This window comes from Lentzea alba, assembly GCF_047445655.1.
Classification (GTDB): domain Bacteria; phylum Actinomycetota; class Actinomycetes; order Mycobacteriales; family Pseudonocardiaceae; genus Lentzea; species Lentzea alba_A.
This window is the reverse complement of record NZ_JAJAEG010000023.1, coordinates 112625-169583: the sequence shown is the minus strand read 5'-3', so window position 1 is coordinate 169583 and position 56959 is coordinate 112625. Positions and strand designations below refer to the sequence as shown.

The 56959-nt window shown below is 68.1% G+C and carries 56 protein-coding genes and 1 tRNA gene (2 of these 57 cut by a window edge); 35 read left to right on the top strand and 22 right to left on the bottom strand.

All coding sequences use genetic code 11. From position 1 onward, the window contains the following. Nucleotides 1-1253, bottom strand: partial view of a DivIVA domain-containing protein gene (locus LFM09_RS33640; protein WP_414100610.1) — the 5' portion only. Its footprint begins 37 nt before the window's first position; only the first 1253 of its 1290 coding nucleotides appear in the window; the start codon lies at nt 1251-1253; its stop codon lies off the left edge, out of view. A gap of 100 nt (nt 1254-1353) precedes the next feature. Between LFM09_RS33640 and LFM09_RS33635 the strand changes: the two genes are divergently transcribed. Continuing rightward, complete coding sequence (locus LFM09_RS33635; RefSeq protein WP_414100609.1) at nt 1354-2967, top strand: fatty acyl-AMP ligase; 1614 nt, start codon at nt 1354-1356, stop codon at nt 2965-2967. Here LFM09_RS33635 and LFM09_RS33630 read toward each other — a convergent pair. The 9 genes from LFM09_RS33630 to LFM09_RS33590 form a co-directional block, all read right to left on the bottom strand. Further along, nucleotides 2964-3272, bottom strand: a complete 309-nt coding sequence (locus LFM09_RS33630) for a hypothetical protein (RefSeq protein WP_414100608.1) — start codon at nt 3270-3272, stop codon at nt 2964-2966. The genes LFM09_RS33635 and LFM09_RS33630 overlap by 4 nt on opposite strands. A 35-nt stretch (nt 3273-3307) precedes the next feature. Next, nucleotides 3308-3871: an aminoacyl-tRNA hydrolase gene (gene pth, locus LFM09_RS33625; protein WP_414100607.1), complete on the bottom strand. Its 564-nt coding sequence runs from the start codon at nt 3869-3871 to the stop codon at nt 3308-3310. Beyond that, on the bottom strand, nt 3861-4367 hold the full coding sequence (locus tag LFM09_RS33620; protein ID WP_414100606.1) for a DivIVA domain-containing protein: 507 nt from the start codon (nt 4365-4367) through the stop codon (nt 3861-3863). Before LFM09_RS33620 ends, pth begins: the two co-directional genes overlap by 11 nt. A gap of 62 nt (nt 4368-4429) precedes the next feature. Beyond that, nucleotides 4430-5032, bottom strand: a complete 603-nt coding sequence (locus LFM09_RS33615) for a 50S ribosomal protein L25/general stress protein Ctc (RefSeq protein ID WP_414100605.1) — start codon at nt 5030-5032, stop codon at nt 4430-4432. Nucleotides 5033-5518: 486 nt separating this feature from the next. Then, complete coding sequence (locus LFM09_RS33610) at nt 5519-6490, bottom strand: ribose-phosphate diphosphokinase (RefSeq protein ID WP_414100624.1); 972 nt, start codon at nt 6488-6490, stop codon at nt 5519-5521. 14 nt (nt 6491-6504) lie between these two features. Beyond that, nucleotides 6505-7971, bottom strand: coding sequence for a bifunctional UDP-N-acetylglucosamine diphosphorylase/glucosamine-1-phosphate N-acetyltransferase GlmU (gene glmU / locus LFM09_RS33605; RefSeq protein WP_414100604.1), 1467 nt, complete (start codon nt 7969-7971; stop codon nt 6505-6507). Between the two features lie 47 nt (nt 7972-8018). Continuing rightward, entirely contained in the window at nt 8019-9698 is a 1680-nt protein-coding gene (locus LFM09_RS33600) for a GGDEF domain-containing protein (protein ID WP_414100603.1), read from the bottom strand. Nucleotides 9699-9730: 32 nt separating this feature from the next. Next, nucleotides 9731-9801 (bottom strand) — tRNA-Gln (locus LFM09_RS33595). 88 nt (nt 9802-9889) lie between these two features. Then, nucleotides 9890-11029 carry an alpha/beta hydrolase family protein gene (locus LFM09_RS33590; protein ID WP_414100602.1) on the bottom strand — a complete coding sequence of 380 codons (1140 nt, stop codon included), beginning with the start codon at nt 11027-11029 and terminating at the stop codon, nt 9890-9892. Nucleotides 11030-11201: 172 nt separating this feature from the next. On the opposite strand from LFM09_RS33590, the gene LFM09_RS33585 reads away from it, so the two are divergent. Genes LFM09_RS33585 through LFM09_RS33570 form a run of 4 tightly spaced genes read left to right on the top strand, consistent with a single transcriptional unit; the run spans nt 11202 to nt 13653 of the window. After that, nucleotides 11202-12143, top strand: a complete 942-nt coding sequence (locus LFM09_RS33585) for an acyl-CoA desaturase (RefSeq protein WP_414100601.1) — start codon at nt 11202-11204, stop codon at nt 12141-12143. A 34-nt stretch (nt 12144-12177) separates the two neighbouring features. Beyond that, a complete protein-coding gene (locus LFM09_RS33580; protein ID WP_414100623.1) occupies nt 12178-12777 on the top strand; it encodes a TetR family transcriptional regulator in 600 nt (199 codons plus the stop codon). 43 nt (nt 12778-12820) lie between these two features. After that, nucleotides 12821-13228 (top strand): SRPBCC family protein, encoded by a 408-nt coding sequence (locus tag LFM09_RS33575; protein WP_414100600.1) that lies wholly within the window; start codon nt 12821-12823, stop codon nt 13226-13228. Continuing rightward, nucleotides 13225-13653 carry a MarR family winged helix-turn-helix transcriptional regulator gene (locus LFM09_RS33570; RefSeq protein ID WP_414100599.1) on the top strand — a complete coding sequence of 143 codons (429 nt, stop codon included), beginning with the start codon at nt 13225-13227 and terminating at the stop codon, nt 13651-13653. Before LFM09_RS33575 ends, LFM09_RS33570 begins: the two co-directional genes overlap by 4 nt. Here the strand turns inward: LFM09_RS33570 and LFM09_RS33565 are convergent. Further along, nucleotides 13637-14746, bottom strand: a complete 1110-nt coding sequence (locus tag LFM09_RS33565; RefSeq protein WP_414100598.1) for a PQQ-dependent sugar dehydrogenase — start codon at nt 14744-14746, stop codon at nt 13637-13639. The two genes, LFM09_RS33570 and LFM09_RS33565, sit on opposite strands and share 17 nt — an antisense overlap. 7 nt (nt 14747-14753) lie before the next feature. Beyond that, on the bottom strand, nt 14754-15281 hold the full coding sequence (locus LFM09_RS33560) for a DUF4291 domain-containing protein (RefSeq protein WP_414100597.1): 528 nt from the start codon (nt 15279-15281) through the stop codon (nt 14754-14756). 89 nt (nt 15282-15370) lie between these two features. On the opposite strand from LFM09_RS33560, the gene LFM09_RS33555 reads away from it, so the two are divergent. The 5 genes from LFM09_RS33555 to LFM09_RS33535 all read left to right on the top strand — a co-directional run bounded on the left by LFM09_RS33555 (nt 15371) and on the right by LFM09_RS33535 (nt 24853). Further along, nucleotides 15371-16123: a maleylpyruvate isomerase family mycothiol-dependent enzyme gene (locus LFM09_RS33555; protein WP_414100596.1), complete on the top strand. Its 753-nt coding sequence runs from the start codon at nt 15371-15373 to the stop codon at nt 16121-16123. A gap of 102 nt (nt 16124-16225) precedes the next feature. Further along, a complete protein-coding gene (gene mfd, locus LFM09_RS33550) occupies nt 16226-19780 on the top strand; it encodes a transcription-repair coupling factor (RefSeq protein WP_414100595.1) in 3555 nt (1184 codons plus the stop codon). 14 nt (nt 19781-19794) lie between these two features. Continuing rightward, nucleotides 19795-20736, top strand: coding sequence for a hypothetical protein (locus tag LFM09_RS33545; RefSeq protein WP_414100594.1), 942 nt, complete (start codon nt 19795-19797; stop codon nt 20734-20736). After that, nucleotides 20733-21653: a MazG family protein gene (locus LFM09_RS33540; protein WP_414100593.1), complete on the top strand. Its 921-nt coding sequence runs from the start codon at nt 20733-20735 to the stop codon at nt 21651-21653. The genes LFM09_RS33545 and LFM09_RS33540 overlap by 4 nt, the downstream gene beginning before the upstream one ends. Nucleotides 21654-21682: 29 nt before the next feature. Further along, nucleotides 21683-24853: a S41 family peptidase gene (locus LFM09_RS33535; RefSeq protein ID WP_414100592.1), complete on the top strand. Its 3171-nt coding sequence runs from the start codon at nt 21683-21685 to the stop codon at nt 24851-24853. A 1566-nt stretch (nt 24854-26419) separates the two neighbouring features. Here the strand turns inward: LFM09_RS33535 and LFM09_RS33530 are convergent. Next, nucleotides 26420-27232, bottom strand: coding sequence for a lytic murein transglycosylase (locus tag LFM09_RS33530; RefSeq protein WP_414100591.1), 813 nt, complete (start codon nt 27230-27232; stop codon nt 26420-26422). 325 nt (nt 27233-27557) lie between these two features. Between LFM09_RS33530 and LFM09_RS33525 the strand changes: the two genes are divergently transcribed. Beyond that, on the top strand, nt 27558-27692 hold the full coding sequence (locus LFM09_RS33525) for a hypothetical protein (RefSeq protein WP_414100590.1): 135 nt from the start codon (nt 27558-27560) through the stop codon (nt 27690-27692). Here LFM09_RS33525 and LFM09_RS33520 read toward each other — a convergent pair. From LFM09_RS33520 to LFM09_RS33500, 5 genes are all read right to left on the bottom strand, one after another. After that, on the bottom strand, nt 27689-28909 hold the full coding sequence (locus tag LFM09_RS33520; protein WP_414100589.1) for a hypothetical protein: 1221 nt from the start codon (nt 28907-28909) through the stop codon (nt 27689-27691). The genes LFM09_RS33525 and LFM09_RS33520 overlap by 4 nt on opposite strands. Nucleotides 28910-28976: 67 nt before the next feature. Then, nucleotides 28977-30188 (bottom strand): hypothetical protein, encoded by a 1212-nt coding sequence (locus LFM09_RS33515; protein WP_414100588.1) that lies wholly within the window; start codon nt 30186-30188, stop codon nt 28977-28979. A gap of 210 nt (nt 30189-30398) precedes the next feature. Beyond that, nucleotides 30399-30773, bottom strand: a complete 375-nt coding sequence (locus LFM09_RS33510) for a tetratricopeptide repeat protein (RefSeq protein ID WP_414100587.1) — start codon at nt 30771-30773, stop codon at nt 30399-30401. 10 nt (nt 30774-30783) lie between these two features. Then, nucleotides 30784-31677 (bottom strand): DMT family transporter, encoded by an 894-nt coding sequence (locus LFM09_RS33505; protein WP_414100586.1) that lies wholly within the window; start codon nt 31675-31677, stop codon nt 30784-30786. Between the two features lie 29 nt (nt 31678-31706). Then, nucleotides 31707-32843, bottom strand: a complete 1137-nt coding sequence (locus LFM09_RS33500; RefSeq protein WP_414100585.1) for a MalY/PatB family protein — start codon at nt 32841-32843, stop codon at nt 31707-31709. 50 nt (nt 32844-32893) lie between these two features. On the opposite strand from LFM09_RS33500, the gene LFM09_RS33495 reads away from it, so the two are divergent. Genes LFM09_RS33495 through LFM09_RS33485 form a run of 3 tightly spaced genes read left to right on the top strand, consistent with a single transcriptional unit; the run spans nt 32894 to nt 35715 of the window. Further along, nucleotides 32894-33343, top strand: coding sequence for an Lrp/AsnC family transcriptional regulator (locus tag LFM09_RS33495; protein WP_414100584.1), 450 nt, complete (start codon nt 32894-32896; stop codon nt 33341-33343). Between the two features lie 42 nt (nt 33344-33385). Continuing rightward, nucleotides 33386-34924, top strand: a complete 1539-nt coding sequence (locus LFM09_RS33490) for a BTAD domain-containing putative transcriptional regulator (RefSeq protein WP_414100583.1) — start codon at nt 33386-33388, stop codon at nt 34922-34924. 50 nt (nt 34925-34974) lie between these two features. Then, nucleotides 34975-35715 carry an SDR family NAD(P)-dependent oxidoreductase gene (locus LFM09_RS33485; RefSeq protein ID WP_414100582.1) on the top strand — a complete coding sequence of 247 codons (741 nt, stop codon included), beginning with the start codon at nt 34975-34977 and terminating at the stop codon, nt 35713-35715. Here LFM09_RS33485 and LFM09_RS33480 read toward each other — a convergent pair. Beyond that, nucleotides 35700-36401, bottom strand: a complete 702-nt coding sequence (locus LFM09_RS33480; protein WP_414100581.1) for an alpha/beta fold hydrolase — start codon at nt 36399-36401, stop codon at nt 35700-35702. The two genes, LFM09_RS33485 and LFM09_RS33480, sit on opposite strands and share 16 nt — an antisense overlap. A gap of 16 nt (nt 36402-36417) precedes the next feature. Between LFM09_RS33480 and LFM09_RS33475 the strand changes: the two genes are divergently transcribed. The 15 genes from LFM09_RS33475 to LFM09_RS33405 all read left to right on the top strand — a co-directional run bounded on the left by LFM09_RS33475 (nt 36418) and on the right by LFM09_RS33405 (nt 50548). Continuing rightward, entirely contained in the window at nt 36418-37641 is a 1224-nt protein-coding gene (locus tag LFM09_RS33475) for a cytochrome P450 (RefSeq protein WP_414100580.1), read from the top strand. 41 nt (nt 37642-37682) lie between these two features. After that, nucleotides 37683-38969, top strand: coding sequence for a phosphopyruvate hydratase (gene eno, locus LFM09_RS33470; RefSeq protein ID WP_112270630.1), 1287 nt, complete (start codon nt 37683-37685; stop codon nt 38967-38969). Between the two features lie 11 nt (nt 38970-38980). Then, nucleotides 38981-39478, top strand: a complete 498-nt coding sequence (locus LFM09_RS33465) for an FtsB family cell division protein (protein ID WP_414100579.1) — start codon at nt 38981-38983, stop codon at nt 39476-39478. Then, entirely contained in the window at nt 39454-39957 is a 504-nt protein-coding gene (locus LFM09_RS33460; RefSeq protein ID WP_414100578.1) for a DUF501 domain-containing protein, read from the top strand. The genes LFM09_RS33465 and LFM09_RS33460 overlap by 25 nt, the downstream gene beginning before the upstream one ends. A 151-nt stretch (nt 39958-40108) precedes the next feature. Next, nucleotides 40109-41404, top strand: coding sequence for a lytic transglycosylase domain-containing protein (locus LFM09_RS33455; protein ID WP_414100622.1), 1296 nt, complete (start codon nt 40109-40111; stop codon nt 41402-41404). Between the two features lie 287 nt (nt 41405-41691). After that, nucleotides 41692-42234: a GNAT family N-acetyltransferase gene (locus LFM09_RS33450; RefSeq protein ID WP_414100577.1), complete on the top strand. Its 543-nt coding sequence runs from the start codon at nt 41692-41694 to the stop codon at nt 42232-42234. Beyond that, nucleotides 42221-42727 (top strand): GNAT family N-acetyltransferase, encoded by a 507-nt coding sequence (locus tag LFM09_RS33445; protein WP_414100576.1) that lies wholly within the window; start codon nt 42221-42223, stop codon nt 42725-42727. Before LFM09_RS33450 ends, LFM09_RS33445 begins: the two co-directional genes overlap by 14 nt. Nucleotides 42728-42735: 8 nt before the next feature. Continuing rightward, nucleotides 42736-43677 carry an exopolyphosphatase gene (locus tag LFM09_RS33440; RefSeq protein ID WP_414100575.1) on the top strand — a complete coding sequence of 314 codons (942 nt, stop codon included), beginning with the start codon at nt 42736-42738 and terminating at the stop codon, nt 43675-43677. A 177-nt stretch (nt 43678-43854) separates the two neighbouring features. Then, nucleotides 43855-45480: a peptide ABC transporter substrate-binding protein gene (locus LFM09_RS33435; protein ID WP_414100574.1), complete on the top strand. Its 1626-nt coding sequence runs from the start codon at nt 43855-43857 to the stop codon at nt 45478-45480. A gap of 131 nt (nt 45481-45611) precedes the next feature. Further along, nucleotides 45612-46541 (top strand): ABC transporter permease, encoded by a 930-nt coding sequence (locus LFM09_RS33430; RefSeq protein ID WP_414100573.1) that lies wholly within the window; start codon nt 45612-45614, stop codon nt 46539-46541. Further along, nucleotides 46534-47508, top strand: coding sequence for an ABC transporter permease (locus LFM09_RS33425; RefSeq protein WP_414100572.1), 975 nt, complete (start codon nt 46534-46536; stop codon nt 47506-47508). Before LFM09_RS33430 ends, LFM09_RS33425 begins: the two co-directional genes overlap by 8 nt. A gap of 9 nt (nt 47509-47517) precedes the next feature. Continuing rightward, nucleotides 47518-48504 carry an ABC transporter ATP-binding protein gene (locus tag LFM09_RS33420; protein WP_414100571.1) on the top strand — a complete coding sequence of 329 codons (987 nt, stop codon included), beginning with the start codon at nt 47518-47520 and terminating at the stop codon, nt 48502-48504. Then, nucleotides 48497-49492 (top strand): ABC transporter ATP-binding protein, encoded by a 996-nt coding sequence (locus tag LFM09_RS33415; protein WP_414100570.1) that lies wholly within the window; start codon nt 48497-48499, stop codon nt 49490-49492. The genes LFM09_RS33420 and LFM09_RS33415 overlap by 8 nt, the downstream gene beginning before the upstream one ends. Nucleotides 49493-49583: 91 nt before the next feature. Further along, nucleotides 49584-49796 carry a hypothetical protein gene (locus tag LFM09_RS33410; protein WP_414100569.1) on the top strand — a complete coding sequence of 71 codons (213 nt, stop codon included), beginning with the start codon at nt 49584-49586 and terminating at the stop codon, nt 49794-49796. Between the two features lie 5 nt (nt 49797-49801). Continuing rightward, the gene (locus LFM09_RS33405) at nt 49802-50548 is read left to right on the top strand and encodes a DUF6338 family protein (RefSeq protein WP_414100568.1); all 747 of its coding nucleotides are present in this window, start codon (nt 49802-49804) and stop codon (nt 50546-50548) included. Here the strand turns inward: LFM09_RS33405 and LFM09_RS33400 are convergent. Both LFM09_RS33400 and LFM09_RS33395 read right to left on the bottom strand, forming a co-directional pair. Continuing rightward, on the bottom strand, nt 50526-50954 hold the full coding sequence (locus LFM09_RS33400) for a GNAT family N-acetyltransferase (protein WP_414100567.1): 429 nt from the start codon (nt 50952-50954) through the stop codon (nt 50526-50528). The two genes, LFM09_RS33405 and LFM09_RS33400, sit on opposite strands and share 23 nt — an antisense overlap. Further along, nucleotides 50951-52408, bottom strand: a complete 1458-nt coding sequence (locus LFM09_RS33395; protein WP_414100566.1) for a S10 family peptidase — start codon at nt 52406-52408, stop codon at nt 50951-50953. The genes LFM09_RS33400 and LFM09_RS33395 overlap by 4 nt, the downstream gene beginning before the upstream one ends. Before the next feature lie 30 nt (nt 52409-52438). Here LFM09_RS33395 and LFM09_RS33390 point away from each other — a divergent pair, with 30 nt between their 5' ends. Both LFM09_RS33390 and LFM09_RS33385 read left to right on the top strand, forming a co-directional pair. Beyond that, nucleotides 52439-53056 (top strand): uracil-DNA glycosylase, encoded by a 618-nt coding sequence (locus LFM09_RS33390; RefSeq protein ID WP_414100621.1) that lies wholly within the window; start codon nt 52439-52441, stop codon nt 53054-53056. Nucleotides 53057-53079: 23 nt separating this feature from the next. Then, the gene (locus tag LFM09_RS33385) at nt 53080-53484 is read left to right on the top strand and encodes a hypothetical protein (RefSeq protein ID WP_414100565.1); all 405 of its coding nucleotides are present in this window, start codon (nt 53080-53082) and stop codon (nt 53482-53484) included. Nucleotides 53485-53507: 23 nt separating this feature from the next. Here the strand turns inward: LFM09_RS33385 and LFM09_RS33380 are convergent, their stop codons facing one another. Further along, nucleotides 53508-53939 (bottom strand): hypothetical protein, encoded by a 432-nt coding sequence (locus LFM09_RS33380; RefSeq protein ID WP_414100564.1) that lies wholly within the window; start codon nt 53937-53939, stop codon nt 53508-53510. Between the two features lie 40 nt (nt 53940-53979). Here LFM09_RS33380 and LFM09_RS33375 point away from each other — a divergent pair, with 40 nt between their 5' ends. The 4 genes in view from LFM09_RS33375 to LFM09_RS33360 are tightly spaced (each overlapping or abutting the next) and all read left to right on the top strand, a layout consistent with a single transcriptional unit that may run on beyond the window. Beyond that, nucleotides 53980-54594: a DUF4129 domain-containing protein gene (locus LFM09_RS33375; RefSeq protein WP_414100563.1), complete on the top strand. Its 615-nt coding sequence runs from the start codon at nt 53980-53982 to the stop codon at nt 54592-54594. Continuing rightward, on the top strand, nt 54591-54941 hold the full coding sequence (locus tag LFM09_RS33370) for a hypothetical protein (RefSeq protein ID WP_414100562.1): 351 nt from the start codon (nt 54591-54593) through the stop codon (nt 54939-54941). The genes LFM09_RS33375 and LFM09_RS33370 overlap by 4 nt, the downstream gene beginning before the upstream one ends. After that, nucleotides 54938-55894, top strand: coding sequence for an AAA family ATPase (locus tag LFM09_RS33365; protein WP_414100561.1), 957 nt, complete (start codon nt 54938-54940; stop codon nt 55892-55894). The genes LFM09_RS33370 and LFM09_RS33365 overlap by 4 nt, the downstream gene beginning before the upstream one ends. Then, a protein-coding gene (locus tag LFM09_RS33360; RefSeq protein WP_414100560.1) for a DUF58 domain-containing protein crosses the window boundary here: on the top strand, nt 55891-56959 show its 5' portion. 161 nt of this gene lie beyond the right edge of the window; only the first 1069 of its 1230 coding nucleotides appear in the window; it begins with the start codon at nt 55891-55893; its stop codon lies beyond the right edge, outside the window. Before LFM09_RS33365 ends, LFM09_RS33360 begins: the two co-directional genes overlap by 4 nt.

Below are 56959 nucleotides of genomic sequence, written 5' to 3'. Positions count from 1 at the left end.
GGCAGCAGTTCGTCGATGAACGACGTGTCGTAGCCCTGCCCGGACAGCAGTGAGTAGCTGAAGCGCGCCTTCAGCACCTCTTCCGAGGTCGCGCCGAGCATGCCGTCGAGCGCGACGCCGATCTCCTCCAGCATCCGGTCGACCTGGGCGGTGCGGTAGCCGCGCTGGCCGGCCGCCGCCTGGGGGATTCGCAGCTGGCGCAGGTCCTTCCACGACCTGACCTGCGGCATGCTGCGCAACGGTCCGGAGAGCTGCTGCTCGACCCGGCTCAGGAACGCGTCCACCTCGGTCTCGTCGTAGCCGCGCCGGCCGATCAGCGGGCGGGAGAACCGGACGTCGCGGATGTCCTTGGAGGTCAGGTTGTCCTGGCCGCGCAGCGTCGCCTCGATCCGGTCGAGGTAGGCGTCCACCTGGGACTCCTGGTAGCCGCGGCGGCCGCGGGGCGGGCGGTGGAACGCGACGTTGCGGATGTCCGCGGCGGTGAGCTTCGGAGCGTCGACGGCCTTGGGCGTCGCGGGCTTCTGCACCGGCGGCTGCTGCTGAGGGCGTGGCGGCGGTTGTGGACGGCGCTGCTGGGGTCGTTGCTGCTGCTGCGGCAGCTGCGTCGTCGGCGGGGTCTTCACCGGAGGCGGTGCCGTTTCGAACATGAGCACGACGAGGTCGAGGAACGTGTCGACGTCCTCCTCGTCGTAACCGAACGTGCCGGGCGCCGTCTCACCGAACACGGCGTCCTGAACCTGTTGCGCCGTCAGGTTGTCCTGGCCGCGCAGGGTGGCCTCGATGCGGTCGAGGAAAGCGTCGATCTGGCCTTCGTGGTACCCGCGGGTGCCCGGTCTGGGCTTGTGGAAGCGCACCGCGGCAACGTCGTCCGGGGACAGTCGCACCGCGGGTCTGAGCGCCTGCGACGTGGCGTGCGCACCCTGAGCGGGCGCCGCGGCCTGCTGCCGTTGCGGAGTGGACCTCAGCGTGTCCGCCACGAGCTCCATGAACACGTTGACCTCGTTCACGTCGTAGCCCGGATCACGGGTCGCCGTGCTGAACTTGATGTTGAGCACGTCCTCCCGCGTGAGGATGTCTTTGCTGCGCATGGTGTCCTCGACCCGGTCGAGAAATGCGTCCACCTCAGCCGCGTCATACCCGCGCGCGCCCTTGGGGGGACGGTGGAACGCGACCAGGGCCACGTCCTGCGCGGAGAGCAGAGGTGCCGGATGCGCGGGTAGACGATGCTGCGCTCCGGGGCCGCCCCGATCCACCAATGACCTCCTCCTGCGTACCTGTACTGGGGAGTATCGCGTTTCGCGTGGCATAACGTTTCGCCCTGATGGACCAAACGGCGCCACTACGATCGCGAACATGAGTCAGTTCGTGGATGTGATGCTGGCGACGGCCAAGAGCGGCCAGGACAGGGGCATGACGACGGGTGAACCCGCCGCGCCTGTCCGCCGGACCTGGGCTGAGGTGCACGAACGCGCCCGGCGGATGGCCGGTGCGCTCGATGTGGCGCCGGGCACCGCGATCGCCGTGCTCGCCGCCGAACCAGCCGTGATCGCCCCAGCCGTGCAGGCCGCATGGCTGTGTGGTGGCAGCGTCACGATGTTGCATCAACCCACACCACGCACCGACCTGGCCGAGTGGGCCGAGGACACGCTGCGGGTGCTCGCCATGATCGACTCGCGCCTGGTCCTGCTCGGCAGCCCTTTCGACGCCTTGGCCTCTGTGCTGGACCAGCACGGAATCCCTTATCGCAAGCTGTCCGAGCTCGACGGAGAGCCGATCGCTGCTCCTGTTCCCACTCCCGAGGATGCCACGGCACTGCTGCAGTTGACGAGTGGGTCCACCGCGGATCCCAAAGCCGTGCGCATCACACACCGCAACCTGATGTCCAACGCCCGCGGAATGGAGATCGCGGCCGCGCTGGATCCTGCCTCTGACGTCATGGTTTCGTGGCTGCCGCTGTTCCACGACATGGGGATGGTGGGGTTCCTCACCGTGCCGATGCTGTTCGGGCTGGAATTGGTGAAGGTCACTCCTGTCGACTTCCTGTCGCGGCCTACGTTGTGGGCCGACCTGATCACCCGGTATCGCGGGACGATCACCGCCGCGCCCAACTTCGCTTACGCGATCGTGGCGCGTCGATTGGCTTCTTCGTCTGATTCGTTCGACTTGTCTTCGATGCGGCTGGCTTTGAACGGGGCCGAGCCGATCGACCCCGCTGCTGTTCAGGCTTTCGTCGACGCGGGGGCGCGGTTCGGGCTTCGTCCGGAGTCGATCCTGGCCGCCTACGGGATGGCCGAGACCACTCTGGGTGTCGCTTTTGCGCCGCTGTTCACCGGGTTGTCGGTGGACGTGGTGGATGCGGACGCCGTCGAGGCGGACAAGAAGGCCGTGCCCGCTTCGGACGGGCGTGGATTCCCGTTGCTCGGTCCGCCGCTGCCTGGCTTGGAACTCAGGGTCGTGGACGACTCGGGCAAGATCCTGGGCGTTCGTGACGTTGGTGAGCTTCAGATCCGCGGCGAGGCCGTGACACCGGGCTATCTGACCGTGAACGGGCCGCTGGCGACCCAGGACGCCGAGGGGTGGTTGTCCACCGGAGACATCGGGTACATCGTGGAGGACGGCCAGGTGGTCGTCTGCGGGCGGCGCAAGGACGTCATCATCATGGGCGGCCGGAACATCTATCCGACCGATGTGGAGCGTGCCGCCTGCTCGGTGGACGGTGTGCGGGCAGGCAACGCGGTGGCCGTCCGGTTGGACGCGGGGACTCAGCGGGAGCGGTTCGCCGTGGTGCTGGAGTCGAAGCTGGCCGGGGACGCCGAGGCGGAGAAGTCACTGGTCAAGGAAGTGACCGCGCGGGTGATGGACGCGGTCGGGTTGCGGCCGTTCGCTGTGGTGGTGCAGCCGCCGGGGACGTTGCCGAAGACGCCTTCCGGCAAGCTTCGGCGGTCCGCGGCAGCTGCGTTGGTCTAGTAGAGGTCGTCGAGTTCTTGGAGTCGCCTGCGCAGCTCCCTCGCGCTCTTGCGGGGGAGTGCGTGGGCGACGAACTCGAGCAGCTGGCGAGATTCGGCTGGGCTGACATCGCACGAGCAGGAGTACGGGGGATGGTCGTCCAGCCATAGCCGGCGAGCTGGAGAGTCCGCGTACCTGAGCCAGGCTTCGAGGGCGCGCTCGACGTCGCCCGGCCAGAGGTAGTTGCGGGTGCGTTCGAGGCGGTCCAGGTCGGCGCGAAACCGGCTGGAGAGCCCGCGCAGCACGTCCGGGCGCTTACGCGGCATGGCCCTTTCGGTTGGTCACGCCACGATCCTACGGCTCAGTGGAAGGCGTTTTGGGCGGCTTCCAGGCCCTTGGTGACCAGCGCCTCGGTCGCGTCCGCTGCCCGGTCGATCTCCAGCGCGAGCTGCTTGCGCTCCACAGTGGAGAAGTCCTTCAGCACGTAGTCGGCGGGGTCCTGGCGGCCGGACGGGCGGTCGACGCCGAAGCGGACGCGGTGGTAGTCCTTGGTACCCAAGGACTTCGTGATGGAGCGGAGTCCGTTGTGGCCGTTGTCGCCGCCGCCGAGCTTCATGCGGATGGCGGCGAACGGGAGGTCCAGCTCGTCGTGGATCACGACGATCAGGCTGGGCTTGAAGAACTTCGCTGCGCTGGAGACCGGGCCGCCGGAGAGGTTCATGAAGCTGCGCGGCTTCGCGAGGACCACTCGGTGGCCGGAGAGGCGTCCCTCGACGATCTCGGCGCCGGACTTGTGGGCCTTGAACTTGCCGCCTACGCGGGCGGCCAGTTCGTCGAGGACCAGGAAGCCGATGTTGTGGCGGTTGCCTTCATACTTCGGGCCCGGGTTGCCCAGGCCGACAATGAGGGCGAGGTCATCGTCCACGGAACCGCAACTCCTGCTCGAGGTCGTCCAGCAACGCGTCCACGGCCTGCACCTGGTAGCCCTTGCCCAGCAGGCCGGACGTGGTGCTGAACCGGGTGTTGCGGACCTCGGTGGAGGTCATGGCACCCCGGCCGTCCAGGTTGGCCGCGGCGCGGGCGATGAACGCGTCTACTTCGGCGCGATCGTAGCCGGTGCCGGTCTTCGGCAGCTTGCGCGCGTGCAGGTCGTCACCGGTCTCCAGGCCAGTGGGCGGCACGATGCCGTTGCGGACCTGGAACTCCAGCAGGTGCAGGACGCCGTCGACGCTCAGCGGGTCGTAGCCGTTGGGCACGGTGGCGAACCTGACGGTGCGCACGTGGTTCGGGTCGAGGCGGATCCGGCCTGCCAACGCGTCGGCGATGATCAGCAGGAACTCGTTCACCTGGTCCGGGTCGTAGCCCTGCCGCTTGCGGCGGAAGGTCTTGGCCCGGATCTCGGTCGGCCTCAGGTACTGCAACGGCGCGCCTCCCCCCTCGTGAGGGGGTGGCGCGCCGTTTGTCCGGCCCGACGTGATGGGGCTCAGCTTTCCTCGGTCGCCTCGGCGGCCGGAGCAGCCTCTTCGCCCTCGAGCTGCGCCGCGGACGGCGCCTCGTTGACGGCGACGACGAGCGCGTCAGCGTCACCGGCGAGCGTGGCGCCCTCCGGGAGGTTCAGGTCGCTGACGTGGATCTGGGTGCCGGCGGCCACGCCCGCGATCGAGAGCTCGATCTGCTCGGGGATGTTCAGCGCGTCGGCCTCGATGGTGATGGTGGTGAGGTCCTGCGTGACCAGCGTGCCGGAGACGGGCTCGCCGGAGATGACCAGCGGCACCTCGACGGTGACCTTCTCGCCGCGCTGGACGATCAGCAGGTCGACGTGCTCGATGTAGTTCTTGATGGGGTGCGTGGTGACGGTCTTGGTCAGAGCCAGCTCATTCGCGCCGTCGAGGGCGAGGGTGAGGACTGCGTTCTGACCGTGCTCACGGACGACACGGGCGAACTCGAGCGCCGGCAGGGCCAGGTGCTTCGGGTCGGAACCGTGGCCGTAGAGCACCGCGGGGATCTTGCCGGCGCGACGGGTACGGCGGGCGGCGCCCTTGCCGAATTCGGTGCGCTGCTCAGCGGCGAGACGGACCTCGGACACGGTGGGGTACTCCTTACAAGTCTGGCCTTGTACGTCGGGGCGGTGCACAAGTCTTCAGGCGTTGGGTCCAGCTACGGGGTGGTGGCCAGCGGCGGCGAGCAACACGCGGAACAGGAGTCAACACGCGCGGCATCAAGCCACCGCGTCGATCACGCCGAGCCGATGAAGGCTCGCCCTCGCCGAGGCAACCCGACCAGTGTAGGTGAGGGGGTGTTGTGGGTGCTAATCGGGGGTGGGCAACCACGGGATCGCGTCAGGTCCGGGGGTTTGGGGTTCGCGCGGGTTGCGCAGGTCGTCCCCCGGTTGCGTCGGCGGGCGCCGGTTGTGAGTCCGTTGGTGGTCCGGTTGCGTGCGGGTGGTCGCTCTGCGGGACGCGGCCGGGCGGGATGGGTCACGACTCGTGACGGGACCACCCACCCGGCCCGTGAGGAAAAGACGGCTCGGTTTCGCCTTCGCGTTGCCGAGCCGTCCTTGTCAGGCGTTTTGTCAGGCGTTGCCGTCGAACAGTGAGGTGACTGAGCCGTCCTCGAACACTTCCTGGATCACGCGGGCCAGGAGAGGCGCGATGGACAGGACGGTCATGTTCGGGAAGCGCTTCTCCGCCGGGATCGGCAGAGTGTCGGTGAACACGACCTCGCGGGCGCCGGAGTCCTGCAGGCGCTGGGTGGCCGGGCCGGAGAGAATGCCGTGCGTGGCTGCGATGACCACGTCGGCGGCGCCCTCGTTCAGGAGTTGCTTCACGGCGCCGGCGATCGTGCCGCCGGTGTCGACCATGTCGTCGATCACGATGCAGAGGCGGCCCTCTACCTTGCCGACTACGCGGTTCGAGACGACCTCGTTGGGGCGGAGCGGGTCGCGGGTCTTGTGGATGAACGCGATCGGCGCGCCGCCGAGGGTGTCGGCCCACTTCTCGGCCAGCTTGGTGCGGCCCGAGTCGGGGGAGACGACGGTGATGTCGTGGCCCGCGTACTTGCCGCGGATGTGGTCGGCCAGGAGGGGCATTGCCCACAGGTGGTCGACTGGGCCGTCGAAGAAGCCCTGGATCTGGGCCGTGTGCAGGTCGACGGAGACGAGGCGGTCGGCGCCGGCCGTCTTGAACAGGTCGGCTACCAGGCGGGCGGAGATGGGCTCGCGGCCGCGGTGCTTCTTGTCCTGGCGGCTGTAGGGGTAGAACGGCATGATCACGGTGATGCGCTTGGCCGAGGCGCGCTTCAGGGCGTCGACCATGATCAGCTGTTCCATCAGCCACTGGTTGATGGGGCTGGTGTGGGACTGGATGACGAAGGCGTCGCAGCCGCGTACGGACTCTTCGAAGCGGACGAAGATCTCGCCGTTCGCGAAGTCGTAGGCCTGCTGCGGGGTCACCGTGACGTTGAGGTGCTTTGCGACCTCTTCCGTCAGTTCGGGGTAGGCGCGTCCGCCGAAGAGCATCAGGTTCTTCTTCGGCGTGCCGGGCATCTGCGGGTTCACGGTCAGCCCTCCTCTGTCTTCTCGTCATTCTGGCTAGCGAGGGCGGCTGCCGCTGCCTGAGCCGCGGCCGTTCCTTCACGTCGGCTGATGACCCAGCCTTCGAGGTTGCGCTGAGGGCCACCGGACACGGCGAGCGCGCCTGGTGGGACGTTGCGGCGCAGGACTGTGCCCGCGCCGGTGTAGGCGCCGTCGCCCACGGTCACCGGTGCTACGAACATGTTGTCCGAGCCGGTGCGGCAGTGGGATCCGACGATCGTGCGGTGCTTGTTCACCCCGTCGTAGTTGACGGTCACCGATGCTGCGCCGATGTTGCTGTGATCGCCGATCGTGGCGTCGCCGATGTACGAGAGGTGGGGGACCTTCGAGCCCTCGCCGATCGTCGAGTTCTTGGTCTCGACGAAGGTGCCGATCTTGCCCTTCACGCCCAGGGACGTGCCGGGGCGGAGGTAGGCGAACGGGCCGACGGAGGCGTTGTCGCCGATCACCGAGTCGCTGCCGTGGGTGCGGACGACGGACGCCTTGGAGCCGACCTTCACGCCGGAGAGCGTCGTGTCCGGGCCGACCAGGGCGCCTGCGCCCACGACGGTGCCGGCGCGCAGCTGCACGTTCGGCTCGATCAGGGCGTCCTGGCCGATCTGCACGTCCGCGTCGATCCACACCGAGGCGGGGTCGACGACCGTGACGCCGGAGCGCATGTGGCCCTCGACGATGCGGCGGTTCATCTCGGCACCGACTGCGGCCAGCTGCACGCGGTCGTTGATGCCCTCGACCAGCCACGGGTCGGATGCGATCAGCGCGCCCACGCGGCGGCCGTCGCCGCGGGCGATGCCCAGGACGTCGGTCAGGTAGAGCTCGCCCTGCGCGTTGTCGGTGGACAGGCGCGAGAGGCCGTCGCGCAGCACCGCGGCGTCGAACGCGTAGACACCGGAGTTGATCTCGGTGATCAGCTGCTCGGTCTCGGAGGCGTCCTTCTGCTCGACGATCCGCAGCACGGAGCCGTCGGAGTCGCGCGCGATGCGGCCGTAGCCGGTGGGGTTCTCCACCACGGCCGTCAGCACGGTGACCGCGTTGCCCGCCGAAGCGTGCTCGGCGAGAAGCGCGGAGAAGGTCTGGGTGTCGAGCAGCGGCACGTCGCCGTAGCTCACGATCACGGTGCCGGCCAGGTCGTGCGGCAGCTCGGCCAGGCCGCACGAGACTGCGTGCCCGGTGCCCTTCTGCTCCGCCTGCACCGCGATGGCGACCTTGCGGCCGAGCGTCTCGGCCAAACCTTCGAGATGCTCGGTGACGGCTTCGCGGCCGTGGCCGACGACAACGGCCAGGTGGTCGGGATCTGTGCCCGCCGCCGCACGCACCGCGTGTTCGACGAGTGAACGTCCGGCGATCCGGTGCAGCACCTTCGGCGTGGACGACCGCATGCGGGTGCCTTCCCCGGCGGCGAGCACGACCGTGCTGACAGGGCCCTCGAGCATCAATGCTCTCCCTAACAGGCTGGGTGGTTCGAAGTCCGCGGACCAGCCTAAGCCTCCGCGGACGGCTCCCCCGCCACGGCCGCGACCTGGCAGCCGCCCTGACGCTTCGCCACGTACATCGCCGAGTCGGCCCGGGACAGGGCCTGGTTCGCTGATTCACGGGGGCGAAGTGAGATGACGCCGACCGACAAGGTGACCCCGCGCGAGAGGTCGATTGGCAAGCCTGCCACGGCATCCACGGCCCGGCCGAGGGCTGCTTCAGCTGCGTGAAGGGGGGCTCCCGGCAGCAGCACCACGAACTCGTCGCCGCCGTAGCGGGCCACCATGTCGTCGCCCCGGAGGGCCTGCCGGAGTGTGCTGGCAATCACCCGAAGAACATCATCACCCTCGGCATGTGAATGCCGGTCGTTCACGCCCTTGAACCCGTCGAGGTCGACCAGTGCGATCGAGAACGGGTCGACCTGACCGGCGATGAGCTCGCTCATCTTGTCGTCGAGCGCGCGGCGGTTCGGCAGCCCGGTCAACGGGTCCTGCAACGCCTGCTGCGCGATCGCACCGTGCGCGCGCGTCAGCCGTTCGTGTTCGCGACGCGTCGTCAACGTGGCCACGCGGGACTCGCGCATCTGCCACAGCTCGGCTTCCAGCGCCGCGTTGTAGGCCTCCAGCGCGGACATCGTGTGCGGGCCGCAGAGATGCGCGTACTCGCGTTCCAGCGACAGCAGCAGCGACGGTTCCGACGTGTCGTGCTCCATCTGCGTGCGGGTGTCGCCGATGACCTTCAGCGCGTCGTCCAGCCTGCCGGCCTCGACCAGGCACCTGGCCAGCGCGATCGCGACGATGATCAGTTCCCGCGCGTACATCGACAGGCCGCGCAACGACCACAGCCGGTCGAGGTGGCTCTCGCTCGGGTGCGACAGCGCGTGGGCGGCACCGAGGATCGGCACCTGGTCGGCGGCGTCGAGGTCGCGGCGTCCGGGGTGCAGCGACTGCCGGAACGGCACCTCGGCGGCTTCGGCGAGCCCGGACGCGACGCTGAACTGCTCGTGCGCGGCGTCGTGCAGGTTCACCCGTTCGAGGCGCAGGCCCCACCCGATCCGCAGCCGGGCGCGGTTCACCAGGTGCACGTAGATCTGGTGCGGCTGGCCGCTCTCGCGCAACGCGTTGTTCGCGCCCGCCAGCACGTCGTCCGCCATCTCGTAGACGCCGAGCTGGGTGAGCACGAGCGCGATGTCCTGCAGCGTCGTGGCGAGCAGCTGGTCCCAGATCCGCTTGTCGAACACCGGGTCGGTCTCGGGTTCCTCGTCGAGCATCATCGCCAGCGCGGAGGCGATCTCGGTCAGCGCCTTGTCCTCGGCGTTGCCCAGCAGGAACCGGCGGCCGCGCAACGCCCGCGCGTCGGCCTCCAGCACGATCAGGCCGTGGCGGCGGCAGTGCGCGAGCATCTCGTCGAGCTGCGGGTCGGACATGTCGACGAGCCCCGGGGTCACCAACCGGACCACGGCGGCGGCTCTGAGCAGCTGCGCGACGATGCGGGGCTCACCGCGACCCTGCGCCTCGGCGAGGATGCGGTCGATCTCGGAGGCCGCGTCGAGCTGTGCGGCGAGGTGGCTGCTCTGGGCCACGGCGACAAGTTCGCTCGCGCGGCCCACCAGCCACGCGTCGGACATCTCGTGGTGGCGGTGGCCCACGTTGCCCTGCTCGTCGACCGTTTCCTCGGGCAGCTTCACACCTCCCAAAGACCACACGTTCGTGCGCCCTGCTCCGCCACCAGGATTCGAACCTGGACCATCGGAACCAAAATCCGAGGTGCTGCCTTTACACCATGGCGGAACGGACGCGCGCGAGCGCGTCCTGCGCACATGTTGTCACGAGACGTCCTCCTGTTGTCCAACCACCACTCATCCGGCTCAGTTCAAGATCACGGCTTCGCGCCGATTGACCTGGTCAGGAAGTCGCCGAGCGCGTCCCGGTACGTGTCGGTCGCCACATTCCATCCCGAAGTGTGGTCGGCGCCGGGGATCTCCACGTACTGCAGCGGCCACCCCAGACCGGCCGCCGCGGTCGCGAGATCACGCGACGACTGGGTGGGCACCGTGCCGTCCGCGGAGCCGTGGAAGAGCAGCGTCGGCGGCTTCAACGCGGGCGGTCTGCGCACCAGGTCGAACCGGTCGAAGTCGATGCCGGCGCGCCAGCCGGACACCAGCTCGGCGACCGGGGTGAGCCACGTCGGCACGCCGCGGTTCTCCGCCTGCAGGTTCAGCGTCTGCGTCCAGTTCGTGACGGGGGAGTCGAGCACGACGCCGGTGACCGCGGCGGCGACGCTGGAGCGGGCCAGCGTCTGGCCGACGATCGCGCCGCCCATCGACCAGCCGTAGAGCACGACCTTCTGCGCGCCCTGGGACTGCGCGTACTTGATCGCGGCCTCGACGTCGCGCCACTCGGTGTCGCCCAGGTGGTACAGGCCGTCGGGGGACGCGGGCGCACCGACGTCGTTGCGGTAGGTGATCAGCAGAACGGGCAACCCCGCGCCGTGCAGCTGTGGAACCACGCGGAGGGCTTCTTCACGCGACGCGCCCCGCCCGTGCACGGTGATGACCCACGTGTCGTTCTGCGCGGCCGGCACGAACCACGCGGGCATCTCGCCGAGCTCCGACGGCACCCTGACCTCGCTGTAGACCAGTCCCAGCGTCGTCTTCGGGTTGCCCTCGTACACGTCGGTCTCGATGCGGACCTTGGTGCCCTCCGGCGGTGCGTTGCCCTCCAGCAACGGCCGTTCGACGCGGCCGTCCTTGTTCGCGGCGATGTCGCCGACCTTCGCGGTGCCGCCGGGCCAGACGATGCCGAACGTGCCGCGTTGCAGGGTGAGCTTGGATTCGGCGAGCACGACGTTCTTGTCGTCCACGCCGAGCGCGGTCTCCGGGTAGCGCTGCGGCACTTCCTCGGGTTCGAGCAGCTCGCCGCTGTAGTACCAGCCGACACCGCCCAGAGCGACCGTGACCAGCACGAGCAGGGCGAGCAGCGAGGTCGCGGTGATCCGGATGATCTTGCGTCTGGCCATCTTTTGATGATGCCGCCTGAACGTCTCGATTCCGCGCGACACAGCGTGACGAACCTGAGAACTGGCCGTGAGTTTCCACGCGAGGTCTGGCGAAGCAGGTTGGCCTAACTTACGCTTCCGTAAGTTACGGTTCCGTAGGTATGTCACCCCCCGAAACCTCAGAGGTATCCGTATGACCACGACGATGGACCCGTCTACCGACCAGGGACCCAAGCCGTTGTTCGACGGACGACGCAGCCACGCCGAACAGCTCGGCGTGTACGTGTTCGTCATCGTTCCGTTCATCGCGTTGCTGGCCGCTGTGCCCTTCGCCTGGGGCTGGGGCCTCGGCTGGGTCGACGTGGCGCTCTTCGTCGCCTTCTACTACCTCGCCGGCCTCGGCGTGACGATCGGTTACCACCGGTACTTCACGCACGGCTCGTTCAAGGCCAACCGCGCGCTGAAGATCGGTCTCGCGATCGCGGGCTCGATGGCGTTGCAGGGCCCGGTCATCGACTGGGTCGCCGACCACCGCCGCCACCACGCGTTCTCGGACCGCGAAGGCGACCCGCACTCGCCGTGGCTGTTCGGCACCGGCCCGGCCGCGATCGCCAAGGGCTTCTGGCACTCCCACATGGGCTGGCTGTTCGACCGGGACAAGACCAACCACAAGCGCTTCGCCCCCGACCTGATGGCCGACAAGGACATCGTGTGGGTCGACAAGCTCTTCGTGCTGTGGACGACGATCTCGCTGGCCCTGCCCGGTGTCCTGGGCGGCCTGATCACGTGGTCCGTCTGGGGCGGCGTCACGGCGTTCTTCTGGGCCGGCCTCGTCCGCGTCGCGTTCCTGCACCACGTCACGTGGTCGGTCAACTCGATCTGCCACATGGTCGGCGACCGCCCGTTCGCGGCGCGCGACCGCTCCGCCAACGTCTGGGCGCTGGCGATCCTGTCGTTCGGCGAGTCGTGGCACAACCTGCACCACGCCGACCCGACCTCCGCGCGCCACGGCGTGAAGCGCGGTCAGATCGACACCTCGGCCCGCCTGATCTGGATGTTCGAGAAGTTCGGCTGGGCCTGGAACGTGCGTTGGCCGAGCGAGCAGCGGTTGGCCAGGATCAGCGTGAAGAAGTGAGCACCGTAGGCTGCCTCGGGTGACCAGGGTCAGGATGACGGGCAAGGAACGCCGAGAGCAGCTCCTGGACGTCTCCCGCGCCCTGTTCGCCGAGAAGGGCTTCGAGGCCACCTCCATCGAGGAGATCGCGCACCGCGCCGGCGTCTCGAAGCCCGTTGTCTACGAACACTTCGGCGGCAAAGAAGGCATCTACGCCGTCGTGGTCGACCGCGAGATGCAGCGCCTGATGGACCACATCGTCGAGGCGCTCGACGACGGCGACCACCCGCGCGAGCTGCTCGAACGGGCCGCCTGCGCGCTGCTGGACTACATCGAGGGCTCGACGGACGGGTTCCGCATCCTGGTGCGGGACTCGCCCGTCGCCTCGTCTTCGGGGACGTTCTCGTCGCTGTTGAACGACATCGCCTCGCAGGTCGAGCACATCCTCGGCGTGCACTTCGCCAAGCAGGGGTACGACCGCAAGCTCGCCGCCCTGTACGCGCAGGCGCTGGTCGGGATGGTGGCCTTGACCGGGCAGTGGTGGCTCGAGGTGCGCAAGCCCAAGAAGGACGAGGTCGCCGCGCACCTGGTGAACCTGGCTTGGAACGGCCTCTCGGCGATGGAGCACAAGCCCAAGCTGCGCAGTCGTTCCTGAGCTGCCCGTTGTGCGATGGTAAGCGCGCATATAATATGCGCGCATGACAGATTTTCGGTACGAGCACAGCGTTGAAGGCACCGGGTCCGTGGAGGTGGTGTGGGAGCTGTGGAGTGATGTCTCGCGGTGGCCCGAGTGGGATCCGAGCCTGGAGTCGGTGACGTTCGCCGGTCCTTTTTCGGTGGGTTCTCGTGGCACGTTGGTGATCAAGGGGCAGGGGCCGATCTCCTTCGTGCTCACGGAGATCGAGGAGCGGACGAGCTTCGTCGACGAGACGTCCGTGCCGGGGGCGTTGATCCGCTTCGGGCACCTGGTCGAGGAGCTGCCGGAGGGACGGCTGCGGGTGTCCTACGACGTGGTGATCACCGGCCCGGCGGCGGAGGCTCTGGGACCGGTCGTCACGGCCGACCTGCCGCGGGCGTTGGAGCTGCTGGTGAAATTGGCGTCGTGACGCGCTTCTCCGGCCCTGACGACTCGCCGGGCTTCCTGTTGTGGCGGGTGACGCTCGCGTGGCAGCGCGCCATGCGTGCGGCGCTGGCCCCGCACGACCTGACGCACGTGCAGTTCGTGCTGCTCGCGTCGTTGTGGTGGCTGGAGGGGCACAGCGGCGCGCCGTCGCAGCAACGCCTGGCCGAACACGCCGGCACCGACCCGATGATGACCTCGCAGGTCCTGCGCAAGCTCGAGGACCGTGCGCTGATCTCACGCTCGGTGGACCCGTCGGACTCGCGGGCCCGGTTGCTTGCGTTGACTGCTTCCGGTCGGGCGCTGGTGGTCAAGGCCATGAAGGACGTCGAGGACGCTGACACCGCCTATTTCGAGGGGTTGGGCGACGAGCAGCAGGCGTTCGTCCGGGGCCTCACACGTCTCCTGTGAGCCTGAGCAGCTTGTCGTTGTTGCCGTTCGACGTCGTGAGGTAGAGCGACCCGTCCGGCGCGGTGCGGGCGGCCCTCAGCCGTCCGTACTTGTCGTTCAGCTCCTCGGGAATCGCGACGTTCTGCACCTTGCCCGCGCTGTCGAGCGTGAACAGCATCAGCTTCGAGCCCTTGAGCGCGGTGATCGCGAGCTTGCCGTTCCAGAACGCCGCCTGGCAGATCGCCTCGGTGGGCGACCCGGACGACCACACGGCTTCAACGGCATCCGGGAACCGCTGCAGGTCCGTCATCGGCACGTCCTCGTCGTACCCGCCCTGCGTGCCGCCCTTGGACGGGTCCCACCCGTAGTTGCCGCCCTTTTTCAGCAGGTTGACCTCGTCGTCGACGTCCGGCCCGTGCTCACTGGAGAACGCCTGGTCGGAGTCCGGCCGGAACACGACGCCCTGCACGTTGCGGTGGCCGTAGGTGAAGATCCTGCGCTCGTTGGCGTTGGTGGAGCCGGCGAACGGGTTGTCCTTCGCCCCTTCGCCGGTCTCGGGGTCGATCCGCAGCACCTTGCCGCCGAGGTTGGTGCGGTCCTGCGGGTTGCGGCCCTGCGCGATGTCACCCGTGGCGACGTACATCGTGCCGTCGGGCGCGAGGGTCGGGCGGCACCCGGAGTGCCGGCCGCTCGGGTTGGACGGCATGCCGGTCAGCAGGTCCTTCGTCTTCGTCGCCTTGGTGCCGTCGAGCCGGAACGTCACCAGCCGCACGTCCCTGGCCGTGTTGTAGCAGGCGGTGAAGCGCTGGCCGTCCGGGTGCACGACGAGGCCCATCAGGCCGCCTTCGCCGCGCACCTGCACGTCTTTGAGGTCGATGTCGACCGGGGTGACCTGGCCGTTCTTGACGAGCTTGATCCTGGCCGGGCGTTCGGTGACGAGCATGCCGCCGTCTTTGAGGAACCCGATGTCCCAGCCGTGTTCGAACCCCGCGGCGACCTCTTCGACCTTTAAGCCTTGAGGCGCCGGGGCTTTGGACGGCGCGTTGCCGCCTGGTTCCGGCGACGAACAGGCCGCGACGGTGAGCACCAACCCAGCTGCAACGAGTGCGCGCATGTCCTAACTATGCGTTTTGTGCCGTGGAGGTTCCGTAAGGCCGCTCAACGGGCAGCAACGCCCGTGCTCCGTCCAGGTCCCGCGCCCGCACCTTCTCGTGGATCTGCCTGGCCAGCGGCGTCACGTCGGTGATGCTGACGGTCCACTCGTTGACGTACCTGTCGACAGCCTCGCGGGTCAGTCCGATCTGGATGGACCGGTGCCGCAGCGGCTCGTGGTGCAGGCCGCGCTCGGGATCCCACTGCACGCGCACCGCGGGCTTGCCGGAGATGTTGCTCTCCAGGGCGTTCGCCACGGCCCAGTCGAACCCCTCACGGGTGATCCGCACGGCCAGCACGCGCTCCTGGCCTTCCTTCTGCGCGTATCCGCAGCGGTACATCATCCAGAGGAACGACGGCTTGATCCACGTCATCCGCTCCATCTTGAACGGGGGCACGAAGCGTTGGGCGGCCACCGCGGGGCCGGCGATCGACGGCGAATATGCCTGGTAAACCACAATGGACTGATCGTCGTAGTCAGCCCGGATCTCTCTCATTTCCACGCCACCAGAGTGACCTCTCGACATTCGCCAGTGCCACCGAAATTCGCTATGTGCCCAACGGTCCGGGGCGTTAGACACCCGGTGTGCACAACGCTCTGGGGTTCCCCGACCTGCTCCGGCTGATCGACGAACGATCGACCGCCTTCCGCGCCGCCATCGCCGCCGCGCCCAGCCTCGACGCACCGGTTCCGACCTGCCCCGGCTGGACGCTGCACGACCTGGCCCGGCACATCGGTGGGGGTCGCCGGGTTTGGGCCGCCACCGTCGCCGCAGGTCCCGCAACCGCCAAGGCCGTGGTGAAAGCGGAAGCACCGCAGGACCGCGAGGCCCTGCTGGCCTGGCTGGCCGACTCGACCCGGCAACTCCTGGACGCGCTGACCGAGGCAGGCCCGGACCGCGAGTGCTGGGTCGGCTGGACGGACTCGCAGTCACCGCGGACCACCGGTGCGGTGGCCCGGCACCAGGTCCAGGAGATCGCGGTGCACACCTACGACGCCCAGCTGGCGATCGGCGCCCCGCAACCGCTGCCGGAGGAGGTGGCGCTCGACGGCGTCGAGGAGTTCCTGCTCACCTGCAACGCGACGACGTCCCCTTGGCCGCACGAGCCCGCGGTCGTCGGGTATCACGCCGGGGGTGGCCGGTCGTGGCTGCTGTGGCTCTCCGCCGGAGGCGCGCGGGCCGAGCGGCTTTCCGGAATCCCCGAGGCCAGCGTCCTCGCGAGCGGTACGGCGAGCGACCTGGTCCTGACCTTCTACGGTCGCAACGATCTTGGTGCGCTGAGGGTCCTCGGCGACCGGCGCGTGCTCGAACGGCTCGTGGACTGGGTGCCCGAGTGAGCCACCCGATAAGGGTTCGCCACACGAGCTAAGGTGGGTGGTGAGACCCCTCGTCCCAGGCAGGGGTCTGTCTGGCGCCTCCCACTCGACGGGGTCTCTCACATGCCGCTGCACGGCCTGCTCGATGGTGTCCTGCCCGACAAAGCCCTCCGCACGTTGATCGACTCCGCCGGCGTCCCCGAGCTGGAGCTGGACGGTCCGCTGGCCGCCCGCCCGCTCGTCACCGCCGCCCTGTCCACCGTCAGGCCGGTGCTCGCCGTCACGGCCACCGGACGAGAAGCCGAAGAGCTGACCAACGTCCTCAAGGACCTGATCGGACAGGACAAGGTCGCGTTCTTCCCCAGCTGGGAGACGTTGCCGCACGAACGGCTGTCGCCTCGCGCGGACACCGTCGGCGCGCGACTTCAGGTCCTCCGCCGGCTGAAGCACCCCGAGGGCAACCCGATCCGGGTCCTGGTCACGACCGTCCGCAGCCTCATCCAGCCGATGGCGCCGGACCTGGGCGAGCTCACGCCCGTGCACCTCAAGGTGAACGAAGAGCAGGACTTCGCGCAGCTGATCATCAGGCTCGCCGAGAACGCCTACACCCGCGTCGACATGGTCGAGAAGCGCGGTGAGTACGCCACGCGCGGTGGCATTCTCGACATCTTCCCGCCGACCGCGGAGCACCCGTTCCGCGTCGAGTTCTGGGGCGACGAGGTCAGCGAGATCCGGCCGTTCTCGGTGCAGGACCAGCGGTCGCTGCCGGACGAGATCACCGAGTTCGTCGCGCCGCCGTGTCGTGAGCTGTTGCTGACGGACGACGTGCGGCACCGCGCGGCCGAGCTCGCGGAGGAGCACCAGTCGGACGCGCACCTCGTCGAGATGCTGGAGAAGATCTCCAACGGCATCGCGGTCGAGGGCATGGAGGCGCTGATCCCGGCGCTGTGTCCGGGCGAGCTCCAGCTGCTCACCGAAGTGGTCCCCGCACAAACGCACGTGCTGCTCAACGACCCGGAGAAGATCCGGGCCCGCGCCGCCGACCTGGTCCGGACCGGTCAGGAGTTCCTCGAAGCCTCCTGGATGGCCGCGGCAGCCGGTGGCAAGGCGCCGATCGACCTCGGGCGCAGCGCGTACCAGAGCATCAGCGAGATCGCCGACCACGCGAAGGCGAACGACCGTCCGTGGTGGACGCTCAGCCAGCTCACCTCCGACGCGTCGGACGTCGTGCACCTCGACGTCAAGCCGGTCGAGGCCTACCAGGGCGATGTCGAGCGCGCGTTCGCGGACCTCAAGGCGCACACCGCGACGGGTGGCGCGGCCGTGCTGGTCGTGCCTGGTGCCGGTACCGCGCAGCGCGCCGTCGAACGGCTCAAGGAAGCCGACGTCGCCGCGGTCTGCGTCGAATCCCTTGACGTGGCACCGAAATCGAGCACGGTCACGGTCGTGCGCGGTGCGCTCGAAGACGGGTTCGTGCTGCCGGACCTCGCGCTGGTGGTGCTCACCGAGACGGACCTGACCGGTGGTCGCGGCGGGACGTCCACAAAGGACATGCGCAAGATGCCGTCCAAGCGGCGCAACGCGGTCGACCCGCTCGCGCTCAAGGCCGGCGACTTCGTGGTGCACGAGCAGCACGGCATCGGCAAGTACGTGGAGATGGTCCAGCGCACGGTCGCCGGTGCCACCCGCGAGTACCTGGTGCTGGAGTACGCGAGCTCCAAGCGCGGCCAGCCCGGCGACCGGCTGTTCGTGCCGACCGACCAGCTCGACGAGGTCAGCAGGTACGTCGGTGGCGAGCTGCCGACGTTGAACAAGCTCGGCGGCAGCGACTGGAAGAACACGAAGTCCAAGGCGCGCAAGGCGGTCAAGCAGATCGCTGCCGAGCTGGTGCAGCTGTACGCGGCGCGACAAAGTGCACCGGGCCACGCGTTCGCCGCAGATACGCCGTGGCAGCGCGAACTGGAGGACGCGTTCGCGTTCACCGAGACGCAGGACCAGATGGCCGCGATCGACGAGGTCAAGGCCGACATGGAACGGTCGGTGCCGATGGACCGCGTGATCTGCGGTGACGTCGGCTACGGCAAGACGGAGATCGCGGTCCGCGCGGCGTTCAAGGCCGTGCAGGACGGCAAGCAGGTCGCGGTGCTGGTGCCGACGACGCTGCTGGCCCAGCAGCACCTGAACACGTTCTCCGAGCGCATGCGGCAGTTCCCGGTGAACGTCAAGGGACTCAGCCGGTTCACCGACCCCGCCGAGTCGGAGCAGGTGATCCACGGCCTCGCGGACGGCGAGGTCGACATCGTGATCGGCACGCACCGGCTGTTGCAGAAGACCGTGCGGTACAAGGACCTGGGCCTCGTGATCGTCGACGAGGAGCAGCGGTTCGGTGTGGAGCACAAGGAGCACATCAAGGCTCTCCGGACCCACGTCGACGTGCTGACGATGTCCGCGACGCCGATCCCGCGCACGCTGGAGATGTCGCTCGCCGGCATCCGCGAGATGTCGACGATCCTGACGCCGCCGGAGGAACGGCACCCGATCCTCACCTACGTCGGCGCGTACGACGACAAGCAGGTCGGTGCCGCGATCCGGCGTGAGCTGATGCGCGACGGCCAGGTGTTCTACGTGCACAACAGGGTCTCGACGATCGAGAAGGCCGCTAAGCGCATCCGCGAGCTGGTGCCGGAGGCCCGCGTGGTCACCGGGCACGGCCAGATGAACGAGGACAAGCTCGAACACCTCATCCAGGGCTTCTGGGAACGCGAGTACGACGTGCTCGTCTGCACCACGATCGTCGAGACCGGCCTGGACATCTCCAACGCCAACACGTTGATCGTCGAGCGCGGCGACCTGCTCGGCCTCGCCCAGCTGCACCAGCTGCGCGGCCGGGTCGGCCGTGGTCGCGAACGCGGTTACGCGTACTTCCTGTACCCGCAGGAGTCGCCGCTGACCGAGCACGCGCACGACCGGCTCGCCACGATCGCGCAGAACACCGAGCTGGGCGCGGGCATGGCGGTCGCGATGAAGGACCTGGAGATCCGCGGCGCCGGCAACATCCTGGGCGCCGAGCAGTCCGGTCACATCGCGGGCGTCGGCTTCGACCTGTACGTGCGGCTGGTCGGCGAGGCCGTCGAGGCGTTCCGCAAGCACGCGGGCGCCGACGGGGGCGAGATCGAGGAGGAGCTCGCCGAGGTCCGCGTGGACCTGCCGGTCGACGCGCACATCCCGCACGAGTACGTCCCGGGCGAGCGGCTCCGGCTGGAGGCCTACCGCAAGATCGCGGCCGCCTCGGACGAACCAGCGCTGCAGGCCGTGTGGGACGAGCTCAAGGACCGCTACGGCACGCCGCCGGAGCCGGTCGAACGCCTGCTCGGCGTCGCCAGGCTGCGGCACACCTGCCGTCGGCACGGGGTCACCGAGGTGATCGCGATGGGTCAGAACGTGCGGTTCGCGAAGCTGGAGCTGCTCGACTCGCAGCTGGTCAGGATGCGGCGCCTGTTCCCGAAGGCCGTCTACAAGCAGGCCATGGGCACGGTGACGGTGCCTAGGCCGACAGAAGGAGCGGCAGGCGGCCGGATGGGTGCACCGCAGCTGCGCGACCAGGAGCTGCTGGACTGGTGCGGTGCGTTCCTCGACTCACTGGCGGGGACTCCCGTGACCCCGGTCACCACGGCGTGAGAGGGTAGATCCTCGTGAGCACTGTTCTGAAGCGTTTCTCGCTGGTCGGTGTGGCTGTGGCGCTCCTCGCCACCGGATGCGGCACCGGTCCCGCGAAGGCCGGTTCGGCCGCGATCGTCGGTGGCGAGGCGATCAAACTGCAGACCGTCCAGGACCGCACCGTGACGGTGCTCAAGAAGGAGCCCGCCGCCCAGCAGTGGCACGAGCAGGGCAAGCTCGACCAGGTGTCGCGCCTGGTGCTGACCGACGAGATCACGCACAAGATCGTCGAGCACGCGGCCAAGCGCGAGAACATCACGGTCGACGAGAACAAGGTCTACGACTCGATCCGCGAGGCCGGTGGCGCCGAGGCCGCCTCGAAGCAGAGCGAGCAGGACCCCTCCACGATCCACCGCTTCACCCGCGACATCCTGACGATGGGTGAGCTGGCGCGCCGCAACCTCTCGACGCTGCAGATCACCGTCGACTTCCTCTTCGTGAAGGACCTCAAGGAGGCCAAGGAGAAGGCGCAGCAGGTCGCCGCCGACTCCTCGAAGATGAAGGAGTTCATCGAGTCTGCTCCGCGCAACACCAGCGGTGCGGCGCAGTCGGGCTCGAACCAGAAGGTGCGCGTCACGGAGAACCCGACGCTCGCGACCACGCCGCTGTGGGCCGCGAAGCCCGGCACGGTGATCGCGTTCCAGCTCGACGAGCAGGCCGCCACGTCGATGGTCGCGCTCGTCAAGGAGCGCAACACGGTTCCGGCGGTGCCGGGTGAGGACGACCTCGCCGAGCGCGTCGACCCGAAGCTGCTCGCCGACTTCGGCAAGCGCATCGCCCAGTACCTCGCGGCGGACCTGGCGATCGAGCTCAACCCCCGCTACGGCGTGTGGGACCCGATCCTGCCGTCCGTGAAGCCCAGCGTGGGCGAGTTGTCCGGCTTCATGGCCGCCGCGGCCACGAAGAACAAGTCTTGATCACCGTCGTCGTCCTCAGCGAGCGGCTCGACGCCGTGCTCCCTGCTGCCGCCCTGCCCGCGTTGCGCGCCGCCAAGGCCGTGTACGCGGGCGAGGGCGTGCCGCTGGAGTTCTGGTCGTCGCTCGGTGTCGACGGGCCCGCGCCCGCGGTCGTCGAGGACGGCGCGGTGGTGATCACGACCTCGGCGGACGCGTACCCGGATGCCCAGGTGATCACGACGCTGGAACCGATGGGCGCCGCACTGCTCGACGCGGCCGCGGTCATGCACCGGCTCCGGTCTCCGGGTGGCTGCCCGTGGGACGCGGAGCAGGACCACCAGTCGTTGCGTCAGTACCTGGTCGAGGAGACTTTCGAGCTCCTGGAAGCGATCGAGGACGGCGACCGCGCGGCGATGCGCGAGGAGCTGGGCGATGTCCTGCTCCAGGTGCTGTTCCACGCGCGCGTCGCGGCCGAGGATTCGGGCGATCCATTCGACATCGATGCTGTTGCGTCTGAATTGGTGGCCAAGCTCGTCGGCCGCCACCCGCACGTGTTCGAGGGGCACGACCCGGCGGTGCACGACGCGACCTCGCAGCAGCACCGGTGGGAAGAGCTCAAGCAGGTGGAGAAGCGGCGTGAGTCCAGTGTGGACGGTGTCGCGCTGGGGCAGCCGGCGGTCGCGCTGGCCGCGAAGTTGGTGCAGCGCACCAAACGAGCGGGCTTCCCCGTCGATCTGCTGCCGGAAGGTGACGACACGGGCACGACGTTGTTCGCCGTGACGGCGTTGTCGAAGCTCGCCGGCGAGGACCCGGAGACAGAGCTTCGCCAGGTGTGCCGCCGTTTCGCCGCGAACGTCCGGGAAGCGGAAGCCAAGGCCAGGGCCGAAGGTGTGGAATCTTTGACCGCAGAGGACTGGCGGCGTTTTTTGCCCTCCTGAAACGGTGAACGTGGGCTAACGTCGATCTCGTGACTTACCTCCGGTATCCGCACTTGCGCGGTGACTTGGTGACGTTCGTGGCCGAGGACGACGTGTGGCTCGCACCCGTCGACGGAGGAAGGGCCTGGCGCGCGTCCGCCGATCAGGTACCGGCCCGGTCACCGCGGTTCTCCCCGGACGGCACGCATCTCGCGTGGGCCAGCATGATCGACGGTGCGCCGGAAGTGCGGGTGGCGCCTGTGGACGGTGGCCCCGCGCGCCGATTGACGTACTGGGGTGTCGGCCGCACGGCGGTGTCCGGGTGGACGCCGGACGGGCGAGTGCTCGCCGTGTCGACCACCGGCACGATGAGCCGCAACCGCAAGCAGGCGCACGCTGTTCCGCTGGACGGCGGGCCGTCCGAGGTCCTGCCGTTCGGGTGGGTCAACGACGTCTCGTTCGGGCCGGACAAGCAGGTCGTCACGTCGTCGAGCTACATGCAGGAACCCGCGAACTGGAAGCGTTATCGCGGTGGCACGGCGGGCAAGCTGTGGGTGGACCTCGCCGGGGACGGTGAGTTCGTCCGCATCCTCGACGACCTGAAGTCTTCGTTGGTGAACCCGATGTGGGTCGACGGACGGATCGCGTTCCTGTCCGACCACGAGGGTGTAGGCAGCGTGTACTCGGTGCTGCCCGACGGAACGGATCTGCGCCGGCACACGGACGGGGAGTTCTACGCCCGCAACGCCTCCACCGACGGCTCGCGGGTGATCTTCCACCAGGCCGGCGAGTTGTGGCTGCTGGACGGCCTGTCGGACCTGCGCAAGCTCGACATCAAGCTCGGCGGGCCGCGCACCGGCCTGCAACCGCGGCACATCAAGGCTTCCGGCAACATCGAGTCGTTCAGCGTCGATCACACCGGCCGTGCGTCAGCGGTCGAGGTCCGCGGTTCCGTGCACTGGGTGACGCACCGCGATGGCCCTGTGCGGGTGCTGGCGGATCGTTCTGACGTTCGCGCGCGGCTGCCGAAGGTGCTCGGCGAGACGGATCACGTGGTGTGGGTGACCGATGTCGAGGGCGAGGAAGCCCTGGAGATCGCGCCGGTCGGTGGTGTGGAGCCGGGCAACACCGCGCGTCGGGTCGCTTCGGGTCTTTTGGGTCGGGTCATGTCGTTGGCCGCCGCGCCTGATGGAGCGCGCGTCGCCGTTGCCACGCATGACGGTCGTTTGTTGTTGGTGGACATCGCTTCTGGCGAGGTCCGGGTCGTGGTTTCCGGGGCCAACGCGAACGTCAGCCATCTCGCGTTCTCGCCGGACTCCGCCTGGCTGGCGTGGTCGCACCCCGGGCCGACTCCGTTGCGGCACATCAAGATGGTGAACACCTCTGATCTGTCCGTTGTGGACGTGACGCCGCTGCGGTTCGCCGACTTCGCGCCGACGTTCACCGAGGACGGCAAGTACCTGGCGTTCCTGTCGATCCGCACGTTCGACCCGGTGTACGACGCGCACGTGTTCGACCTGTCGTTCCCTACCGGCTGCCGCCCGCACCTGGTGCCGCTGGCCGCCACGACGCCGTCGCCGTTCGACCCCATGCACGGCGGGCGCCCGGTCGGTGACGAGGACAAGGACTCCGACGACGAGGACGACAAGGCCTCGGTCACGAAGGTCGACGTCGAGGGTCTCGCGGATCGTGTCGTTCCGGTGCCCGTCGCCGCGGCCGAGTACGTGGGTCTGCGCGCGGCTCGCGGCGGGTTGCTGTGGTTGCGCCGGCCGTTGCTCGGGGTGCTGGGCGACAACCTGGCCTCGCCCGATGCCCGTCCGCCGCGCACGGTGCTGGAGCGGTTCGACTTCGCGAAGCAGAAGACCGAGTGCCTGGCGGACAGCGCGGAAGCGTTTGCGGTGTCCGGTGACGGCAAGCGGATGGTCGTCGAGGACCGCGGTGACCTGCGGGTCGTGCCGACCGACAGCAAGGCCGACGAGGACTCGTCCGATTATGTGGAGATCGACCTCGCTCGGGTGCGGGTGGTGGTCGATCCTGCTCTGGAGTGGGCGCAGATGTACGCCGAGAACGGGCGGCTGATGCGCGACCACTTCTGGCGCACCGACATGGGTGGCGTCGACTGGCAGGGCGAGCTGGACCGGTACCGGCCGCTGGTGGCCGAGGTGGGCAGCCACGACGATCTCGTTGATCTGTTGTGGGAGGTGCAGGGCGAGCTCGGCACGTCACACGCTTACGTGTGGGGTTCGGCGCCGCACGTGCCCGCCTCTCGTCGTCAGGGGCTGTTGGGCGCGGACCTCGTGCGCTCTGGGTCCGACTGGGTTGTCGAGCGGGTGATTCCTGGTGAGACGTCTGACCCGCACGCTCGTTCGCCGCTGGCTGCTCCTGGGGTGGCTGTGCGGGCCGGGGACGCTGTGGTGGCCGTTGACGGGCGGCCGGTCGGGCTGGCTGGGCCTGGGGCGTTGCTGGTGGGTACCGCGGGCAAGCCTGTGGAGCTGACCGTGCGACCCGGTGGTGGTGGAGAGCTGCGTCGGGTCGTTGTGGTGCCTCTGGCTGATGAGGAGCCTCTGCGCTATCACGCGTGGGTCGCTGATCGTCGTGCGTACACACACCAGTTGTCCGGTGGCCGTGTGGGGTATCTGCACGTGCCGGACATGATGGGTGCTGGGTGGGCTCAGCTGCACCGTGATCTGCGGGTGGAGCTGGCGCGTGAGGCTCTCGTGTTGGACGTGCGTGAGAACGGTGGCGGTCACACCTCGCAGCTCGTGATCGAGAAGCTCGGGCGGAAGGTCATCGGGTGGTCGGTGGCTCGTGGGTACACCGCGTCCGAGTCGTACCCGCAGGACGCGCCACGTGGGCCGGTGGTGGCGGTGGCCGACGAGTTCGCCGGGTCTGATGGCGACATCGTCAACGTGGCCATCAAGGAACTGGGGATCGGGCCTGTCGTTGGGGTCCGAACGTGGGGCGGCGTCATCGGTATCGACATGCTCTACTCGCTCGTCGACGGCACCATGGTCACCCAACCGAGGTACGCGTCTTGGTTCAAGGGGCACGGATGGGGCGTGGAGAACTACGGGGTTGACCCGGACATCGAGGTGGTCATGACGCCTGCCGACCGCGTTTCCGGGCGCGACCCGCAGTTGGAGAAGGCCGTTTCGTTGGCTCTGGAAAGCCTTTCATCTTCGCCTGCTGCTCACGCTCCGGAGTTGCCGCCGCTGGGCTGAACACCCCATCGTGTGACTAAAGAACTGTGACGGACTGTTCCATGTGGACGATCAACCAGATGGAACAGTTGTCACCGTTCGGGGGTGTGTCCGGATGAGTCATCGTGAAGAGCCGCGCAGCGGTCGCGGGTGCTTCGGAGCCGTGGTCGTCGTGCCGTTCCTGGCACTGGGCGGCATGTTCGCGTTGATCGCGCTTACCGGGTCGCCTGATGAGGCGCCGTTGGCAGCTCCGCCGCCGTCCTCGCGGCCTACGTCTCAGTGGTGGACTGAGCCGTTTGAGACCGGGTCGTTGGCCACCGTTACCGAGACTGTTGTTGTGGAGGGGGCGGCTCGGGAGGTTCGGGCTGCTCGGTTGGCCACGCAGACTCGGGTTGCTGTGTCCACCGTGACTGAGACTGTGCGCAGCACCGGGACCAAGCCGGCTGCTACTGGGCGGAACGAGCCTCCGGCTCCTGTTGAGGAAGAGCCCACTGAGCCGGTTCCGCCGTCCTCTTCGGACACTTCAGCGCCGGTTGTCACCTCGACTTCGTCGGTTGTGCCTGCGCCTCCTGTTTTGGAGCCGCCTGTTACGTCTGCTCCTTCGGAGCCCACGGATCCTGTTACCGAGACTCCTCCTTCTACGCCTCGGTCTGAGGAGCCGGTTCCTACTACGCCTTCTCCTGCGCCGCCTTGTGAGCGGGGGGAACCGACTCCGTCGGAGCCTGCCGAGCCGGCTGCGCCGGGAGAGTCCCAGGGAGAGGTTTTGGTTGAGGTTGGTGTTGCTTCCCCTGCTGAGGTTTTGTCCACGTCCTCCGCGCCTTCGGCAGGGGCCTGAGAGAGGGGGTTGGGGTCTTTTTCCGCCAGGCCCCAACTTCCTTCAGGGCTTTCAGATCGCACAGATTGTTGTGCAGTGCGGGGTTGGGTGTTGCCCGCCGGTCGCCCCGACTGACCGGCCTTGTCCCTGGGTCACCTGGCCTGCGGGGTAGCGGATTTGGTCCGCTGCCCCGTTTCTGCATGGGCGGGCCGATTGCGTAGGTCGTCCCTCTGGTGCGTTGGCGGGTGGCGGTTGAGAGTCCGTAGGTGGGTCGCGTTGCGTGCGGGTGGTCGCCTTGCGAGACGCGACCATGCGGGTGGTCACCTTGCGAGACGCGCCTTGCGAGACGCGCCTTGCGAGACGCGCCTTGCGAGACGCGCCTTGCGACACGCGGCCGGGCGGGTGGGCGCATTGCGGGCGGCGGGTCCTGTTCAAAAATCGGGGCTCCGCCCCGGACCCTGCCAATCTGATCAAAGACCGGCCAGCGCCACACGCGGGTTGATGGCACGCCTGTTGCTCAGGGCGGCTTGCGGTTTCGTAGTTTGGTTGCGGTGGTGGGGTGGTCCCGTCACGAGCCGCGCCAGGAGCGAGCGCGGCAAGAGCTGTGGCACGACTCGTGACGGGACCACCCCACCCGGCCCGTAAGGGAAGAGCGGCTCGCCTTCGGCATCGCACAAGAGCATCGGGCTCACCCGGCACGTAAGGGCGGGAGCGGAGGGGCGGTGGCGGCAGGGCGGTGGCGGCAGGGCGGCTCGCCTTCGACTTCGCGTTCCCTACTGGGCGATGCTTGCCCTTGCGTAGGCGTCAGCCCCGCTGAACACGTTTTGGCCGTACTCCACGGAGTTGTTGTATGCCAGGACTGCTGCCCACCAGCCCTGGCCCGTTCCCAGGTCTCGGGCGCCGCCTCCGCACAGGTAACGGGCGGCTGTCAGGGCTGCGTCGTCGATGTTCTGCGGGTCTGCTGGGAGGCCGTCGCCTGCTGCTCGCTTCGCCCAGCGGTTCCAGGTTCCTGGGATGAACTGCATCGGGCCCACCGCGCGGTCCCATGTGGTGTCGCCGTCCAGGCGGCCGCCGTCGGTGTCGCGGATTGCTCGGACGCCTGGGCGGCCGTCCAGAGGGATGCCGACGATGGGGCGGGACGGGATGCCGTTGTCTTGCAGGCGGGTGTTGTTGATCGTGCCGTGGCGTGACTCGACTCGGCCGATGCCTGCCAGGGTTGCCCACGAGATTCGGCAGGCGGGGGCTTCTCGTTGCATGGTCAGGTCGGCGGCTGCGTAGGCGTGCAGGGCGCGCAGTGGGATGTCCGTTTTTGACGCTACGCGGGTGGCCCACTCGTTCAACGGGTTGGCGCCTGCCACTCCGGCTGTGTTGGGGGCTGCGGCGTTGGGGGCGGCTGCGCCTGGTTCTACTTCCTGGATGGGGACCAGGAACGGGGGTGGGCCCTGGGGGGAGGCGTCTCGGCGGTTCAGGGCGCCCAGGCCCCAGGCGGCTGCTGCCACCACGACTATCAGCAGCAGCACCAGGACGATGCGGCCGAAGATGTTGCCGAAGTTGGGGCGGGGCTTTCTGGGCGGCGGCGGGACCACGGACCCAGGCTACGTGCTGTTGGGGGTGGGCGTCGGGCGCGAACGTGATGGAACCGGCACTGATAGCGGCTGGACAGGGAGGTGAGGCTTACCTGCATTCAGGTCGATCTGATTTCTGGAGGTGTCCGGATGTTGTTCACCAAATGGGTTCATCGGGTGGGTTTGGGTAGGTGTTGGGGATGCGCAGGGCGGCCAAGACGATTACTACCGAGTTGCGTGGGAAATGAATGAAGTGCTTTAAATCGGACACGTCCCTGGTGACGCGCCGGATTTGCATGCAACGTCGAGATCTGGGACCGCACGTCGGGACTCGCGCAGGCAGTTCGTGCCCGTGCAGCAGGCTTTGTCCACAAAGGATGAAGCGACGGAGTACATCGAACACACGAGCTCGGGTCACTTCGCGGTGCCGCCGGGCGTGCAGCCCGGCGGCTACTGGGGCGAAACCCTCTTCCGCGACTAGGGAGCGGTCAGCAGCTGGACGTTGTGGTACGCCATCTGCGGCACGATGTCCGGGAAGAAGATCCGTGCCGAGCACTTGCGCCCGTCCCGCCCGGAGGGCACGCCGTAGCAGGCGCGGAGGTCCTCGTCGGCGATCGAGATCGCGGACAGGGTGCCACGTGCGGTCAGCCTCTGGTCGACCGCGCTGAAGACCGGACCACCGCTGTCACCGTTGCCGCCACCGGCACCTCCGCCGTGGTGGAACGCCATCACGGTGTCGTGGACCAGGCCGAAGCCGGTGATGTTGATGGTCAGGCCGGTCTGCTCGGCGCGGATCTCGCACACGGTGCCGGAGTAGGCGCCGGAGGTGCAGAGCCACTCACCGGGGTACGTGCGTGCCCCGGCGACCACTGGCAGGCCGTACTGGTGCCGGGGACCCCCGCTCATCTCGGCCTGGATGGAGTCACCGATCCAGACGTTGGGCGTCGTCTGGGTCGGGATGGTCTCGGTGTCCAACCCGACCGAGCGGCTGTCGACGTAGCCGACCAGGCGGGCGCTACCTGCGGTGAACATGGTGCCGAGGTCACCGCAGTGCGCGGCGGTCAGCAGCTTGGTGGCGCCGGAGTCGTTGTGCCGCACGCCGAAGCCGCTGCTGCACGCGCCCTGGTACTCGCGGCCGACCCAGTTCTCGATGTGCGCGCCGCCCTTGAACGGCGGCTCGTCGAGGGCACGCGAGCGGGCCGGTGCGATGTCCGCGGCCTGCACGTCGAGCGGGAACGCGCTCTGGATGGCGGAACGGGCCGTCATCCCACCGGACTGCTGGACCAGGATGCCGCTGCCGTCGTACTTGGCCGCGACGCCCGCGATCGAGGCGTTGTCCTTGGCGAGGCGTGTGGCCTCGGCCTTGAGCTCGGCCTGCGAGTACTTCGCCTGGTGCACCTTGATGTTGACGCCCTGGGCCCTGGCGGTGAGAGCGGCGGCGTTGACCTTGGCCGGCGCCTTGCCCTTCCAGTACACGTTCAGCGTGTTACTGCCGGCGTCGACGTACACGCCGGCGAACCCGTTGCCGCTGCCGACCTTCTCGGCGATCTTGTGGAGCTTGTCCTGGGTCGCCATCAGGGCGTTGACCTCAGGCGTGAACGGGCTCTTCGGCTCGTCCGCCAGTGCCGGCGCGGTCGAGGCCAGCAGTGCTGCGGTGGCGATGATCGCTGCCAGCGCGGAAAGTCTCGTCGTCTTCACGGTGTTCCCCCAGGTGTGAACCACCGCTTGAGTCCGATGTGGACTCAAGCGGTGGTCGAGCTGATGATCAGGAAGTCGTCTTGATGGAGACGTTGTGGAACTCCATCTGCGGGAAGATGTCCGGGAAGTAGATCGTGCGCGAGCACGTGCGGCCGTTGCCGGCGGGAACGCCGTAACACGGACGGACCTCGGCGCCGGTCTGGATCGCCGTCAGGGTGCCGCGGGCGGTCAGCCTCTGGTCGACCGCGCTGACGACCGGGCCGCCGCTGTCGCCGTTGCCGCCGGCCGCGCCGCCGCCGGTGTGGACCGCGCGCACGACGTCGCGGACGGTGCCGAAGCCGATCAGCGAGATCGACATGCCGACCTGCTCCGCGCGGATCTCGCAGACGGTGCCGGAGAACGCGCCGGACGTGCACAGCCACTCACCGGGGAACGTGCGGGCGGCGGCGACCACGGGCAGGCCGTACTGGACGGCGGTGCCGCCGTTCAGCTCGGGCTGGATCGACTCGCCGATCCAGGTCTGCGCCACGGTGGTGCCGGACGGGTTGCTGAGGAGTTCGGTGTCCCAGGCCACGGACCTGCCCTCGACCGTGCCGAGGGTGTTGCCGTTGCTGGAGGAGAACGTGCTGCCGGCCGCGCCGCAGTGCGCGGCGGTCAGGATCTTCTCGGCGCCGGTGGACGTGGTCACCGCGAAGCCGGAGGTGCAGGAGCCACCGCCCGAGTTCTGGATGTAGCCGCCGCCCTTCCACGGAGCGTTGTCCGCGTAGCGCGACTGGGCCGGCTCGACGTCGGCGACCCTGACGTCGACCGGGACGGAGCTCTGGATGCCGGTGCCGGCCCGCAGCGAGATGCTGCTGGTGCCCTGCGTGACCTCCAGACCGCTGCCGTCGTACTTGGCCGCGACGCCGGTGATCGACTGGTTCGCCCCGGCGAGGCGCGCTGCCTCGGCCTTGAGCTCGGCTTGCGAGTACTTCGCCAGTTGCACCTTGACGTTGAGGCCCTTGGCCTTGGCCGCGATGGCCTCGGTGCGCACCTTCGCGGGCGCGGTGCCCTTCCAGTACACGTTCAGGGTCCTGGTGCCCGCGTCGAGGTAGACGCCGCTGAAGCCGCTGCCTCTCTCGACCTTCTCGGCGATCTTGTGCAGCTGCTGCTGGGTCGCCATCAGCTTCTGCATGTCGGGCGTGATCGAGACGTTGCCCTGGGCGGAAGCCGGCGTGATCGACGCCGCGAGCGCGGCGGCCGTCACCGCCGCCAGCGCGGAAAGTTTGACCATCTTCACTTGCTGAACCCCTCTGTTCGCGGCCGTGACGGCACACCAGAAGGGCAGCGCTGTACGCGCGACAGGATGCAGATCCCCCCAGATCCAGTGCGGCCGTCAGACGCTGTTCGCGTCCCCCCACGGTGGCCTTGGGAAGTAACTTAGCCGGTTACGCACCGCAACACATGCGTCCAAGCGGAGTAACGTTCGACACCCGTCCTCAGTGGACGGTCAGCCGCCCTCGACGGCCAGGCGGGCACGCACCTCGCCGAGCGCTTCCTGGTACTCGGGGGAGGGGTTCATCGCGACGGCCATCCGCAGTTGCGCGATCGCCTCGGTGAGCCGGTTCTGCCGTTGCAGGGTCTTGCCGAGCGCGAACCGCGCGTAGTGGTCGCTGGGGTCGAGGTCGAGCACCTTGCGGAACGCCTCTTCAGCCCTGTTGAGCTGCGCGGACCCGAGGTAGGCCCGGCCGGCCAGCAGCTGCACGGACGGTGCCTCGCCCGCTTCGGCCAGCACCTGCTTCAGCTCGCGCAGCGCGTCGAGAGGCCTGCGCTGCGCCAGCAACGCCTCGGCCTTCCGGAACGCGTCGAAGGTGCTGTCCGTCATTCGATCAACGTTACCTACCGCTCGCCGGTTCCTCGACTGCCGTCCGGGCGACAGAACTCGATGGGGTGGCGGTCCCCAGCCAGCACGCCAGGAACCCGAGCCCGAGTCCGATCACCACACCGGTCGTCGGCACCTGTCCCAGCAACGGCCACGCGATCAGCGCCGTCACCGACGGGACCACAGAGGACAGCGTGGTCATCGCCGCCGCACCGCCGTTGCGCACACCGACCAGGAACAGCGACGCCCCGCCCATCGAGTTCACCAGCACCAGGAACACCATCGTCAACCAGAACTGCCGCCAGTCGGTCACCCCGGCGTTCTCCGTCAGCGCCAGCAGCCCGACCACCGGCACCGACACGGCGTGCTGCACCGCGTTGCCGGAGCGGAAGTCCGTGTCCCGGCAGAACCTCTGCTGGTAGACGCCACCCGCGACGAACCCGAGCATGCCCAGCACCGTGAACACCGCGCCGGACCCGAACGAGCCCAGCCGGTCCCACAGCGCCGCCAGCACCGCGGCCACACCCAGTGCGAGGCCCGCGAGCTGTTTCAGTCCAATTCGGACACGGAACACCCGAGCGGCCACCACGGCCGTCAGCACCGGCGTGCACGAGATGATCAACGCCGTCACCGACGCGGGTACGCCCAGCCGCAGTCCCAGGTACACACCGGAGAACTGGCAGGCCTGCACGAGCAGGCCCGCCACGCACGTGTGCACGAGCGGCCATCCACGCGGCCAGCGCGCGCTGGTGACGAGAGCGACCAGCGCCATCAACGTCGCCGCCAGCGCGAAGCGGATCGTGGTCATCAGGAACGGCGGCGCCACGGCGACGGCGAGCGCGCCCACCGGATAACCGGAAGCCCAGACCAGCACTGTTCCCGCCGCGAAACCCGGTTTGATCCGCACGTTCGTCAGGACTACCAGGCGTTGCGGATCTAGGCGAGGCTTCGTTCCATCCGGCGCACGGCCTCGGTGATCACTTCCGGTGAGGTCGCGAGGTTCATCCGCACGAACCCCGCGCCGCCCGTGCCGAACGGAATCCCCGAGTTGACCGCGACCCTGCCCCGCTGCAGGAACGTCTTGGCCGGGTCGTCGCCGAGCCCGAGCTCACGGCAGTCCAGCCAGGCCAGGTACGTGCCCTGCGCCGGCGTGTAGCGGACGGTCGGGAGGTGCGTGGCAAGCAGATCAGCCAGGAGCTTGCGGTTCTCGTCAAGCCCGGTGAGCAGCGCGTCGAGCCAGTCGCCGCCGTCCCTGAGCGCCGCTGTGTGGGCGAGGATGCCGACGTGGCTCGGCCCGTGGCTGACCTCTTCCGGTAGCCGCATCAGATCGTCGGCGGCCTTCGGTCCGGCGATGGCGAGGGCGGCCTTGAGGCCGGCGAGGTTCCACGCCTTCGACGACGACATCAGCGACAGCCCGTCGTCCGCGATGCTGAGGTAGGGCACAAAGGTCGCGCCCGCCGCCATGATCGGCGCGTGGATTTCGTCTGCCACAACGCGAATCCGGTGTTTTCTGGCGAGTTGTGCGACTTCTTCGAGCTCTGTGGCGGTGTGGACGGTGCCGGTCGGGTTGTGCGGGTTGCACAACAGGTACGCCGCGCCCTCGCCTGCCCGCGCGAACGCCTGGTCGAGTGCCGCGAAGTCGATTCGGTGGTCCGGGCTGAGCGGCGCCTCGACGACGGGCCGTCCCAGGGACTCGATGAACTGGTAGAAGGGCGGGTACACCGGGCAGTTGACGACCACGGGCGCGTCGCGGTGCGAGATCAGCCGGAACATCTCGACCACGCCCAGCATCACGTCCGGCACGATCGCCGTGCGCTCCACGGCCAGGTCCCAGTCCCAGCGCTTCTTCGCGAACTCTTTGAGCGCCTCGGCGTAGGCGGTGCCGGAGGGATACCCGGTGTCGCCGCGCTCCGCCGCGTCGGTGATCGCTCGCTTCACCGGTTCGGCGAGGAGGACGTCCATCTCGGCCACCCACACGGGCAGCACGTCCTCGGGGTAGTACCGCCACTTCATGCTCGTGCGGCGCCGTAGTTGGTCCAGGGTCAGCTGACGTAACGGGTTCGCAGGGCTCATGGAGCAAAAGCTAGGGGAACCCGCCGGCAAGTTGTTTGCGTTCTTTGCTCATGGACGCTGTGGACCGCAAAATTCTTGCCGAGCTCCAGCGGGACGGCCGGGTCACCGTCACCGACCTCGCCGAACGCGTGCAGCTGAGCATCTCGCGCTGCCAACGCCGGTTGCGCGAGCTCGAACGCGCCGGGGTGATCCGCGGCTACCGCGCCGTGGTGGACGCGGCCGCGATCGGGTTCGGTTTCGAGGCGCTGGTCTTCGCGAAGCTGCGGCTGGAGTCGATGGACGACTTCGACCGGGCGCTGGTCGAGGTGCCGAACGTGGTGGAGGCGCAACGGCTGTTCGGCAGCCCGGACTACCTGCTGCGCGTGGTCACCGCGGATCTCGCCTCCTACCAGCGGTTGTACGAGGAGACGCTGGCTCGGTTGCCCGGCGTGCGGGGGCTGACCTCGACGATCGTGATGAAGCAGGTGATCGAGCCGAGGCCGTTGCCGGCTCATCTGTGAGACGCGGGAAGCAGGGAATGCGTGCGGACGTTGTGATGTTGCATGAGCCTGCGCTTCTCACTGATGGGTCCGGTACGAGCCTGGCGAGACGACGAGGAGATCGACCTGGGTCCGCGCCAGCAGCGGGCGGTGCTGGCGGCGTTGCTGTTGAACAACGGCGTGCGCCTGAGCAACGACCAGATCATCGGCATGGTCTGGGACGACCCGACGCCGAGCGCGGTGATGGCGCTGCGGACGTACATGTACAAGATCCGCAAGGCTCTCCCCGAGCTGAACCTGAAGTCGAAGGACAGCGGGTACACGGTGCGGGCCGAGATCATCGACGACTGCCGCGGCGAGCCTCTCGAAGGGCTGAACAGCACCTACTTCGAGGCGCAGCGCGTGCGGCTCGCCCAGCACCGGCTCAAGGCCCGCGAGGACTGGCTCGAACGTGAGTTGGACGTCCTGGAGCTGCAGAAACACGTCGCGCTCTTCCCGTTGAGGGAGCGCCCACGCGCCCTCCTGATGCACGCGCTCTTCCGTGAGGGCAGGCAGGCCGAGGCGTTGGACCAGTACCACCAGGCGCGCGCACTCCTGAACGAGGAGCTCGGCGTCGAACCGGGCCCCGACCTGCGCAAGGTCCACGCCCAGATCCTCAAGGGCGACCTGCACGTGCCGCGCAGGCCCGAGCAGCTGCCGCCCGACCTCCCCGACTTCACCGGCCGCACGCAGGAGGTCGCGCAGGCCCTTCGCGCGCTCCCGAACACGGTCGGCATCACCGGCATGAACGGCAGCGGCAAGACCTCGTTGGCCACGCGCATCGCGCACCTCGTCAGGCACAGCTATCCGGACGGCCAGATCTTCGTGCGGGGCAAGGACGTCGCGAACGAACTGCTGCGCGCGGTCGGCGTGGAGAACCCGGTCGGCGACAAAGCCGCGCTGTGGCGGGAGAAGGCGCGCGGCAAGCGGTTCCTGATCGTTGTCGACGACGTGCAGGAGCCGGCTCAGCTCGCGCACCTGCACTCGCCCGGCTCGGCCATGATCCTCACGAGCGTGCGCAGGTGGAACGAGCTGCCGGGCGTCACCTGGCTGAAGCTCTCCGGGCTGACGCAGGCAGAGGCCCACCAGTTCTTCCGCAAGGTCCTCGACCCGGCCAGGGCCGACGCCGAACCGGAGGCCGCGGAGGAGGTGCTGTCGCGCATGTCGTACCTGCCGAACCCGATCCGCGTGCTCGGCGGCAAGCTGACCTCCCGGCCGCACTGGACCGTCGCGATGCTGCTGGCCCAGATGGAACGGGAGACGCGCCTGGGCAGCGCCGTGCCGTCCGACTGCCGGTCCGTGCTGGCGCCGATGGTCAGGGCGGAGGAGCAGCTCACCGACGAGGAGCGGCACCTGCTGATGTGCTTCGCGCGCAGGGAGTCCGACGTGATCGACGTGTGCGAGGCGGCGGAGATGTCCGGTGTCGAGGCCGGGGCGATCGAGTACGTGCTGGAGTCGTTGGCCGACGTGCACCTGATCGAACCGGTGGTGCTCGGCCGCTACCGGCTGCCGCGGTTCGTGCGGGTGTACTTCGGCTGGCGTGCACCCGTTCTGACCAGCTGATTCATTCGGAATTTATGGCCTGACGATGTGGCGCGGCCAAGTTCGTAGACATGTCAACCAAGGAACTTGAAGGCAAGAAGGCACTCGTCACCGGCGCCACCTCGGGCATCGGCCGCGCGATCGCGGTCAAGCTCGCGGAGGCGGGTGCCACCGTCTACCTCACGGGGCGCAGGGCCGAGCTCGGCAAGGAGACCGTCTCGCTGATCGAGGCCGCCGGCGGCGTCGGTCACTTCATCGTCAACGACGTCGCGGACGTCGAGGACGTCCGCAAGCTGGCGGCCGAGGTCGGCGAGGTCGACGTGCTCGTCAACAACGCGGGCATCTTCCCGTTCTCGCCGACCCCCGAGCAGTCGCTCGACGGCTACCAGCAGGTGTTCGACGTGAACGTCCGCGGCACCTACTTCCTCACGGCCGCGCTCGCGCCGGCGATGGTCGCCCGCGGCAGCGGCTCGATCGTCAACGTCTCCTCGATCGCCGCGGTCATCGGCACCCCGGTCGGGTCCGTCTACAACGCCTCGAAGGCCGCGATGGACGCGCTGACCCGCTCGTGGGCCACCGAGTTCGGCCCCGCCGGCGTCCGAGTCAACTCCGTCGCGCCCGGCCCGATCCGCACCGACCAGGCAGTGCAGGAAGCCGGTGAGCTGTTCCAGACGATCACCGAGCTCACCGCGCTGAAGCGCGTCGGCGAGCCCGAGGAGATCGCGGAGGCCGTGCTGTTCCTGGCCTCCGACCGGTCGAGCTACTTCACCGGCTCCGTGCTGACCGCCGACGGCGGTTACGTGGCGAGCTGAAACAGCAAGTCGATGACGGGCGAGGGTGACTCGACGTGCACGTTGTGGCCCGCTCCGGCGAACACCACCGGCTCGGGCACCAGCTCCTTCAGGTGTTCCTGAGGGCTCATCGGGTCGTTCTCGCCCGCCGCCAGCACCATGTTCGCCCTGGACGCCAGGAACAGGCTCTTCATGTCCGGTCGTCCCACCCCGAAGGCCCTCATGTCCAGTGACGGCGTCCAGCTGCCGTCCACTTCGGACACTCCGTGCTCCAGTCGCACACCCGCCATCTTGGAGGCCCGTTCGGCGGCCTCTTCTTTGGTCGCGAACACCTTGCCCGGTTTCGCGGCGAGTGCGGCGGCCTTCTCCAACTCCTCGTCGGTCCACCGGACCTTGATCCCGACACCGACGCAGTTCTTGACGTTCACGCCGAACCAGCCGCTCGCCAGCGCGAACGCGACCACGCCGCCCAGCGAGTGGCCGATGATCGAGACCGGCTCGCGCGGGATGACGTCGGCGACCGCTGACGCCAACGAGCCGAACGAGTAGCGCTCGATCGGCTGGCTTCGACCGTGACCAGGCAGATCCGGCACGAGCCAGCTGCCGTGCCAGCCGTCGACGACGTCCTTCCACACCTCGCCGGTCGCGCCCAGACCGTGCAGGGCCACCAGCAGCGGTCCGTCTCCACCACGTTCGACATGAAGCACGTCAGAATCCCGTTCTATGCGGACCGATGCCGAGCTGATCGTCGACCCGGACACGTATACCTCGGGTGTACCGCACGACGCATTCACCCGGCTGCGCGAAAAGAACGTCGTGCGCATCGCCGACTTCTGGGGAGTCTTCCGCTACGAGGACGTCCGGACCGTTCTGCGTTCGCCCGCTGTCTTCTCGTCTCATCGGGGCGCCACCCAGATCCGCGACCCCGCACCGGCCGACCTGGCCTACGTCCAACGCATGATGCTCAACCAGGACCCGCCTGAGCACTCCCGGCTCCGGCGCATGCTGACCAGGGCTTTCACTCCGCGCGCGGTGGCTCGGCTCGAAGAGGGCATCCGCTCGAACGCACGCGCGATCGTCGCTGGTCTGTCCGGCGACTTCGCTCACGACGTCGCTGACCTGCCACTGCTGACGTTGGCCGACGTCTTCGGGGTGCCGCGCCAGGATCGTGCGCTGCTCTACGACTGGAGCAATCGCGTGATCGGCTTCCAGGACTCGGAGTACGCGCTGTCGTCCAGCTCCACGGCCGGCATGACCGACATGGCTTTGGAGGCGTTGGAGCTTCGTCCTTCTGATGGGCGCGACCCGCGCGCACGGGATGGCATGCCTGACCTCTACGCCTATGCGCACGCGTTGGGTCAGCACAAGCGAGCGCACCCCTCAGACGATGTGTTGAGCAACCTCATGACCGAGGACATCTCTCTTGAGGAGTTCGAGAACCTCTTCTGGCTGTTTTCGGTGGCGGGCAACGAAACCCTGCGCAACGGCATCCCCGGCGGCATGATCGCGCTGCTCGAACACCCCGACCAGTACGAGCGGTTGCGGGCTGATCGCTCGCTGCTGCCCTCGGCCGTCGAGGAGATGCTGCGGTGGTGGACGCCGGTCATGCACTTCCGGCGCACGGCCGTGGTGGACACCGAGCTGAGCGGGGTTCCGATCATGGCGGGGGACAAGGTCGTCGTCTGGTTCTCGTCCGCCAACCGGGATGAGAGAGCTTTCACAGAACCGAGCAAGTTCGACGTCGGGCGGCGGGAGGCCGACCACCTGAGCTTCGGGCACGGTCCGCACTTCTGTCTCGGTGCGCAGCTGGCCAGGACCCAGATGCGGGCGATTTTCGAGGCGGTCCTGGACCTTTCTGGCACGATTCAGTTGGATGGCGACGTCGACAGGCTGCGGTCCAACTTCCAGAACGGTGTCAAGCACCTGCCTGTCAGAGTGCCCAAGTAGGCTCGTCGCGAGACGAGACGCAGGAGAAACAGGGAGCGCAAGTGGCGGTCATCGAGCAGGTCGGAGCACGCGAGATCCTGGACTCGCGCGGCAACCCCACCGTCGAGGTCGAGGTGGCGCTGGACGACGGCACGCTGGAGCGTGCGGCCGTTCCGTCTGGCGCGTCGACCGGTGAGCACGAGGCGGTGGAGCTGCGGGACGGCGACGCCAAGCGGTACCTGGGCAAGGGCGTCGAGCGCGCGGTCACCGCGGTGCTCGACGAGATCGGGCCGGAGCTGGTCGGCATCGAGGCCGTCGAGCAGCGCGTCGTCGACCAGAAGCTCGTCGACCTGGACGGCACGCCGGACAAGGGCCGTCTCGGTGCCAACGCGATCCTCGGCGTGAGCCTCGCGGTCGCGAAGGCGGCGGCGACGAGCTCCGGTCTGGAGCTGTTCCGCTACGTCGGCGGGCCGAACGCGCACGTGCTGCCGGTGCCGATGCTGAACATCCTCAACGGTGGCTCGCACGCCGACACCGAGGTGGACATCCAGGAGTTCATGATCGCGCCGATCGGCGCGGAGACGTTCCGCGAGGGCCTGCGCTGGGGCACCGAGGTCTACCACGCGCTGAAGTCCGTGCTGAAGAGCAAGGGTCTCGCGACGGGCCTGGGTGACGAGGGCGGTTTCGCCCCCAGTCTCGCCAGCAACCGCGACGCGCTCGACCTGATCCTCGAGGCCATCGAGAAGGCCGGGTACCGGCCGGGCCGCGACGTCGCGCTCGCGCTCGACGTGGCCGCCACGGAGTTCTTCTCCGACGGCGCCTACACGTTCGAGAAGAACAAGCGCTCCGCCGAGCAGATGATCGGTTACTACTCCGAGCTGGTCCGCGACTACCCGATGGTCTCCATCGAGGACCCGCTGTCCGAGGACGACTGGGACGGCTGGGTGCAGATGACCGCCGAGCTGGGCGAGAAGGTCCAGATCGTCGGCGACGACCTGTTCGTCACGAACCCGGAGCGCCTGGAGGAGGGCATCTCCCGCCGCGCCGCCAACGCGCTGCTGGTGAAGGTCAACCAGATCGGCACCCTCAGCGAGACCCTCGACGCGGTCTCGCTGGCCACCTCCTACGGCTACAAGTCCATGATGTCGCACCGCAGTGGTGAGACCGAGGACACGACCATCGCCGACCTCGCCGTCGCGACCGGTGCCGGCCAGATCAAGACCGGTGCCCCGGCGCGTGGTGAGCGCACCGCGAAGTACAACCAGCTGCTGCGCATCGAGGAGTCGCTCGGTGACGCGGCGCGCTACGCCGGTGAGCTCGCGTTCCCGCGCTACACGCCGGAGAGCTGAGAAGCTGAGGTATGGCCGAGCGCGCGCGTCGTCCCCGCCGCCCCCGCGAAGAGCGGGAGGCGCGGCCAGCACGCGCGCGCAAGCCACCACGTCCGAAGGCGCCCACGCGGCGTAGCAGTGACGGCACGGGTGGCGCGTTCGGCATGACCGGCACGCGGCGGGCCGCGATGTTCGCGATGGTGCTGTGCGCACTGGCGTTGAGCATCGCGGTCCCGTTGCGGACCTACCTCTCGCAGCGCGACGAGCTGCGCGACGTGGGGGCTGAGCAGCAGAAGCTGCGTGAGCAGGTCGCCGCCCTGGAACAGCGGAAGGCGCAGCTGAACGACCCCGGCTACGTGGAGATCGAGGCGCGCAAGCGGCTGCACTGGGTGCGGCCGGGCGAGACGCCGTACATCGTCCAGCTGCCGGGTGACGAGAACCGGAACACCGAATCAGAGAGGCCGTCGGGCAAGCCCGCGGCGCAAAGGTCTTGGTACGAGGAACTGTGGGAATCGGTGACGCACAAGTAAGTGCTGCTGACCTGGAAACGGTCGCTCAGCAGCTCGGCCGCACGCCGCGCGGAACACGTGCGATCGCCTCGCGGTGCCCTTCCGGGCACCCGAACGTCGTGCAGACGAACCCGCGGCTGCCTGACGGGACGCCGTTCCCGACGATGTTCTACCTGACCTGCCCGAAGCTGAACTCCCTGGTCAGCACGCTGGAGGGCAGCGGGTTGATGAAGGAGCAGACCGAACGCCTGGCCGTTGACGAGGAGCTGGCCGCCGCGTACCTGCGTGCGCACGAGTCGTACCTCGCGGAGCGCGACGCCATCGAGTCGCTGGGTACACAGGTCACCGCGGGCGGCATGCCGGGCAGAGTCAAGTGCCTTCACGTGCACGTGGCTCATGCCCTCGCGAAGGGCCCTGGGGTCAATCCCTTCGGGGACGAGGCGCTGGCACTCTTGACGGACCAGGGGCTGTGGCCGACAGGTGAATGTGCGGCGAGTTAACAGTCAACGGAACCGAACGCACGCTTCACTCCGTCTTGGGTACACCTAGTCTCCAGGAGTGGGGCAGGGTGGAACGGGTCAGCGAGGGGTGCTCGCCGTAACTGCAGGACGGCGCGCCGCGATGACGCACGAGAGGTGAGTATTCGTGGCAATGGCCAAACTGCGCGGTCCAGCGACGTTGAGCCCTAGGCAAAAGGGCTTCGTCGTCGCTGCTGTGGCTGCGCTGCTCGCGCCCGCCATGATCGTCGGCACCAAGCTGGTCGACTGGGTCAACCTCTCGAAGCACGATGACATCGCTGTCGCCCTGGGCCCCGCCGACCTCTGGAACGCCCTGCGCCGCGACCCGGCCGAGCTCGGCGCGTCCGGCCGCCTGCCGTTGTCCGAGGAGCTGAGCGCGTCCCTGCTCGCCGACCTCGAGGACGGCTCGATCGACGACGACCTCGACGTCGACGACGGCGGCGTGATCGACAGCTTCCCCGGCGACTACGGCATCCCCGGCGTGGTCCTGGAGGCCCACCTCCGCGCCGAGGACAAGATGGCCGAGCTGGTCCCCGGCTGCAAACTCGACTGGGCACTCCTCGCCGGCATCGGCAAGGTCGAGTCGAACCACGCCAACAACGGCCGCGTGAACGCCGTCGGCGACGCCACCCCCAAGATCCTCGGCCCGGTCCTGAACGGCGGCCCCGGCATGGCCGCCATCCGCGACACCGACGGCGGCCGCCTCGACGGCGACACCGCCTGGGACCGCGCGGTGGGCCCGATGCAGTTCATCCCCGGCACCTGGGCGGGCTACGGAGCGGATGGCAACGAGGACGGCGCCGTCAACCCGAACAACGTCTACGACGCCGCCCTGGGCGCCGGCCGCTACCTCTGCGCGGGCGGCGGCGACCTGACCAAGCAGGCCGACCGCGCCAGGGCCGTCTTCCGCTACAACAACTCGACGACCTACGTCGAAACGGTCCTCAAGTGGGCCAAGACGTACAGCGAGAACATCGACGCCCTGCCGACGCTGCCCGACAACGGCAACAACGTGCAGAACCCGCAGCCGCCGCAGCAGCCGAACCCGCCCGGCGACAACGGCGGCACCCCTGGCCTCCCCGGCACCCCGTCGAAGCCCTCGACCCCGTCGAACCCGAGCACCCCGCCGTCGGTCCCGTCGTGCCAGCCGACCTTCCCGTCGTCCTCCACGCCGACCACCTCGTCCTCGACCCCGACCTCGACGCCTTCGACGTCCTGCCCGCCGTCGTCCTCGACGCCGACCACCTCGTCGTCAACGCCGCCTGCGGGGTCGACCAACCCGCCGGCCTCGGACCCGACGTCGTCGAACCCGCCGCAGCAGTCGTCCTCGACGGGTGCGCAGTCGTCGACCACCGAGAAGTCCGAGACCTCCAGCGCGACCTCGTCCTCGACGCCATCGTCGAGCTTGGTGACGAGCACGCCTGCCTAGCTCGGCGTGTCGCGTCAGAACCTCTCCAAGCTGTACTTCCTTCGGGGCGATTCGGGCAGAAACGTTGGAGCGAAGGGGATTCCGTCTCCTAGCTTGCGTTCAATGCCGAAGCGCAACTCAAGCGTCGTGGGCCGGGAGTTCGGCAACGGGGTCCGGCGTGCCATCGAGCAGTCCGGCCTGACCCGACGAAAACCGGCCGAGCTCGGGGTTTCTCAACTACGTGAGGTAATTCGCGTGGCACCGGCGGCGCTGCTTGCCACAGTGGCAGGGTGCGACCTGACTATCCGATGAGGACCGAGCGCCTCACCCTCCGCCCATACCAAGAGGACGACCTCGACGACTTCTACGCCTGTCGATCTCAGCCCGAGGTCTACCGCTACCTCTACGCCGACAGCCCCGACCGCGCGGCAGCCGAGGAGATCATCGCCAAGAAGATGACCCAGGACGAGCTGACCGAAGAGGGCCAGTGGCTCGTGCTAGCGGTGTACTGGCCGGAGGCCGGCAGGGTCGTCGGTGATGTCGTCCTCAAGTGGTTGAGCGAGGAGCACCGCCAGGGCGAGATCGGCTACGTCTTCAACCCCGAGTTCCACGGCAAGGGGCTGGCGCGCGAGGCCAGTGAAGTGATGCTCAAGATCGGCTTCGAGGACCTCGGCCTGCACCGGATCATCGCCCAGTGCGACCCGCGCAACGAGCCGTCGTGGCGGTTGATGGAACGTCTGGGCATGCGCAGGGAGGCGCACTTCAGGCACTTCGAGATCTTCAAGGGCGAGTGGGGTGACCTCTACACCTACGCGATGCTCGCCGAGGAGTACCGCGGTGCTGCGTCCTGACTACCCGGTCGGCACGGAACGTCTGGTCCTGCGGCCGTTCGAAGAGGGCGACCTCGACGACACGTTCGCCGTCACCGACGGCAACCGCCCCTTATATATAGAGCCACGCACACGCGAGGAGGCCGCCAAGCCGCTGGCGAGGTGGAGCAGTCAGCGTGAGCTCACAGAGCCAGGCCAGTGCCTGGTGCTCGCGGTCGTGCTCGAAGACCGGGTCATCGGCAAGGTCGAGCTCACGTGGCGGAGCCGCGAGCAAGGCGAGATCGGCTACATCCTCAACGAGGAGTTCCGCGGCAACGGCTACGCGCGCGAGGCCGGCCGGCAGATGCTGAAGTTCGGGTTCGACCACCTCGGCCTGCAGCAGATCATCGCCAGGTGTGACCCGAGCAACGAACCGTCGCGACGCGTGCTGGAGCGGCTGGGCATGAGCAAGGTCGAAGAGGAAGACCTCTACATGTACGTCATGCTTGCGGACGAGTACCGGAAGCTGAAGTAGGGGTGATCATGTCGCGGGTTGCGGCCATCGACTGCGGGACCAACTCGATCCGTCTGCTCGTCGCGGACGTGACGAAGCGCGACGACGGCACCGCGTGGCTGCGGGACGTGCACCGCGAGATGAAGATCGTCCGGCTCGGGCAGGGTGTGGACGCGACCGGGCGGCTGCACCCCGACGCGATCGAGCGCACCCGCCGAGCCCTGGTCGAGTACGTGGCGATCATGCGGCGCAAGGGTGTGGAGACCGCCCGGATGGTCGCGACGAGTGCGACGCGCGACGCGAGCAACCGCGACGACTTCTTCGGCATGACCGAGCAGGTCCTCGGCGTGCCGGCGGAGGTCATCAGCGGGGACGAGGAGGCGCGGCTCAGCTACCTCGGCGCGGTGGCTGATCTTGACCCGGACGAGGGACCCTTCCTCGTCACCGATCTGGGTGGTGGCAGCACCGAGTTCGTCCTCGGCAGCGGAACGGAGGTCGAGGCTGCGCGGTCGATGGACATCGGGTGCGTGCGGTTGACGGAGCGGTTCATCCATTCGGACCCGCCGGCCAAGGGTGAAATCGAACAAGCGGAAGCGTTTGCGCGGGAATCGATCGCACAAGCATTCAACGTCGTGCCGGTGGAGAAGACGAAGACGTGGATCGGTGTTGCTGGAACGGTCACGACGTTGTCAGCCCTGGTCCAAGGGCTGGATGTGTACAACAGCGAGGAAATCCACCTCAGCCGAATCACACTTGACAATGTTCGTGAAATCACCGAACGTATCCTCGCGATGACGCATGATGATCGTGCCTCGTTGGGGCCCATGCACCCCGGCCGAGTGGACGTGATCTGCGGCGGAGCGGTGGTACTGCGTGCGATTGCCGAGGAGCTCTCGAATCGCGCGGGTATCGGCGCGCTCGTGTGCAGTGAGCACGACATCCTCGATGGGATCGCCTTCTCGCTGGTCTAGCGCCGAATTAAGGTCGACTTGAGCTGATCGTGACAAGTTTGTGACCGATTTCGATGCGCGTACTCCTGGACACCCCGGTTAACGTCCTCTCACGTTTTGGGAGGTGGACGAGACCTCCCGGGGAGGCGTGCGTTCGCAATAACTGCGAACGGCGCCGGGGAAAGGCGGGAGAGACTGATGTCGCGATCACGGGTTGCGTGGGTGGCTGCGCCAATCGCGCTGGCCATGACGCTCAGCGCGTGCGGCGGTGGCGGCGGTTCCACTACGTCGGGCGCCGAAGACCCGAACGGCACGGTGTCGATCTACGGCACCGAGCCCGAGAGCACGCTCTTCCCGGCCAACACGGCAGAGGCGGGTGGCGGTAAGGTCACCGACGCCCTCTTCGCGCGGCTGGTCGGCTACAAGGCGGAGGATGGCTCCACCTACAACCTCATGGCGGAGTCGATCACCTCGAGCGACGCCAAGGTCTACGACATCAAGCTCAAGCCGGGCTGGACGTTCCACGACGGCACGCCGGTGACGGCGCAGAACTTCGTCGACGCGTGGAACTTCGCCGCCTACGCGCCCAATGCGCAGAAGGCCGGCGACTTCATGTCGGACATCCAGGGGTACAAGGACGTCCACCCGGACGCGAAGGATGCCAAGCCGACCACGGACAAGATGTCCGGTCTCCAGGTCGTCTCCGACACGGAGTTCAAGGTCACGCTGAGCGCGCCCAGCTCGGTCTTCCAGATCAAGCTCGGCTACCAGCCGTTCTCGCCGCTGCCGAAGGCCTTCTTCGCCGACCAGAAGGCGTTCGAGGCCAAGCCGATCGGCAACGGCCCGATGAAGTTCGTCTCCCGCACGCCGAACTCGCTGATCAAGCTCGAGCGCTTCGACGAGTACAAGGGCGAGGACAAGGTCCACTTCAAGACCTTGGACATCAAGATCTACTCCAGCCAGGAGACCGCCTACCAGGACCTGGTCGCGGGCAAGCTGGACTTCATGGAGGCGCTGCCGCCGTCGGCCAAGGTCGGCGAGAAGTACAAGGCCGACCTCGGTGACCAGGTGCTGAACGCGAACCTGCTCGGCCAGAGCACGATCGCGCTGCCGTACTACATCCCGGCGTTCAAGGACAACGTCAAGCTGCGCCAGGCCATCTCGATGGCGATCAACCGGGAGCAGATCACCAAGACCGTGCTGGCCGGCTCGTACGTGCCGTCCGACGGCTGGGTGCCGCCGGGCATCGAGGGCTACGAGAAGGGCGTGTGCGGCGAGTACTGCACGTACAACAAGGACAAGGCAAAGCAGCTGTTCCAGGAGTCGGGTTTCACCGGCAAGCTGACCATCCAGTCCAACCAGGACGGTGGCCGCAAGGAGCCGCTCGAAGCGGCCTGCAACAGCATCAAGGACGCGCTGGGTGTCGAGTGCGAGTTCGTCGGCACCACCAACTTCGGTGCGTTCCGGCAGATCGTCACGGCCAAGCAGCTGACCGGCATGAGCCGTTCCGACTGGTCGGCCGACTACCCGTCGATCGAGAACTTCTTCAACCCGCTGTACCGCTCGACCGGTGGCAACAACGACTCCACCTACTCGAACCCCGCGTTCGACGCGCTGCTCGCCGAGGCTGACGGCATCGCGGACAAGGCGGCCGCGATCAAGAAGTACCAGGAAGCCCACAAGTTGATGGCGAAGGACCTGCCGTCGATCCCGATGTGGAACGAGAAGGGCATCGGCGCGCGTTCGAAGAACCTGCTCGCCGCCAAGCTGACCTTCACGCGTGACGCCGAGCTCGCGGCGTTCCGGGTCAAGGCGAAGAGCTGACCGCGCTGACAGCACACGACGTCTGATCTGAGCACCACCCGTCCGGCCTCGCGTCCACCCAAGCGTCACGGGCGCGGGGCCGGAGCGGTGTTCGGGATCGGCCGCCCCCCACCACGCAAGGAGCCGACCTCATGGGTCGCTATGTGCTGCGCCGACTGCTGCAGCTGATACCGGTCTTCCTGGGGACCACTTTTCTGATCTACGCCCTGGTCTGGGCGATTCCGCAGGACCCGTTCGCCGGCAAGTGCGGACAGCGGCCATGCGACCCGTCCTACATCGCGCAGGTGAGCGAGCAGCTCAACCTCAACGATCCGCTGATCATCCAGTACCTCAAGTACGTCGGGAACCTGTTCGTCGGCGACTTCGGCACCACCTTCAACGGGGTCTCCGTCGGTGAGCAGATCGCCACGTCGTGGCCGATCACCCTCAAGATGGGCGTCATCGCCCTGATCATCGAGGCGATCATCGGCATCACCGCCGGTGTGCTCACCGGTCTGCGCAAGTCGGGCTTCCTGGACAACCTGGTCCTGGTCTCGACCCTGTTCCTGATCTCGCTGCCGGTGTTCGTCACCGGTTTCGTGCTGCGCCTGTACCTCGGCCCACAGGGCTTCGACTGGATGGACACCTCGGTCAGCTCCGATCCGACGATCGGTGAACTGATCTTGCCGGGGTTCGTGCTCGGCAGCCTCTCGATGGCCTACGTGGCCAGGCTGACGCGCTCCAGCATCGTGGAGAACCGTCGCGCCGACTACGTGCGCACGGCCATCGCCAAGGGCCAGCCGCACACCCGCGTCGTCGGCGTGCACCTGCTGCGCAACTCGCTGATCCCGGTGATCACGTTCCTCGGCACCGACCTCGGCAGCCTCATGGGCGGCGCGATCGTCACCGAGGGCGTCTTCAACATCAACGGCATCGGCGGCCTGATCTTCCGCGGCATCCAGCAGAAGGAAGGCGTCATGGTCACGGGCATCGTGACCCTGTTGGTGCTCGTCTACCTGTTGATGAGCCTGATCGTCGACCTCCTGTACGCCGTTCTCGACCCGAGGATTCGCTATGAGTGACCCAGGATCCGTGTCCGGCGGCACCGGACTCGAGGCGTCCGCGGCGGAGGGCGTCCACAAGACCAGCCACCAGGACGACTCGCAGCAGAAGCAGGGCAAGCCCCGTTCGCTCTGGAGCGACGCGTGGGGCGAGCTGCGTCGCAAGCCGACGTTCATCGTCTCGCTGGTGATCATCGTGTTCGTCGGGCTCATGGCGATCTGGCCGACCCTGTTCACGTCGGTCGACCCGCGCGCGGCGAACCTGGACAAGTCGCTCGCGGCGCCGTCCGGTGACGCGTGGTTCGGCTACGACCTGCAGGGCTACGACGTCTACGCCCGCACGATGCACGGCGCCCGCGCGTCGCTGCTCGTCGGCGTGTTCGCGACACTGCTGACCGTCCTCATCGGATCGACCGTCGGCATCATCGCGGGCTACGCGAAGACGTGGATCGACAGCGTGATGTCCCGCGTCAGCGACATCTTCGCGGGCGTTCCGTTCGTGCTGGGCGCGATCGTCATCCTCACCACGCTCAACGCCCCGACCGAGAACCCCGGCGTCGTCCAGATCATCACGCAGGTCGTGCTCTCGATCGCCGTGCTGTCGTGGCCGGTCGCGATGCGGATCATGCGTTCCGCGACGCTGGTGGCGAAGCAGCAGGACTACGTCAAGGCCGCGCGTGGTCTCGGCGCTTCACCGCTGCGGATCGTGTTCCGGCACCTGCTGCCGAACACCGTCGCGCCGGTGCTGGTGTACGCGACGATCGCTCTCGGCGCGTTCATCGGTGCGGAGGCGACGCTCGCGTTCCTCGGCATCGGCCTGCGTCCGCCGGTCGTGTCGTGGGGCGTGATGATCTCGGAGTCGCGCGACTACTTCCAGGCGGCACCGCACATGCTCCTGTTCCCGGCGGGCTTCGTGACCATCACGGTGCTGGCCTTCGTCATGCTCGGTGACGCCGTGCGTGACGCCCTCGACCCCAAGTCCCGATAGGGAGATCTCGTGACTCAGCCATTGCTGGAGGTCGAGGATCTCCACGTGGAATTCCGCACCCGTGACGGTGTCGCCAAGGTGCTCAACGGCGTTTCGTACCACGTCGCCGCAGGTGAAACCCTTGCTGTGCTGGGTGAATCCGGCTCCGGCAAGTCCGTGACCGCGCAGACGATCATGGGCATCCTGGACATGCCGCCGGCGTTCATCACCAAGGGCTCGATCAAGTTCCGCGGTGAGGACCTGCTGACGCAGTCCGCCGAAGCGCGTCGTGAGATCCGTGGCGAGGGCATCGCCATGATCTTCCAGGACGCCCTGTCCGCCCTGAACCCCGTGTTCACGGTCGGGTTCCAGATCGAGGAGCAGCTCAAGGTCCGCCGCGGAATGTCCAAAGCGGACGCTCGCAAGCGTGCGATCGAGCTCCTGGACCAGGTGAAGATCCCGAACGCCCGCGGCCGCGTTTCCGACTACCCGCACCAGTTCTCCGGCGGCATGCGGCAGCGCGCGATGATTGCGATGTCGCTGGCGCTCGACCCGGAGCTGCTGATCGCGGACGAGCCCACCACCGCACTGGACGTCACGGTGCAGGCCCAGATCATGGACCTGCTCGCGGAGATCCAGAAGGAACGCGACATGGGCATGATCCTGATCACCCACGACCTCGGCGTGGTCGCCGACGTCGCGGACAGGATCTCGGTCATGTACGCGGGCCGCATCGTCGAGCACGCCGACGTGTACGAGCTGTTCCGCGCGCCGGGCCACCCGTACACCGAGTCGTTGCTGGAGTCCCTGCCCAGGCTCGACCTGAAGGGCCAGGAGCTCAAGACGATCAAGGGTCTGCCGCCGTCGCTGACCAACATCCCACCCGGCTGCCCGTTCAACCCGCGCTGCCCGCGCGCGTTCGACCGGTGTGTCTCAGAGGTGCCTGCTGTGCACAACCTCGGCATGGGCCGCACCAGCCGGTGCCACATCGCGGAGGAGGTTGTCGCTCGTGGCTGAGCCGATCCTCGAGGTCGAGAACCTCGTCAAGCACTTCCCGGTCCGCGTCGGTGTGCTGTTCAAGCGCACCGTGGGCCACGTCAAGGCCGTCGACGGTGTCTCGTTTTCGTTGAACAAGGGCGAAACCCTTGGTGTCGTGGGCGAATCCGGCTGCGGAAAGTCCACTTTGGCCCAGGTGCTGATGCGCCTGGAGCCGCCGACGTCGGGCCTCGCGCGCTTCGAGGGGCGCGACATCTTCAGCATGAAGGGCGCGGAGCTGCGCAAGCTGCGCCGCGACATCCAGATCGTGCTGCAGGACCCGTACACGTCGCTGAACCCGCGCATGACGGTCGGCGACATCGTCGGTGAGCCGTACGAGATCCACACCGAGGTCGCGCCGAAGGGCTCGCGCCGGCAGAAGGTCCAGGAACTGCTGGAGATCGTCGGCCTGAACCCGGAGCACATCCACCGGTACCCGCACCAGTTCTCCGGCGGTCAGCGCCAGCGCATCGGCATTGCCCGCGCGCTCGCGTTGAAGCCCAAGGTGATCGTGTGCGACGAGCCGGTGTCGGCGCTGGACGTCTCGATCCAGGCGCAGGTGATGAACCTGCTGGGCGAGCTGCAGGCCGAGATGGGTCTGTCGTACCTGTTCATCGCGCACGATCTGTCGGTGGTGCGGCACCTGTCCAACCGGGTCGCGGTGATGTACCTCGGCAAGATCGTGGAGATCGGTACCGAGGAAGAGATCTACGAGCACCCGATGCACCCGTACACGCAGGCTCTGCTGTCCGCCGTGCCGGTGCCGGACCCGACCCAGCGCGGCCGGCGCGACGTCATCCGCCTCACGGGTGACGTGCCCTCGCCGATCGACCCTCCGTCGGGCTGCCGGTTCCGCACGCGGTGCTGGAAGGCGCAGGACATCTGCGCGACGGACGTGCCGGAGCTGACCGTGCGGAACTCGCGGCACCCCGCCGCGTGCCACTTCGCGGAGGAGCGCGCGGTCGTCTGATGTTTCCACGTGGGAGGGGTCGTGCCGTCGGGTGCGGCCCCTTCTCGCGTTCCTGGACTGCGCACAGCCGGGTCGGTGCTAGCTTGCGGTCATGACCAAGCCTGAAAGCGGTGCGCAGAGGGAGGGCTTTCTGGGCGACATCCTCGACAAGGTGAAGGACCTCACCACCGGCGAGGAGCCCGCCCCCGAGAAAGTCCCCGCGGACGTCGAGTACACGGGCCCGGTGCTCAATCCCGGGCATCCGCCGAGCCATCACGACTCGGAGCTGCTCACACCGCCTCCCGTCACGGGAAGCGTCGACTAGAGCCGATGGTTCCGCAGACGATCGGGGCGCTGGCCTCGTTCCTCGCGCTGGTCGCCCCCGGCATCGTCTTCGAGCTCCTGCGGGAACGCCGCCGTGCGGGCGGCCGCGAGACGGTGTTCCGCGAGGCGTCCAGGGTCGCGCTCAGCAGCCTCGCCTTCACCGTGGCGTCGACCGCGATCCTGCTCGGCGTGCACGCCGCGACGTCGAAGTGGTTCGGCTGGAAGGTGTTCGTCGACCTGCAGGCGTTGGTGGCCAAGCCCGACTACGCGAAGCAGAACGTGGCGCTGATCGCGTACAGCGCGGTCGCCGAGCTGGCGCTGGCGTGCCTGCTGGCACTGGCGGTCGATCTCGTGCTGGCTCGTCGGCGGCAGCAGCCGTCGTCGGTCGGCAGGCAGTCGGCCTGGGTGAAGGTGTTCCGGGAGGACCGGCCTCACAACGCGGTGTGCTGGGTGCACGTGATGCTGGAGGACGGGAACTCGTTCTTCGGGTTCCTGCGGTCCTACGACGCGGCCGGTGATCCCGACAAGCGGGAGATCGTGCTGGAGGGCGTGAAGCTGACGTACGTCGGTGTGCCTGTCTCCGGTGGCGAGGACGTGCAGACCAAGGTCATCGGCCAGGACTGGGAACGGGTCGTCATTCCCAGCGCTCGCATCAAGTACCTGCGCGTGCAGTACCTGGACGCCGAGACGGGCGAACGCGTCGACTCGGCCCGGCGTCCGGCTCAGGAGGTCACGGAGAACGCAGGTGTGTGATCGACACACCCGGAGCGATCTCCTGCTCACCTGTCTCCACGAACCCGCGCTTCCGGTACAGCCGGAGCGCGGGCTCGTTCTTGGTACCGGTGCTGACGATCTGCGGCCCTTCAGGCAACGCGTCGAGCAGCTGTGTCGCGATGCCACGACGATGTGCCCGCGGGTGGACGACCAGGCGGCAGATGTCCACAGTGGACCCGTCGAGCTCGTACGACACGGCGCCTGTGAGCCCTTCCTCGTCGTACAGACCGAGGAAGGTTTCTGTGGTGGCACGGAGTTCGTCGAGGGTCTCGTGCAACGGCGGAATGCCGTCGAAGCCGATGATCTCGGCCTCGACGGCGTAAGCCAGCCGTTGCACCGTCCAGAGCTCGCGCAGGACGGCGTCGTCCGACAGGTCCAGGATCACGTGTTGGACGAGTTCCGCACGAAGGCAGCCAGGTCCTCGGACTGCTGGATCCTGCTGGGCTCGTGCACGTACATCATGTGGCCGGCCGGGTAGTAGGCCGACTCGATGTTCGCGGTGAGCTCCTTCGGGATCTGCAGGTGCGCGATGAGGTGCTCGGCCGCGAAGTACGGCGTGGCGCCGTCGTACCAGCCGAACGCGACGTGGACCTTGAGGTGCGGGTTCGCCCGCATCGCCGCCGAGAGCTTGCCCGCGGTCGTGACGTGCCGGCCCTCGAACTCCTTGTAGGACCACTGTTCGATGGCCCGCGACAGGATCTCGTACGGCAGGTCGTTGGAGTACCCGAGCTCGGCGTGCAGGTAGTGGTTCAGCGTCGACGAGTAGGGGCCGACGATCGCGTCGATGGACGGGTCCGCGGAGATCTCCTCACGGCCGTAGTCCTTGTCCCAGCCGGTGAAGCGGGCGTCGATGCGGCCGACGGTCTTGCGGTCGCGGCGCAGCAGTTCGGTGAAGAACCGGATGTGCTCGATGCGCAGGTCGACGGCGTCCACGTACTCCTGGGACAGACCGGTCAACCGCGCCAGCTTCTCGATCGTCGCGGCGCGCTCGACGTCGGACAGCCGGTTGCCGCGGGCCAGCGCGTACGGGTAGTCGCGGACCGCGAATTCCTCGGCCTCCGCCAGCACCTCCTTGAGCGGCCGGTCGCCGTGCAGCCCGTGGTAGTGCGCGATCGCCGCGTACGTGGGGAGGAAGAGCGTGTACCCGAGGTCGTGGCCCTCGTTGAACTCCAGCGTCGCGAAGTCCAGCACCGAGGAGATCAGCATGAGCCCGTTGAGGTACATGCCGTACTTCTTCTGCAGGTGCTCCGCGAGGCCCGCCGCCCGCAGCGTTCCGTACGACTCACCGCAGATGAACTTCGGCGACATCCACCGCCCGTTGCGCGACGTCCAGAGCCGGATGATCTCGGCGATGGAGTCGACGTCGGGCTGGTAGCCGTGGTAGTTCCCGGGCTTCTCACCCTTCACCGCACGGGAGAAACCCGTCGACACCGGGTCGATGAACACGAGGTCGCTCTCCGCGAGCAACGACTCCTCGTTGTCCGCGATCCCGTACGGCGGCGGCGCCATGTTGCCGACGTCCCCGCTCAACACCCGCCGAGGCCCGAGGAGCCCCATGTGCAGCCAAACGCTCGCGGAACCCGGCCCACCGTTGAACGCGAAGGTCACCGGCCTCTTCAACGGGTCGGCGCCGTCGAGCGTGTACGCGGTGAGGAACACCTCCGCCTTGGGCTTGTGGCCGTCGAACACGCCGTCCTTGACCACCTCCTCCTTGAGCACGACACGCCCGGTGGTCGCGGTGTAGTTCAGCTCGCGGCCCTTGACGGTGATGCTGTGCTGGGTGGTGACCAGATCATCAGCAGGAGACTCGGGCTTCTCTTCGGTCTTCTCCTCGGACATGGGAGCAACACTACGGAACTCGACGAGCGGATAACGGCCTGTCGCGCGTGCCCGCGCCTGGTCGCCTGGCGCGAGTCCGTCGCGCTGGAGAAGCGTGCCGCGTTCCGCGACCAGGAGTACTGGGGCAAGCCGGTGCCGTCGTTCGGGCCGCTCGACGCCTCGCTGCTGATCGTCGGCCTGGCGCCGGCCGCGCACGGGGCGAACCGGACCGGGCGGATGTTCACGGGTGACCGGTCCGGCGACTTCTTGTACCGGGCGTTGTACGAGGTCGGGCTGGCCTCGCAGCCGGAGTCCTGGGCGCTGGACGACGGGATGGAGCTGTACGGGGTGCGGATGGCCGCGCCGGTGCGGTGTGCGCCGCCCGCCAACAAGCCGACGGTTGAGGAGCGGGACCGGTGCTCGGCGTTTCTGCGCGAGGAGCTCGGGTTGATGACCTCGTTGCGGTCTGTGGTGGTGCTCGGGGCGTTCGGGTGGCAGGCGTTTCTGCCGCTGCTCGGGGCCGAGCGGCCCAAGTTCGGGCACGGGGTGGAGGTTGAGATCGGTGGGTTGCGGGTGTTCGGGTGCTACCACGTGTCGCCGCACAACACCTTCACCGGCCGGCTGACCCAGGAGATGCTGCAGGACGTGCTGCGGAGGGCGGCGGGCTGATGGGGAAGCGGAGTCCAGCGCACGTGCTGTGGACCGAAGGGCCGGCGACGTTCTCGTTCCTGGTCGACACGTACGGGTTCACCGGTCCGCACACAGTCGAGCCCAGCGGCTTTCACGCGCACGGCGGGCTGCGATACGAGCGCGGGATCCTGAGCATCGAGATCTGCGTGTGGAGCGGACACGGGGGCGAACAGGGCGTCAGCACCAAGGTGTGGGTGCGAGAACGGAGCGCCTACGCCGGGCTGAGCGCTCTCTACGTCGCCCACGGGCTGGGTTCTGAGCGAGACGTGCCTGATGGAGGGGGAAGCGGGCACGTCGTGCGCAAGCGCATCGGCGAGCAGTCAGCGGCGCTGCGGAAGGTGGTGCCCCACCTCGTCGACGTCGATCCGAAACCGCCTGTCTGGACGTTCCTGCCGTTCCCGGTCTGAGGCGCCGCGGTAGTTGAGGAAGATCATGCGCCGTACAGGTGCTGGTTGACGGTCGGGTCGTGCAGCACCACGAACTCGAGGACCTCCACGAACTCGGCGAACCGCAGATGCGTCCGAGCCTCATCCGGCTGCAACACGCGCCCGTTGAGTGGCGCGCCCGACCTCCCGTACACAGGAGGGACCAGCTGAAACGCCGGATGCAGACTGGACTGGTCCACCTCACGGAGCTTGGCCGCGAACGTCACGTGGTCGGGGTGGTCGAGCCGGTCCCACGTGCCGAGGACGACATCCACCACCACCTCGGACCTGGAGTGGTGGTAGCAGTTGGCGAAGAACATCGCGATGGCCGTGCCGTCGCGAAGCACGTGGTTCCAGATCCGCTCGACCGGCTCCTGGCAGCACTCGCACCGGTACTGCCTGATCTCGCGGCCGGCTTCGTTCATCGTCAACGCCACCAGCGCAAGTTAGCCAACAGATGATCCGGTGAGCGGGGAAATGAGCGAGACTGACCGGATGAAGTGGTGGCGAGCCGGGGTGGCGGTGGCGGCGTTGCTGATCGTCGTCGTGGCCGCGCGCGGTACGTCGCCGATCACGTTCGTCGACCGCTCCGGTGAGCCGGACCGGCCGAACGAAGCCCCGTTCAGCATCGACGTACCTCCCCCACAGGCGCTGCCGGAGCTGGTGGCGGTGCCGCTCACCGTGTTCCTGCTGATCATCGCCGGGCTGGTCCTGTTCGGACTGGTCGGCATCATCCTCGCGATCGAGGTGCCGCGGTTGCGGCGCCGGAGAGCTCGCGGCGTGGAGATCGAAGGCGCTGAGATCACGTACACGCCTGTGATCCAGCGGGTTCAGAAGGCGTTGCAGGAGTTCACCGAACATCCGCAACGGCCACCGCGCGACGCCGTGATCGCCGCCTGGCTCGCGCTCGAAGCCGCCGAACCGCGCAAGCCGCACCAGACGCCTACCGAGTTCACCGAGAAGCTCGGCGTCGACGCGACTGTGCTCAAGGACCTCTATCAACGAGCGCGGTTCGGGCATGAGGAAGTGACGGCCGAGCAAGCTGAAGAAGCGCAACGGGAGTTGGGCCGCATCATCCGGGAGCTCGCATGAGGACCGTGCTGGCACTGGGAGTCGGTGTCCTCATCGGCGTCACGGTCTGGTGGCTGGGCGCCGATCCGTTGTGGGCGACCGCATTGGCCGTGCCGCCCGCCGCGTTCACCGTGTTGTTGACCAGGGTGCCGCGTGCGACGGACGTCGTGTGGAGCGGTGAACCGCCGCCGCCCGGATCGATCAGCACCCCGCACGCCAGCACGCTCGCGAGCCGGCTGGCCGAGGCGGCGGAGAACCCACGGCGTTATGAGGAACGGTTCCGGGCGCGGTTGCAGCGTCTCGGGATCGAGGCCGACGAGATGCCGGATCCGAAGGAACTCGCGGAAAGGCTCAGGAGGATCGAGTGAGCATTGCTGCCGAAAACATCGCTGGGGCGGCGAAGGCCGTTCTCGACGAGATCGGCAAGGTCGTCGTCGGGCGCACGCGGACGCTGCGGCTCGCGCTCGCGGCGGTGCTGGCCGGTGGGCACGTGCTGCTCGAAGACGTGCCGGGGCTGGGCAAGACGCTGATCGCGCGGTCGCTCGCGCAGGCGCTCAGCCTCGACTTCAAGCGCCTGCAGTGCACGCCGGACCTGCTGCCCGCGGACGTCACCGGGTCGTTCCTCTACGATCCCGGCAGCCGTGAGTTCGAGTTCCACCAGGGGCCCGTGTTCGCCGGGCTGCTGCTCGCCGACGAGATCAACCGCACGCCGCCCAAGACGCAGTCGGCGTTGCTGGAAGCCATGCAGGAACGCCAGGTCACGGTCGAGGGGCGCACGTTCCCGCTGCCCAAGCCGTTCCACGTGCTCGCGACGTCGAACCCGGTCGAGTACGAGGGCACCTACCCGTTGCCGGAGGCGCAGCTGGACCGGTTCCTGGTGCGGCTCGACATCGGTTACCCGCCCGCCGAAGAAGAAGTCGAGGTCCTGCGCCGGCGGATCGCACGCCAGAAAGAAGAAGCCGAGGTGCCGCCGGTGCTGGCACCGGGGCGGCTCGCGGAGCTGCAGGCCGAGCTCGAACAGACCACAGTGGACGACGATCTGCTGCGGTACTGCGTTGATCTGGCCGTGGCGACGCGGCAGCACAACGTCGTCGAGGTCGGTGCGTCACCGCGTGGCGCGCAGGCTCTCGTGCTGGTCGCCCGTGCACTGGCCACTTTGGACGGACGTGCCTACGTGACGCCGGAGGACGTCAAGGAGTGCGCGGTCGCCGTGCTGGCGCACCGGCTCGTGCTCAAGCCGGAGACCTGGACGTCCGGCATCGGTGGCGTGCAGATCGTGTCGGAACTGCTCGGCAAGGTTCCCGGACCGCCCAGCTCATGAGCAGAGCGGACAAGGTTCGGGAAGCGTTCACCGCCTCGTACGGTGCGCATTGGCACGCAACGGATGCGTACGCGCGGGCGGTGTGGCTCGGCGTCGGGCTCGTCGTCTCCGGGCTGTTCCTGCACCAGGTCGAGCTGGTCCTGTTCGGTGTCCCGTTCGTGCTCTCCCTGCTGCTCACGCACAAACCGCATGGCAAGCCCACGGTCGTGGTCCGGCCGGTGCCACGAGGGGCAGGCGCCGGCGTCGTGCACACGGTCGCGCACGTCGACGGCGTGGACGCGGAGATCGCGGTGGTCAAACTGCCCGGCGGGGTCCGCGCGATTCCCGCTCACTCGCCCGATCTGCCCGTGGAGGTCCGGCGCGACGCGTGGGGACCTGGTGTGGATCTTCGACTGGACCACCTGTTCGCCGGTCCGGACGGCATGCACGCGTACGGCCCGATCGTCGGCACCGAGCACGTGCGCACGATCCTGCCGCCGGTCGAGCACCACCCGGCGGGTCCGCTGCCGCCGCGTCCGGCGGGGTTGGTCGGCATCCACCGTTCGCCACGTGCGGGCGATTCCACCGAGCTGCGCGACATCAGGGCGTTCCAGCCCGGCGACCGGCTCAAGCGCATCGACTGGCGGGTCACGACGCGCACCGGCACGGTCCACGTCCGGGAGCGGCACGCCGAGGCGGACGCGGAAATCGTGCTGGCGCTGGACACCAGGGCTGATCTGCCCGCGGACGTCGCACAGTGGTCGACTCCTCATTACGGAGCCACCACGCGTCCGGAGGGCAGTCTGGACCGTGCCGTGCGCCGGGCGGCGTCAATGGCCGCGGGCTATCTGCGGCAGGGCGACCGGGTGGCGTTGATGGATCTGGGGCGGCCGCAGCTCAACGTGCGGTCCGGCGTCGGCCGACGGCACCTCATGCGGATCCGCACCCAGCTCGTCGTGTGCGCGCAGACTGCCGGGTGGGCGTCGCGCGTGGCGTTGCGCAAGCTTCCACACGGATGCGTGGTCGTGCTGCTGTCGCCGTTCCTCGACGACGAGGTCGCCGATCTCGCCGTGCAGACGCGCAAAC

Excerpts from the sequence above, each read along its gene's own strand:
- LFM09_RS33635 (WP_414100609.1), top strand. The coding sequence starts at position 1,354 with ATGAGTCAGTTCGTGGATGTGATGCTGGCGACGGCCAAGAGCGGCCAG.
- LFM09_RS33630 (WP_414100608.1), bottom strand. The coding sequence starts at position 3,272 with ATGCCGCGTAAGCGCCCGGACGTGCTGCGCGGGCTCTCCAGCCGGTTT.
- LFM09_RS33610 (WP_414100624.1), bottom strand. The coding sequence starts at position 6,490 with ATGCCCGGCACGCCGAAGAAGAACCTGATGCTCTTCGGCGGACGCGCC.
- glmU (WP_414100604.1), bottom strand. The coding sequence starts at position 7,971 with ATGCTCGAGGGCCCTGTCAGCACGGTCGTGCTCGCCGCCGGGGAAGGC.
- LFM09_RS33590 (WP_414100602.1), bottom strand. The coding sequence starts at position 11,029 with ATGGCCAGACGCAAGATCATCCGGATCACCGCGACCTCGCTGCTCGCC.
- LFM09_RS33585 (WP_414100601.1), top strand. The coding sequence starts at position 11,202 with ATGACCACGACGATGGACCCGTCTACCGACCAGGGACCCAAGCCGTTG.
- LFM09_RS33580 (WP_414100623.1), top strand. The coding sequence starts at position 12,178 with ATGACGGGCAAGGAACGCCGAGAGCAGCTCCTGGACGTCTCCCGCGCC.
- LFM09_RS33575 (WP_414100600.1), top strand. The coding sequence starts at position 12,821 with ATGACAGATTTTCGGTACGAGCACAGCGTTGAAGGCACCGGGTCCGTG.
- LFM09_RS33565 (WP_414100598.1), bottom strand. The coding sequence starts at position 14,746 with ATGCGCGCACTCGTTGCAGCTGGGTTGGTGCTCACCGTCGCGGCCTGT.
- LFM09_RS33560 (WP_414100597.1), bottom strand. The coding sequence starts at position 15,281 with ATGAGAGAGATCCGGGCTGACTACGACGATCAGTCCATTGTGGTTTAC.
- mfd (WP_414100595.1), top strand. The coding sequence starts at position 16,226 with ATGCCGCTGCACGGCCTGCTCGATGGTGTCCTGCCCGACAAAGCCCTC.
- LFM09_RS33510 (WP_414100587.1), bottom strand. The coding sequence starts at position 30,773 with ATGACGGACAGCACCTTCGACGCGTTCCGGAAGGCCGAGGCGTTGCTG.
- LFM09_RS33500 (WP_414100585.1), bottom strand. The coding sequence starts at position 32,843 with ATGAGCCCTGCGAACCCGTTACGTCAGCTGACCCTGGACCAACTACGG.
- LFM09_RS33495 (WP_414100584.1), top strand. The coding sequence starts at position 32,894 with ATGGACGCTGTGGACCGCAAAATTCTTGCCGAGCTCCAGCGGGACGGC.
- LFM09_RS33490 (WP_414100583.1), top strand. The coding sequence starts at position 33,386 with ATGAGCCTGCGCTTCTCACTGATGGGTCCGGTACGAGCCTGGCGAGAC.
- LFM09_RS33485 (WP_414100582.1), top strand. The coding sequence starts at position 34,975 with ATGTCAACCAAGGAACTTGAAGGCAAGAAGGCACTCGTCACCGGCGCC.
- LFM09_RS33475 (WP_414100580.1), top strand. The coding sequence starts at position 36,418 with ATGCGGACCGATGCCGAGCTGATCGTCGACCCGGACACGTATACCTCG.
- LFM09_RS33465 (WP_414100579.1), top strand. The coding sequence starts at position 38,981 with ATGGCCGAGCGCGCGCGTCGTCCCCGCCGCCCCCGCGAAGAGCGGGAG.
- LFM09_RS33455 (WP_414100622.1), top strand. The coding sequence starts at position 40,109 with ATGGCCAAACTGCGCGGTCCAGCGACGTTGAGCCCTAGGCAAAAGGGC.
- LFM09_RS33450 (WP_414100577.1), top strand. The coding sequence starts at position 41,692 with ATGAGGACCGAGCGCCTCACCCTCCGCCCATACCAAGAGGACGACCTC.
- LFM09_RS33440 (WP_414100575.1), top strand. The coding sequence starts at position 42,736 with ATGTCGCGGGTTGCGGCCATCGACTGCGGGACCAACTCGATCCGTCTG.
- LFM09_RS33435 (WP_414100574.1), top strand. The coding sequence starts at position 43,855 with ATGTCGCGATCACGGGTTGCGTGGGTGGCTGCGCCAATCGCGCTGGCC.
- LFM09_RS33430 (WP_414100573.1), top strand. The coding sequence starts at position 45,612 with ATGGGTCGCTATGTGCTGCGCCGACTGCTGCAGCTGATACCGGTCTTC.
- LFM09_RS33425 (WP_414100572.1), top strand. The coding sequence starts at position 46,534 with ATGAGTGACCCAGGATCCGTGTCCGGCGGCACCGGACTCGAGGCGTCC.
- LFM09_RS33410 (WP_414100569.1), top strand. The coding sequence starts at position 49,584 with ATGACCAAGCCTGAAAGCGGTGCGCAGAGGGAGGGCTTTCTGGGCGAC.
- LFM09_RS33405 (WP_414100568.1), top strand. The coding sequence starts at position 49,802 with ATGGTTCCGCAGACGATCGGGGCGCTGGCCTCGTTCCTCGCGCTGGTC.
- LFM09_RS33395 (WP_414100566.1), bottom strand. The coding sequence starts at position 52,408 with ATGTCCGAGGAGAAGACCGAAGAGAAGCCCGAGTCTCCTGCTGATGAT.
- LFM09_RS33375 (WP_414100563.1), top strand. The coding sequence starts at position 53,980 with ATGAGCGAGACTGACCGGATGAAGTGGTGGCGAGCCGGGGTGGCGGTG.
- LFM09_RS33370 (WP_414100562.1), top strand. The coding sequence starts at position 54,591 with ATGAGGACCGTGCTGGCACTGGGAGTCGGTGTCCTCATCGGCGTCACG.